Below are 42494 nucleotides of genomic sequence, written 5' to 3'. Positions count from 1 at the left end.
GCTGATTGTTTTATTGGTGAATGGTCTATTGCTTATATCGAACTCACGTTAAATAGCAAACCTATAGCCGACAACCGGCAGGAGAGTGTTTCACTATGAAACACAAAAAATCAGTCCTCGTCCCGCAAAACCGGGTTAAGGACTGATTTTTTTATTGTCAGTTTACTGTGTAAGACAATTATTCCGGCAATGGTTCAAACATATCTTTTCCGACACCACACTCAGGGCAAGTCCAGTCGTCAGGAAGGTCGGCAAATGCAACACCCGGCTCAATACCATTCTCAGGGTCTCCTACTGCCGGATCATAAATCCAGTCGCATACAGTGCAAACATATTTATCCATAATCTTTCAAATTAAAAAATTTAAACCTATTATTAATTGTGTGTTAAGTATAGTTCAATAATTGAATCGTGAGACAAATCGTATATCTTAAACACCACTGACAACTGAAAAGTTTAACAATCCAAGAGAGGCGTATATTTTTTCAGCCCATCTCCCGGTGCGCGTGTTGCATATCTCGTATTTTTCAAGTAACTTTACGCATAAAGAATAAAACACCTATTATCACTTACACTAATTTATTTTTACCTTTCCAATTTTAAGAAAACCGACAATGAAGTTAAAACTGATGTTTCTAAGCCTGCTGGCATCGCTGTTCGGCGGGAAGTGGGCGCATGCCTCCGAACCGGTTGAAGATCCGCGCGAATTGATAATCTATCAGGTAATGGTCGCCTCATTCCAGCACTCGCCCGACGGTGCACCCGGCTATAAGGCCATGTGGGGACCTGACGACGCGATTAAAAACGGAAATCTCCGCGGCATCATAAATTCACTCGACCACATCAAGAATCTCGGGGCTAACGCCCTGTGGATGACTCCTGTTTTTGACAGTTCGACAGCTGAAGGAGGTGAGAAACTACAGGCTACGGGCTATTTCACCAACGACTACTTTAAAATCGACCCGCACTTCGGAACTGAGGCCGATTTGCGCGAACTGATTGACGAAGCCCACAAAAGAGGCATCCATGTGATTCTCGACGGTGTGTTCGGTCATCACGGAGGAGTAAACACCCAATCGCCCAACGGACATGAAATCACATCGGAATGGGTTTTCAGCGACCGAGGCGAAAGCGGTGGCAAAGGCAACGTGGTCTATCCTCAGTCACTCGACTATTTCAAAGACCTCGCGACATACTATATCGACAAATATGGCATCGACGGATGGAGGCTCGACCAAGCTTATCAGGCAATGCAAGGTGGCCACAACTACTGGAATGAAATCCGCGAGGCTGTCGACTCGGTGAGTGCATCGCGGAAGGCTCGCGGAGAACGCTGGGGGACGCTCGGCTATCTCGTAGGCGAAGACTGGGGCACAGCTGATGTCATCAATAAAGGTGTCTACAAGGACGGAGGCCTGAAAAGCGCATTCGATTTCGATGGAAAGGAACGCATCAGCGGCCCGATGCAGGCACTGGATTCCGAAGGACTTGAAAACGGCTGGAATGATGTCATCACCATGCTTTCCTCCCCCACCTCGCGAGGATATCTCAACGACTCGGTGATGCCAAACCTTTTCCTTTCAAATCACGACGGCTACCGTCTGGCCGATCATTTCGATCCGGCTGACCCTCTGTTCTATCAGAAACTGATGACGCGCCACGCCATTCTGGCAGCCTACTCAGGACCTATCACTCTCTACTATGGCGACGAGTATGCCGACATGAGCCGCGACTCGAAAGGAGCACAGAAAGACAATATCGCTCGCACCACCGGCCACCTCTTGCCACGCAATTCCCAAGAAAAAGCGCTTAAGGATTATATCGCCAACGCATTGGCTTTCCGTAAGGCCAACCCTGCGATGTGGCGCGGCGAATCGAGTTTCTACACGGTCTCTCCGACACCTGATACCAATGTCCTCGTAGTGACAAAGACTGACAAAGCCACCGGCAATCAGGTCTGCATCATATTCAGCGATGCCGACACCGCTCTCCCGCTACCGGCCACAGGCAAAACAGTCAGCCTCAAAGCATGGCAGCCGGCATTCATCAAAATAAAGTAGATAGACAATCCACCGACCAATAATACCGGGCAGCCCTGCCTGTATATAGAACCGAACAAAACAGCACCGCATGTCGCTGAATCACGCATGCGGTGCTGTTTTGTTCGTTGTCCTATCGATGTATCACTTTTCCTGTTTGTGGCGCGACATTATGCAGTCCGACAATAAGCTGTATATTTCTTTTTCGCGACCGTCAAGCAGCGATAAATGTCCGTCAATCACCCGGCGGTCTCCGCGCGCCGCCGGTCCTGTCTGTGAAGCTGCGGGAGAATTGACAAACGCCTTGCGCAAAGTCTCCTCAAGCAACGGTCTGAGGACTTCAAACGGCAGACCGTCGCGCGCGAGCTGTTCGGAGGCAAGAGTCCAGAGATAATTTGTGAAGTTGCAGCCAAACACCGCCGCGATGTGCATCTTCTTGCGTGTATCACTGTCTGCATGATACACGGAGCGAAACAACCGCCCTGCAAATTCGCGTATTTCAGACTCGACCTCTTCCGTCGACCCTTCGACGAAAAGCGGAACTTCAGCCATGTCAAGCTCAACATCCCTTGAGAATGTCTGCAATGGATAAAACACCCCATAGCGCTCCGAAAGGCCTGCAAGAACCTCCATGCCGACAGAGCCGGACGTGTGGAGATAGAGGGCATCACTTTTGGGAAGAGCCTTGGCAAGCGGAGCGATGGCATCGTCGGCCACACTAATCAGATAGATATCCGCATCGGGGACGACCGCTCCGACATCAGCCGTGGCCGTCGCGCCGGGAATCCTGCCGGCGAGAGCCAAGGCCGATTCGATATGCCGGCTATAGACCTGAACCACTTCACATGCTCCTGAAAAAGAAAGAGCCGGAGCGAGATGTGAGGCCACATTCCCTGCTCCGACCATTACTATCTTAGGTTTTATCATAAAGAATCTGTTAGAATTTCCCGATATGGACATTCTCCCATTTGAGTTTTTCAAGATCCTGAGGCTTACGTTCCTCGTCCTTGTGTCCGAATGTGAGAATGCAGACAGGGATGCAGGTTTCAGGCATTCCGAGTGCTTCCTGCACATATTCTTCCGAAGGGATATTATCGGCCGTGAAGCGTCCGCGAACCTGAATCCAGCACGAACCCAAACCGAGCGAGGCAGCCTGAAGCATCATGAACGATGCAGCCACCGAACCATCCTCAATCCACGGATCAGTAGCAGTGGTGTCGACCGCAACCACGACCGCGAGCGGACACTTGGCCACAGGCATCGCTCCTGCAGGCTTGCAGTCGGCCAACCGTGAAAGCATGTCGGGTTCTTCGACCACGACAAACTGCCACGCACGTGAACTCTTTGACGTTGGCGAAAGTAAACCGGCCTCAAGGATGAGCTTTACGTGCTCCGGGTCAATCTTTTCGTCGGTATAACGACGGATGCTTCTGCGGTTGATGAGAAGTTGCTGGAAATCCATAATAAATCTTGTATAAGAGGGGGGATAGAATTATAGCAATCGAACTCTGTGAGACAGCTTAGCGACGACAAACCCACACACTCGGATAACTCTCCGAAAGTGATGCTGCAAGAGACTGAGCCTCATTTATGTCGGAAGCCGATGCCACATAGACGCGATAGTTACCGTCCATCTCGATAATCTCCATAGCCTCATCCTTGCACTGCGCGATGTGACTCCGGGCTGCTTTCTCAGTCGGGAAAGAGCCGACCACAAGGATGTAGCGTCCAAGCGGTTCACTCTCGGCCACACGACTGTCGGCCACAGGCTCATCATTCTGCGCCGGGGGCATGGCGATGTTAAGCAGTATTTCACGCGAGACAGAGACCGTCGAATCAATCACCCGCTCGATGCGCGAGCTTATGCCGGTGTCAAGCGATGCGAAATTCACACGAGGACCGCTCACGAGACTTGTTGTCGAATAGAGAATGCCAAGTCCGACAATCACAGCCACAATCGAGGCGACAATCTTTAACGGGAAAGGTATCACCACAGGCTCGTTATTGACTGTTGCGTCATCGTCGGTCGCAGTCTCGACTTTCTCCTCATAATCAAGAGGAACTATCTCCAACGGCTGCAATCCTTCGAAACGACGGACTGCGAGAGAATCGTCAGACGGATTAAACACAGGCGATTCAGGATTAACACCCGACGTGAAAACGCCGAGATGTCCCATCGCCACTTCTCCGCAATGCTGCAACTGCCCGCGAAGCGAAGCAATCGAAGCATCAAGAGTCATACGTGCACTTTCAATGCTCACACCCTCACGGCGCGAGATGCTTCCGAGCAGCAAAGCGTCGTTGTGACGGACTTCTGGGTTGAATCCGAGAGTCCGTGAAGGAGGGAGAAAACGCTGTGTCTTGGCATCATAACGCGCTGATTCATGGTTGAGCATGAATGCACCGAAACCGGGCACCACTACACATTCGTGGTGCATGAGTAAGTATTCTATATGTTGCGCTATGTCGATCACACTGCAAAGTTACTAAACTTCCACAGACCTTGCAAACGGGAATACGAAAAAATCAAAAGCAAAGAGGTCGCTTGCGCAATTGAATTTATTTTATTATTTTTGCCCGTAGAGTTCAGAACAATAGAACGACCTTTATCTTAGCTTTTTAGTTGCTTTTTCAGAGAACAGACTCCAACAATCAGACCAAATTGCCTACACAGTTCAACTTTTTAATTATTTCTAAAATTCATCATTATGCACAGAATTGCTTTGATTATGGTAAGCTTTATCTTACCTGTGTTTATTAACTGCCATGCAGCCAAATTAGGCTCGACACCTTCCATGTTAGTAATGGAGGGCAAGTTCGGCATGCAGATTGATACTGAAAATGTACAGAAAGACGTACCGTTCAACGCATTCTTCGATTGGATTGGTAATACGTCGTATTCTTCCGAAAAAAAATTCCGAGGGTCTCTTGCTTTGGCTTTGATTTCCGAAGACGGCGAAATCAAAGAAATAATCCATCAAGAAAACAATCTAAACCTCTCTCCCGGATGGGGTTTCGGACAGCATCAACGATTCTACAACGTTAGAGTATCATCAGACATATCAGACTCGGATATCATACGTTTTATCACTCTTGAAAAAGGAGAAGACGCATGGCTTCCTGTCTCATCTCTACAATCAATACAGACCTATTGCAATGTAAAATCCAATAAGGTGATGAAATCCAAAATCACCGTCAATATACTTGGCCATAATGACATTCCTTTCGAGGGATATTGCGAAGGGACTTACGGTGAATCAAGACAATACGACCCCATCTATTCGTCAGGCTACAATCTTGCCATAAAATGGCCTGAAGACAAGCCTCATCATTTTGTCAAAGTCGGTCCGGACCTTGACAGGGTTCAGATTGACCCTGACAGAATATTATTTCAATCTGTATCAAAACCGGAATATACAGTAACCCTAATGGCTTGTTCAGATGAAGATCTTATCACAGAACAAAGACACTTCACCGTAGAAACCCCCGGTAGCTTAAGTCAGCAGCTGACTGATAATGAAGACCGTCTCTATATCAATAATATTTCCGTCTCAGGTCACATTGACGAAAATGATATTGCTTTCATGCGCGACGAAATGCCGATGCTCGAACATATCGACCTATCCAATGCCGACATTTCAGGCGGTATCCTTCCGGACGGAGCGTTTAATGAAAAAGGAATCGTATCCATCATACTGCCTGAGAGCCTCATCGGACTCGGAGCCAATTCTCTAAGAAACACCAAATTGTTCAAGCTAAACATTCCGAAAAAAGTCTGCTATTACGGACTTAACGCGCTTAATTACTCAGAGAATCTGACTGTGGTCGTGTTGCATAACCCTAATGTCATACCGGTGTCATGGTGTGTTCTCGAAGGCACTAACCGTTCAAAAGGAGTGCTGTTTGTCCCGAAAGGAACCCGAGAAGCATTCGCCACTGACGAACAATGGGGTAAATTCAGCATGATTGTTGAAGGAGACAACACCGATGATTGGGTATCTGCAAACGACGGCACATACTCATATTCAGGAATATATCCAAATGTGACCATTTCAGAAGTAACAAATCCTGAATATAAGATGATTGTCCCGGAAACAATAGAAATCCGTGACAGGACCTTTAATGTCACAGGCATCGGCGGACGAGTATTCGCATCATACCTGATAAATGAAATCTATATTCCCAAAAGTGTCACATCATTAGGAGAATACGCTGTCGAATCGACATGCAGCAACCTTACAAAAATTGAAGTTGATGAAGACAATCCAAGGTATTTTTCCGATGGAGGCGTTCTCTATGACCGTAAAACCGCAACTATGCTAACTTATCCCCAAGCTAAGGCAGATTCAGAGTATACAGTTCCAGAGGGTATAACAGATATTGGAGGCTGGGCTTGTTACAACAAATATTTATCTAAAATCTCATTGCCGTCAACATTACAATCCATCGGAGCTTGCGCATTCTGTTACAGCAATCTGCAATATAAAAACAATCCTGTTATCATATCCAAAGCCCAAACACCTCCGTTCATTTATTCAAGTGGCTTCTCTGCCGAAACTTACATCAATGCCCAAGTTTATGTACCGGCCAATAGTCTGTCGTCATACAAAGCAGACCCCGACTGGCGCATCTTTAACAATATATATCCTCTTTCAGAAGAAAGCGGAATCGAAAATATTGAATCCGAAGATGACAGTATCACTATTTCAGGACACATTGTCAACATCAACACCAATAATCCGGTTGAAATATACAGTATTGACGGAAAACTTTTCCACAAAGGCCATGCCAAATCAATTGAGCTTCCAACAGGTATCTATCTTTTAAGAATCAATGGCAAGGTGAAAAAAATAAGAATCTAATAGGCCGTTAAAAATTCCTTGTTAATTTTTGAGCCGTAAGTTTTCAGCTGACTTTAGTCTTTAAGATGAAGGAATGTAGTGAGCTACATAACTGAATCAAAAGGCCAAAGTCAGCTGAATTCATAGTCTGTCAAATGTAACTTTGATTAATCGGATTAATACAGGCAGCCTCAAAAAAATATCATCAAGTGCCCTCCTCAAAATTAACAATATTTTTTCACAACCTCTAATGCAAAAGGCCACTGTCACTTCTCATGATAGTCCGTTTCAAGAAAATCATGTTTCAACACACGTTTCACTTCAGGGAGAGTCTTTTCGCCATATTGCATTTGAAGCAAATTGAACTCATTGATACCTCCTCCTCTGCAGGATTTGTGCAGTGACCGTAAATACGACATGCGGTCAGTCTTAATATAATTTTTATTTCCCGGGATAGGCTCTATCGGCGACGACCACTCTCCTATGCCATTTATTGAAAAAGAGTGGTCACCGTCGTCGGTCACTGCTTCGAATATAAGGCCGGGAAGTCCGTGGAGCTGCCACGGGCCTTCAGCAATGGGAATATCCGGTGTAAACCACACAATCCATCTGCGTCCATGATAGTCGGCTATGGCCTGCTGACACTCATAGCCTAAGATTGTGCGTACCGAGTCACCGATTTCCCACTGAATATCGTTCATCCCGACAGGATATGTATAGTTGTCGATGCTGATTCCCGCAAAGAGATCCATCTTTGACTTGGCATGATGCTTGAACACCTGAATCCTCACATCATACTGAGGCGGACGGGCACTCTTATCGCCACTCGTATAGCGCTCTATGAAACGGTCAAACATCATCTGCTCCTGTTTGCGCCCCTCGGGAGTGGATGTAAGAGAATCGAGCCACTGGTCCTTGACCGAGTAGAAGCGTGATTCGTTTTCACCAATCTGAAGTATCATATCGGCTTTCCGATGGCGGGTCGAACCGTCGTCAGGCTTAGTGCTGTTCCACTCATAGACGTAGTGGGCGCGCATAAGACTCATGGGACGCTTCGCGGCAAAGCAGAGCAGAACCATCAAAATAAACATCAGAACCAAGAAAATCCGTTTCATATCAAAATAGTTAAATACGACGTTAAGTTTTTTATCATACAATATCAACGACATTTAGCGATAGTCAGTCTCGATAAGGTCGTGGGCCATCCTTGCCTTGGTCGCTTCGGCGCGGTTGGCAATAGTGAGCCCCGGCATATATTTTTCGGGGTTCAGCTGCCGGTCGCGCTTCTCGGCGAGAAATTGTTTGCGCGTGGTCTTGAACAGGTCGCGAGTGCCGGGACGTGGCGTGATCGGGCGGTCGGTGGCCTCAAGACCGGTGATGGTGAAGCTGTATTCGCCGCCGTCGCACCCGGCTTCCATGATGAGTCCCGGAAGCCCCATGAGCTGCCACGGGCCTGACGCTACGGGCACATCGGGAGCGAACCATGCAGTCCACCTGCGGCCGTGATAGTCGGCCACAGCCTGCTGGCACTCGTAGCCGAGTATCGTCCTGACCGAATCGCCAATCTCCCAGACAAGGTCGGACATAGCCACTGGATAGATATAATCCTCGTCAGATATCGAACCGTAGACTTCAAGGGTATCTTCACCGGGTTTACGTACCACCTGAATCGACGAACCCTCCAGCGGAATTTTGGCGCGCGTCATGTCGATGGTCACCCTATCGTTTTCACGGACAACCGCATCCTTCATGGCCTCGCGCAACATCAGATTATATTTCTTCTTCCCTCCGGGTGTGGCCATCAGCGAATCATACTGCTCCTTGTTGATACTGAAAAAACGTGATGCCGACGGCGAGGCCAGGAGCATCATGTTGTCGGTATTTTCCATATCGTGGCCATCGGCATGGCGAGTGAGATATTTGTAGACATAGACGGCGGCAATCTGAGCTTTGGGATAGTCGGCAGCCATGACCGACATGGCCGTGAGGGCGATAATAGCAGAAAGGACTAATTTTTTCATCTTAGAGGGTGTTCAAAAATTATATTTTAAGGACTATGAGTTTTTTCAAACGCGTGGTTTACTTTTTGAGATAGACCGAAATCATGAACTCGCGTCCGCGCAGACGGCTTGAGCATTCATATTGCGAGAGTGTGCCGAAGGAGGTGTAGCTATACTCCTTGCGGTTGAGGATATTGGTCAGCGAGGCTGAGAGTTCGAGGCGCTTGGTGATGTTGAAAGTCAGTTTCGAATCGAGCATGAACATGTTTTTGTAGTTACCTGCCTCAATCTGGTTGCGGTAATACTCACCGCCGGCAGTCAATGTCACAAGGCCACACGGAGTGACCGTCAGACTGCCTGAATAAATAAAGTTGTCAGTCGTCTGCCTCGGCATCTCCGATATTTTCAGAAATTCTTTCTGCCATGTGAAGCGGAAATTCCAGTTGACAAATGTCGAAATATTGCCGTTGATATGTGGAGCGAGTGAGAATGAGTCGTTGATATAGTTTGTGGCGAGTCCCTGTGACCACATGTTGTTTTCATTGCGGTTGTAGTTCGAGTTGATTCCGACGCCACCGCGCATGAAATCAAGAGTCTTGCTGACATTGGCAAGCGCAAACATTCTTCGCGATGACGACGGCTGTGACCTGTAGGAATAGAATATATAATCACCGAGTATGTTCTGGACACTGCCGAATTTCGACTTGTCCCATGAATACCGTCCCGTTGCGTTGACAAACACCCCACTGCGGGTATTGCGGAAGGTGTAGGACAACGAGACCGACTGACCGGAAGCAGTATAGTAGTCGTCGATGCCCGAGCGGAACGTGCGGTAGTCGGTAAGAATCGATGAGTCATGGATGTTGTGGAGCGACGCGGGACTCCGGCGCGCGCTACCACTGAGCGTAAGACTCATGCGGGGAGTGATTTTCCATTTTGCCGATAGCGATGGAGAGATGAAAAACTCGCTGCGGTCAGCGAGAGCGCCTGAAAAGAAATAAGTATAGAAGTTGACCGGAAGTCTGAGGGTCAGTTCGACCTTGCGGTGACTCCATTCAAACTTAGGCGAGGCATAGACGCGCAGATAGTCCGTCGTCAGCCCTTCAGAACCGGTGATGTCTTCAAGCTCGACTCCCCACAGATCTGTGTCAAGGTGACGGAAGTAACCGTTGATACCTCCTTCAAGCGAGAGAAGTACCCGGTTAAGCACGATGCCATAGGAGGCACTCTCGTCGGTGTAGAACGAATACTGCTTGACGCGCTGTCCGTAATCATCACCGCCGTCACGGCTGACAGTGAGATGTTCAGGCAATGAATTCCACTCATTACGGCTCGTGAAGGTTACAAGCCGATTTTTGCTGAAACGCTTGATGATTTTAAGATTGTTGGACACTGAATACTCCGGATTGCGGGTCGACTGTACATTGGGAAGCGTGCCGGTGGTGTTGAGGCGCAAATCGTTCCACGACAGATCGGTCGAAAGCGTGTTGTTGAGAAAATATGTCTTTTCATTTGCCTCAAAGGTGAATTTGCCTTTCAGAGCGTTGCGGTGACTGAGCGAATTTCGGTCCTCGAGAACCACTTTATCGCCTGATTCGAGGAAATATGTGGTGGCCGACATTCCCTGAGCCGTCACGCGGTCGTTGTCGTAGTCAAGCTGGACACGTATGTCTGCTCCCTTCTTCGTTTTCCACAGATGACTCGAAGAGACCATCCACGAACGGTTGAAATAACTGCGCTTCTTGGCGAGATTCGGGGTTGAAGGCGCTCCGACCGAAGTGTAGCCACTAATATTTTCGTTCGAACGGTCAGACAGGAAGTCAAACACCTGACCGGAAAGGTTAAGGCCCGTATTGTTACCTTTGAAAGTGGTGAGCATCTGATATTTGCCCATCACCATCATGGTGAATATCTCACCGTTCCACAGAGCACCCTCCGGCTGGTTGGACCATCCGCCGGCAAGAGTGCCGTGGGCTATGAATGTGGCTTTTGCACTGTTTTTCATCTTCAGGTTGATGGCTGCCTGATCCGAGAAGCTAAGCCCGCGCAACACCTGCATCGGCTGATGGTTTTCCATCACTTCAACCGATTTTATGTCGTCGTGGGCTATGCCGTTGGTGGCCACGCCATAACGGCCGCCGAGCAGGTCGTTGCCCTCGATGTAGAATTTGTTGATGTCAGTGCCCTGATACTGTATCTTGCCCTTGCTGTTGACATCTATGCCGGGCATACGTTTGAGCACATCGCCTATCGTATGGTCCTGCTTTTGGGCAAAGGATGCCACATTATATGTTATCGTGTCGCCCTGCTCGCGTATGCGGTCGGCCTTGACCGCCACTTCCTTGAGCTGAAAGGCAGCTGCCTCCATGACGATGCGCAGAGGTGTGTCGGCCACAGGAGTTACGGTCTGCTCGCCGTAGCCCATGAATGTAGCCTTGACCTTCATCCCGTCGATGGTGCGTGCCTTCATCGAAAAGCGGCCCTGAGCGTCAGTGGTGGCGAAACTTTTGATTTTATTGAGCGAATCGCGCAGCGTGACACTGACTCCGGCCATTGCCGAGCCATCCTCCTTGTCAACAACAGTGCCGGTGACAGTCACCTGTGCCGACACGGCTGACGCGATAAACATGAGAAACAGTAATATAGCACTGAGTTTTTTCATAGTGGCAAAATTACATAGTTGAATCCATCCGCGAAATACACAAAAGTGTAAATTTGGAGGGCATTTAAAAACAATAGTTGAATTTTTAAGATATATAGGGCTCTTTATTCACCGGCTAAAACTAATGCGGATAATTTGTCTCTTCGAAATCGTAGGGTGTTCTCTTGGCTTTTTTCGGAGTATTTCCGGTTTTCCTATTAACCCCATAGGTAGTGGCTATCTTGTCGGCCACCCTTGTGGTAGCGGTTATGTATTTATAGCGGTCGTTGAGATACTTGTCGCGCGTGGTCTTGAAATAGTCCATAAATATATAGATACCAACCTCGCCAAGATTGTCTTTCACAATCCCCGTGGCGGTAAAGACATAGTGGCGTTTGGCATCGTGGGCTTCAAGTATCAGACCCGGCAGGCCGCTGAGTTTCCACGGACCTTCGGACACAGGAATCTCAGGAGTGAACCATGCCGACCATCTGCGTCCGCGGAAATCAGTGAACGCGAGCTGACACTCATAGTTTAAAATAGTCTTGACGGAATCAGTAATCTCCCAGACCGGAGTCTCTATATCCTCTTCATAGACACGGTGCTCCATATCGAAGTAGTTGGTTACTGTCCACTTGCCGTCCGGCATGTTCTTGAAAACGTATTCCCACTCCCTTCCGCCGAGAGGCTTCCATATTTTAGTCCTACGTTCTTCTTCGTAATTTGCTCTAAACAACTGCCAGTAGAGATCCTTGTTATAATAAGAGATTGAGTCCTCAAAGAATTTAAGCACCGGATAAAACATGGCCGATGTCCGACCCACACGCAGGGCCATCTGTGCATCGGGCCACGGATGTTCCTCGACTTCGGCAAGAGTATCTTTCACCACATGTTTTGTGAAAAGCACTTCAAACATAGCCGGTTCCTTTAGTTCGATGCGCTGTGCATACCCCTTCACTGCCAGAGTAAAGAGAATTACGACGAATAAAATAAACTTGTTCATAATCATATTAATAAGTCGTGGTTTGTCATGGAACACCAACAAAATTAGTACATAATTATATTATGTATGGCCGGCTAAAACTAATGCGGATAATTTGTCTCCTCGAAATCGTAGGGTGTTCTCTTGGCTTTTTTAGGAGTATTCTCGGTATTAGTCTTAACTCCATAGTTTGCTGCAATCTTGTCGGCCATGCTCGTGGTAGCGGTTATGTATTTGTAGCGGTCGTTGAGATACTTGTCGCGCGTGGTCTTGAAATAGTCACGGAAAATATAAATGCCCACATCGCCAAGATTGTCTTTCACAATTCCCGTGGCGGTAAAGACATAGTGGCGTTTGGCATCGTGAGCTTCAAGTATCAGACCCGGCAGGCCGCTGAGTTTCCACGGACCTTCGGACACAGGAATATCGGGTGCGAACCATGCCGACCATCTGCGTCCGCGGAAATCAGTGAACGCGAGCTGACACTCATAGTCTAAAATAGTCTTGACGGAATCAGTAATCTCCCAGACAGGAGTCTCTATATCCTCTTCATAGACACGGCGCTCCATATCGAAATAGTTGAGTACTGTCCACTTGCCGTCCGGCATGTTCTTGAAAACATATTCCTTCTCCAGTCCGCCGATAGGCTTCCATATTTTGGTCTTAAGTTCTTCTTCGAATCTCGCTCTATCAAGCTGCCAATATAAGTCCTTGTTATAATAAGAGAGTGAGTCTGCAAAAAATCTAAGCACCGGGTAGAACATGGCCGATGTCCGACCCACACGCAGGGCCATCTGTGCATCGGGCCACGGATGTTCCTCGACTTCGGCAAGAGTATCTTTCACCACATGTTTTGTGAAAAGCACTTCAAACATAGCCGGTTCCTTTGGTTCGATGCGCTGTGCATACCCCTTCACTACCAGAGTATAGAGAATTACGACGAATAAAATAAACTTATTCATAATTATATAGTAATAAGAAGTAGTTTATAATGGAACACCAACAAAATTAGTACATAATTATTAATCTGCAACGCCTCCACCACGTCGATATTCGTTTTTAACACAATTTTAACTTTATTCTCACCCAATCCTACAGTCATAATAATAAAGAGAATGAATGTTGTGTCCGATAAAACTTTTCAACCACTACCTATTTGCTTATTCAAATATAAAAACTTAACTTTGCGGTGACAAAGGGGTGCGGGTCATTTGTTGATTCGCTGAGATGATACCCTCTGAACCTGATGCGGTTAGTACCGCCGAAGGGATTGCACTCGTCCTCACACACAGCGCAACAGTCACTGTCACACAGGCCCGACAGCCGTTGTAAACCCGAAATCGGTTTGTGACAGCCCGACAAAGAGGACTTCATTTCACCACACACATCGCTTTGTCATTTTTTTCAGGACATTAACCTCATTGCATAATTCATGCAACGCAGTGCTGATGCGAACCGACGCGCAGCCTATATATGAATTATGCGTTGAATTAAACCAGAGTAAGCGATGAGAACCTATTATCCAGTACTCACCATCGCCGGTTCGGATTCATCGGGCGGCGCAGGCATACAGGCCGACATAAAGACAATGTCGGCCATAGGTTGCTATGCAATGTCGGCAATCACCTCCATAACAGCACAAAACACCACAGGCGTACGTTCAATAATGCCAGTCAGCCCGGCTGTCGTCACCGACCAGATTGAAATGGTGATGACCGACATTCCTCCGCTTGCCGTAAAAATCGGAATGCTATGCAATGCGGAAGTGGCCGATGCCGTGGCCACATGCCTCAGTCGCTACAATCCCGACAACATCATCGTAGACCCTGTGATGGTATCCACCTCCGGCTCTGTGTTGCTTGAAGAAGACGCTGTCAACGTGCTTGTGAAAAAAATATTTCCGCTGAGCACTCTCGTCACACCCAATCTGGCTGAAGCAAGGGCACTGACAGGCGAGACAGATTTAAAACGACAGATTGACCGACTACGTGAAATGGGATGCCGCAACATCCTTATAAAAGGTGGCGACAGCGAAAATAATGATTTCAAGATCGACTATCTTTACCTCGGTGAACGAGAGGAAACTCTTGAACTGCGGGCCGATGCCGTCGACACAAAAAATACCCACGGAACGGGCTGCACACTCTCATCGGCCATCGCATCATATCTCGCCGTCGGCAACAGCCTTGCCGATGCGGTGAGACTCGGTAAGCTCTATGTCACCCATGCACTCGAGGAAGGTTCTTGGGTCACTACCGGAAAAGGCCACGGACCTGTCAACCATTTCTTCTCTCCGCGCAGACTAAAAAATTTCAATCCCAACCGACGATGAAAATAACAATCAATGAAGTTACGCTCGAACTTCCGGAAGGCTCTACACTTCAGGACGCTCTCGACGCAAAAGATATAAAGCCTCAGGGAATAGCCACTGCGCTCAACGGCGCGGTAGTCCCAGCCTTGCTGCGGGCCTCAAAGAAACTCTCGGAAGGCGACAACATTGTCATCATCAAGGCCTTCTACGGAGGGTAGACCTGTAACCGACGGACCGCTGAACATGTTGAAAATCGCAATAACCCCTGAAAACATCGACGAGAGAAACGAGGCTCTGATGGTCAGCGCCCTCATCGCCAACGGATGGGACAGAGTACACCTGCGCCATCCATCGGCATCGCTCTCCGACATGCGACGGCTCATCGAGTCGATACCACGGCAGATGCACCCTCGGCTTGTGGTCCACGACCACTTCGACCTCATCGGCCACTACTGTCTCGGGGGTCTGCATCTCAACCGTCGCTGTCCTGCCGCACCAAAAGACTACAAGGGAGGACTAAGCCGGTCGTGCCATTCAATCGACGAAGTAATGGACTGCCGGGCAATGGACTATGTGACCCTCAGTCCCATATTCGACAGCATCTCCAAATCAGGCTACACGGCGGCATACACCCATGAAGAACTCTCGCGCCTGACCGGCGCGCCAACTAAAGTCATCGCACTCGGAGGAGTCAACCCCGAACGCATCAGCTTCCTCAGGCGTTACAATTTCACAGGCTTTGCGATGCTCGGCGCTCTGCCTTGGGGAGAAAACGTCAGCGAAATGACTGATTTCATCAAAGATTTCTAAACAATAAAAAATATGCTACAGTTCATAACCCATCCATCAGACAGATACTCGATAGCCGAAGAAGTGCAGATGGCACTTGAAGGCGGCTGTAAGTGGATTCAGCTTCGCCTGAAAGACGCAAGTGACGAAGAATTCCGCCAGACGGCCCTCGAAATCATACCGCTTTGTCAGGAAAACGAAGCCTTCCTCGTGTTCGACGACCGCGTCGAGCTGGCGATGGAGATGTCGGTCCACGGCGTACATCTCGGCAAAAACGACATGAACCCGCTGCTCGCACGCGAAACAATGGGAGCGGAGGCCATCATCGGATGCACTGCCAACACTGCTGCCGATATAAAGGCATTCAAAGGATGGGATGTCGACTATGTAGGGCTCGGTCCGTTCCGCTATACGACAACAAAAGAAAAACTATCGCCCGTCATAGGCCTCGACGGATATGCGGCCATAGTCAATGAAGTGCGTGCAGAGGACATATTGCTCCCTATCGTGGCAATCGGAGGAATCACTATCGACGATATCGACGCAATCATGCAGACGGGTGTCAACGGCATAGCGATGAGTGGCGCGATAATCAATGCACCGGATCCTGTAGCCTATACACGGCAGGTGCTTGAAAAAATCCACGAAGCAGCCGCGAAATACCGCAAACGCTAAGACGCGATAAACTTCTGAAAAATCAAAATAACAATATATAGTAACCACCTATGAACGATATTCTGACCATAGGGGGAAAGGATTTTACATCCCGTTTGTTTGTCGGAACAGGCAAATTTTCCTCCAACAAGCTCATGCTTGAATCAATCCTCGCTTCTGAATCCCAGATGATTACAGTTGCCATGAAACGCATTGACATGGAGCATGAGGAAGACGACGATATGCTTCGCCACATCAACCGCGACCATGTGCAGTTTCTCCCCAACACCTCCGGTGTGCGCACCGCCGACGAAGCCGTCCTCGCCGCAAACCTTGCTCGCGACTGCTTCGGCACAGATTTCATAAAACTTGAAATACATCCCGATCCGAAGTATCTCCTCCCCGACCCTGTAGAGACTCTCAAAGCGACTGAGATACTCGCCAAACAGGGATTCAAAGTGCTCCCCTACATTCAGGCCGACCCTGTGTTGTGCAAGCGCCTCGAAGAAGCCGGCACTGCGGCTGTTATGCCCCTCGGAGCACCTATCGGTACTAACAAGGGACTCAAGACACGCGATTTCCTTGAAATCATCATCCGCGAGAGCCGTGTCCCGGTCGTGATTGATGCCGGACTCGGAGCTCCATCCCATGCAGCAGACGCAATGGAAATGGGAGCTGACGCTGTGCTCGTCAACACAGCCATAGCCGTTGCAGGCGACCCGGTAGAGATGGCCGTGGCATTCCGTCTGGCTGTCGAGGCCGGCCGACGCGCATATCTCGCAGGACTCGGCACGGTATCCGATTCGGCCTCGGCCACCAGCCCGCTCACTGAATTCCTGAATCTATAAAAACATATCCATTCCATCACAACCTCATCCATCGGAAACCAGTATGAAAATTGAAAATATCGATGTGAACTCTTATCCGGGTTCTGAGAAAGTATATATCGAAGGCAAGCTGCACCCGATACGCGTAGCTATGCGACGTGTCAACCTCACCCCTACCGTAAAAATTGTCAACGGAGAAAAAATGACACGCAAAAATGAGCCTGTCTATGTCTATGACACAAGTGGCGTGTACACCGACCCTGATGTCAGCGTCGATATCAACGCCGGACTACCACGGTTGCGCGAAGAATGGATAGCGCGTCGCGAGGACCTCGAACAGCTCCCCCACATCACCTCTGATTACGGACGCATGCGTGAGGCCGACCACACACTCGACAACATCCGCTTTGCCCACCGCTATGCGCCACGCCGTGCAGCCGAAGGCCGCGAAATAACACAGATGGCACTTGCACGTCAGGGCGTAATCACACCCGAGATGGAATATGTGGCCATACGTGAGAACAACAACGCCGAGGCGCTTGGCATCAAGAGCCATATCACTCCCGAATTCGTGCGCGACGAGGTTGCAGCCGGACGCGCCGTAATCCCGGCCAACATCAATCACCCGGAGGCCGAGCCGATGATTATCGGCAGGAACTTCCTCGTGAAACTCAACACCAACATCGGCAACTCAGCCCTTTCGTCGGGCATCGAGGAGGAGGTAAGCAAGGCTGTGTGGAGCTGCTACTGGGGCGGTGACACACTCATGGACCTCTCGACAGGCGACAACATCCACGAGACTCGCGAATGGATCATCCGCAACTGCCCTGTCCCCGTCGGCACAGTCCCCGTCTATCAGGCTCTCGAAAAAGTCAACGGCAAGGTAGAAGACCTCACTTGGGAAATCTATCGCGACACCCTCATCGAGCAGGCCGAGCAGGGTGTCGACTATTTCACTATCCATGCAGGCGCTCTGCGCGCCCATGCCGACATGGTTCAGGAACGACTGACTGGAATCGTGTCGCGCGGAGGCTCAATCATGACGCGATGGGCAGTCATCCACGATCAGGAAAACTTCCTCTATACCCACTTCGATGAAATATGCGAGATTCTCGCGCGCTACGACGTGGCCGTGTCGCTTGGCGACGGACTGCGCCCGGGTTCAATCCACGATGCCAATGACCGCTCGCAGTTCCTTGAACTCGATGTCCTCGGAGAGCTCACAGAAATCGCGTGGCGACACAATGTGCAGGTGCTCATCGAAGGTCCGGGCCATGTCCCCATGCACAAAATCCGCGAAAACATGGAGCGCCAGATTGACAAATGTCACGAAGCTCCGTTCTATACCCTCGGCCCGCTCACAACCGACATCGCACCCGGCTACGACCACATCACGTCGGCCATCGGAGCTGCACAGATAGCATGGATGGGAACAGCAATGATATGCTACGTAACTCCCAAAGAACACCTCGCGCTGCCTAACCTCGAAGATGTGCGCAACGGCGTAATCACATATAAAATAGCAGCCCACGCTGCCGACATAGCAAAAGGCCACCCCGGCGCACAGCTCCGCGACGATGCAATGAGCAAAGCTCGTTTCGAATTCCGCTGGAAGGACCAGTTCAACCTGTCGCTCGACCCCGCACGCGCAAAGCAGTATTATGTCGAGAGCCATAAGGTCGACGATGATCATTTCTGCACCATGTGCGGTCCTAACTTCTGTGCTATGCGCATCACCCAGCAGCTCGTCGACGACTGCGCCAAGAACTAAACCAATCCTACAGTTCATTTATAGCGGACATCTCTCTGTCCGCTATAAATGAATCCATGATTACGAAAAGTCAAGATTATGTTTTCTGACGAATTAAAGAAATATGACTGGGACGAGACAACGCGTTTCATTGAGTCGCGAACAGCCGCCCATGTCCGCATGGCACTCCGCAAGGAACATCTCAGCGTGGAGGACTTCATGGCGCTCATCTCTCCGGCTGCAGAGCCGTTTCTCGAGGAGATGGCACAACTTAGCCACCGTCACACACTCGAGCGTTTCGGCAAGACAATCTCGATGTATATCCCGATGTATGTCTCCAACGCCTGCACCAACCACTGCGTCTACTGCGGTTTCAACCACAACAATCCACTCTCACGCGTGACCCTCACCTTGGAGCAGGTGAAAGCCGAATGCGAAGCCATCCGTAAACTCGGACCGTTCGAGAACCTTCTGATTGTATCAGGCGAATTTCCGGCGCTCAACGGTGTCGACTATCTCGAACAGGTGCTACGTGTGTGCCGTCCATACTTCAACAATCTCACCATCGAAGTGATGCCGATGAAGAGCGAAAGCTACGCACGTCTGGTCGAAAGCGGACTGAACGGAGTGGTGTGCTTTCAGGAAACCTACAATGCCGCCAACTATAAGAAATATCATCCCAAAGGGATGAAGTCGATTTTCGAATGGCGCGTCAACGGTTTCGACCGCATGGGTCAGGCAGGAGTCCACAAAATCGGCATGGGTGTGCTCATCGGACTGGAAGACTGGCGCACGGATCTGGCGATGATGGCTCGCCACCTGCAATATCTGCGCAAAAATTACTGGCGCACCCGCTACAGCGTCAACTTTCCGCGCATGTGTCCGGCCGAGGGTGGCTACCAGCCCAAAGTGGTGATGAGCGACCGCGAACTGGCACAGGTGACATTCGCATTCCGCCTGTTTGACCACGATGTCGACATCTCCTATTCGACACGCGAAGACCCGGAATTCCGCGCAAACATGATGAAACTCGGAGTGACATCCATGAGCGCAGGCAGCAAGACCGAACCGGGGGGCTATGTCTCGACCCCCGACGCCCTCGAACAGTTCGAAGTCTCCGACCCACGTTCGCCTCAGGCTGTGGCAGCCGACATCCGCCGTCTGGGATATGAAGCCGTGTGGAAAGACTGGGACAAGGTGTTTGACTGAAATTTTAATCCTTATCACAGATAAGCTCCGAGAAGACCAGACAACAAAAACGCCTCACTGCAAAACTTTTTCACAGTGCAATCCTTTATATAGTAAAGGAAATTTTATGAAACTCACATATTAACTATTTTGTATTATGAAATCGTTTGGCAAAGGTCTATTCTGGATTGGTTTTATACTCCTGATGGGAGTTGTGATCGGTTATCTTATAACCATGCTTGCAGGTGTCATGGCATTCGCATCATGGGTGACGGCACTGACATTCTGCGGCCTGATTTTAGTCGGTGGTATTTTCATGCTTATCGGACGAGCATCTGAACGCAAAGGCGAAATCAAACGTCAGATGAAGGATCTTCAGGAAGCTGAAAAAAACTTCAACTCAACTGAGGCAACCGGTAAAACCACAATATAACGCCGTTTTACAATCAATTAAAATAAAAAACGTATCACCTGAGCAACAAGGCCCGGTGATACGTTTTTTATTATCTGATAATCGATAAGGACTTTTAGAATTCAGCTTTGCCCGGAGTACGGGGGAAAGGAATCACGTCGCGGATATTAGTCATGCCGGTCACGAAGAGCACAAGACGCTCGAAACCGAGACCGAAGCCGGAGTGAGGAACTGTGCCGAAACGGCGGGTGTCGAGATACCACCACATATCCTTCATCGGGATACCAAGTTCGTCGATACGCGCGAGAAGCTTGTCGTAGCTTTCCTCTCGTTCCGAACCACCGATGATTTCACCGATGTGCGGGAAAAGCACGTCCATTGCGCGGACAGTCTTGCCATCCTCGTTCTGCTTCATGTAGAACGCCTTGATTTCCTTGGGATAGTCGGTCAGAATGACAGGCTTCTTGAAATGCTCCTCGACGAGATAGCGTTCGTGCTCGCTCTGAAGGTCAGTTCCCCAATGAACCGGGAATTCGAACTTCTTGCCCGACTCTTCAAGGATTTTGACACCTTCGCCATATGAAAGACGAACGAAATCGTTGTTTACAACGAATTTCAGACGTTCAATCAGATCCTTGTCATACATATCCTGAAGGAATGTGATGTCGTCAAGCGAATGTTCGAGAGCGTAGTTGATACAATATTTCACGAACTCTTCGGCGAGGTCCATATTATCGGTGATGTCATAGAAAGCCATTTCAGGCTCTATCATCCAGAATTCCGAGAGGTGGCGGGGTGTGTTGGAGTTCTCGGCACGGAAAGTCGGACCGAAGGTATAGATCTGTCCGAGGGCTGTAGCACCAAGCTCGCCTTCGAGCTGACCTGATACGGTCAGAGCTGTAGGCTTTCCGAAGAAATCCTGCGAATAGTCAACCTTGCCTTCCTCATCCTTGGGAAGATTGTTCAGGTCAAGAGTGGTGACCTGAAACATAGCTCCCGCACCCTCGCAGTCACTTGCAGTGATGAGAGGAGTGTGGAGATACTGGAATCCGCGTTCGTTGAAGAACTTATGGATGGCAAAAGCGAGTGTGCTGCGCACACGGAGCACAGCCCCGAATGTGTTTGTGCGGGGACGGAGATGTGCGATTTCGCGAAGGAATTCAAGAGTGTGGCCCTTCTTCTGAAGAGGATATGATTCCACATCGGCAGTGCCGTAGACCTCAAGCGACTCAGCCTGAATCTCACATGTCTGGCCTTTGCCCTGCGACTCTACGAGAAGACCTTTGACACAAATGCTTGAACCGGTGGTGACAGGCTTGAGTTCCTCATCGGTAAACTTGGCCATGTCAAACACAATCTGTATATTCTTAATGGTCGAACCGTCGTTGAGCTGCACGAACTGCACGTGTTTGTTTCCACGGCGGGTACGCACCCAGCCTTTGGCCAAAACCTCAGTGCCGATAAGGGCAGCGTCTTTGAGAAGATCGACTACTTTAGTCCTTTTCATTTGCAAGTGTATTCTAATTTAAATTTTATTCGAATGAACCCATTTTAAGGAAGTTGACTTCTTCCTGAGTGAGATAGCGCCAGCGTCCGCGGGGAAGATTCTTCTTGGTAAGACCTGCGAAGTAGACACGGTCAAGCTTGGTCACATGATAACCGAGGCTTTCGAAGATACGGCGCACGATGCGGTTACGTCCGGAGTGAATTTCGATGCCGGCCTGATTGCGGTCAGTCTCGGTGGCATAAGAAATTGCGTCGGCGTGGATAGGACCATCCTCAAGCTCGATGCCGTCGGCGATGCGCTGCATGTCTTCCTCGGCGATATCCTTGTCAGTCCATACGTGATAGATTTTTTTCTTCACGAATTTCGGATGAGTAAGCTTCGATGCGAGGTCACCGTCGTTTGTGAGAAGGAGCACACCGGTGGTGTTGCGGTCAAGACGGCCGACGGGATAGATGCGCTCTTCGCAAGCACCCTTCACGAGATCCATGACAGTGAGACGGCCATTGGGATCATCGCTTGTGGTCACACAGTCCTTCGGTTTGTTAAGAAGGATGTAGCACTTGCTTTCGAGAGTCACAACCTTGTCGTTGTATTCAACAACATCGTTGTGTGAAATCTTTGTTCCGAGTTCGGTCACGACCTCTCCGTTGACCTTGATGAGACCCTGCTGAATGTATTCGTCAGCTTCGCGGCGCGAGCAAAGACCTGCGTTGGCCATGAACTTGTTGAGACGAATCTGCTCGTTTGGATCGGGAACAGGCACTTCATACTCTATGCGGCGTGGACGCGGAGTGAAGCTGCGGCCACCCTGAGGCATGCCATACTGATTCTGACGGGTGTTGGGTTTCTTGAAGCCCTGCTGGCGGTTGTTGTTGTAGCCGCCCTGACGGTTGTTGTTATAGCCACCCTGAGGACGGTTGTTGTTATAGCCACCCTGCTGGCGGTTGTTGTTGTAGCCACCCTGAGGACGGTTGTTGTTGTAGCCGCCCTGCTGGCGGTTGTTGTTGTAGCCACCCTGAGGACGGTTGTTGTTGTAGCCGCCCTGCTGACGGTTGTTGTTGTAACCGCCCTGACGGTTGTTGTTGTAGCCACCCTGACGGTTGTTGTTATAACCGCCCTGACGGTTGTTGTTATAATGATTACCGTTATTGTTGTAACCGCCCTGATTGTAGCGGTTATACTGAGGACGGGGCTGATAGCCGCCCGCATTCTCACCATCGGCAGTGTTTGTCACACTACCTTCGGCAGCGCTCTGAGGCTCACCTTCAAGCTGAGGGTTGGCCATTGGGCGTGGCTGGTAGTTGTTGTAACGGTTGTTATTGTTGTTGTAACGGTTATAGCCTCCCTGATTGTTGTTGTAACGGTTGTTGCCATATCCTCCCTGACGGTTATTGTTGTATGGTCTGGGCTGATAGGGACGGTTGTTACCATAGGAGTTATAAGATCCCTGATGACGCTCCTGCGAATCAGACTGATGGTTTCCCTCCTGTGTGTTGAAGTCGTTTTTGAGATTTTCGGCACTGTCTGAGCTCACCGGGCGCACTCCGATACGCGGGCGCTTGCTTTTCTTTTCGTTGCTGTCCATGAATAATTTTAAATTTTGAGTTGAGATAAATTTGATTAGTGCATGCCTCGCGGCTGTCTTACGGTTGATGTTCTGCTGTTTTAGTTTGTTGTTCGCCCTAAAAGGGCTTCGTGTTAACTGGTTGAAAAATTCGTTTTTAATGCCAATTTTTCCTATCGGATATAGTCATGTATGGAACAATAAGCCCCCTGCATAACTCACATGCAAAATTAGAAATAATTTTTTTTTTATCCTATAGAATTCTGATGAATTTTTAACATCATACATGGGCTGTCATAAGCGAAAACCATTAAAAGGAGCCTAATGTTCAACTAAAAACGACTGTTTTGTTGTCATAAGTCAGAATCTTACGCTGGATATGCTTCTCGACAGCACGTGACAACACTATTTTTTCAAGGTCACGTCCCTTTTTCACAAGTTCGTCGATTGTATCCTTGTGACTGATTCTCACCACATCCTGCTCGATGATAGGACCGGCATCAAGGTCGGCTGTCACATAGTGGCTTGTCGCGCCTATGAGCTTGACTCCGCGCTCGTAGGCCTGATGATAGGGCTTTGCACCGACAAAGGCCGGAAGAAACGAATGGTGGATATTAATGATACGGTTTGGATAACGGTTGATGAAATCCTCGGACAGAACCTGCATATAGCGGGCAAGCACGATGAAATCGACCCCGTAGCGGTCAAGAATCTCAAATTCGCGCTGCTCCATCTCTGCCTTGTTCTCGCGGTTGACAGGTATGTGCTCGAAGGGGATGTTGAACTGCCGTCCTGCGATGGCAAGATCCGGATGATTGCTGATGATCACCGGAATATCCACATCCCACTCCCCGGCCATGTGGCGCGCAAGCATGTCATAAAGACAATGTGACATCTTGCTCACGAATATGGCCATTTTCTGACGGCGTTTCGAGAAGCTGATACGATAGGTCAGCTCGTAGCGCTTGGCATAAAGTGTGTTGAAATATTCGTTGATTTTTTCAGACGGGATAAGAAAATTTTCCAGTTCCCATTCGACACGCATGTAGAAAATGCCGTTGACACGGTCCACATACTGGTCGAGATATATTATATTGCCACGGTTTGTGGTGATGAAGTCGGTTATCACCGCGATAATCCCCGGCTGATCGGGGCAGTGCATTCTTAGTATGGCCGTTGGCTTCTTTTTACTTTCCACTTACCTTGAGTTTTTTCGTTTTGTAAAATATTCCGCAAAATTACAGACTTTTCCATAAATACCCTATAAACAACAGCATAAAGTTTAAAATCACACATGTTTTATGAAAATTAGAACTGCACAACGTTCAATAAACAACAAAACAACAGATTTTAGCCTGTTAATCAGGAGTCGTATCCGTTGATTAGGAGGCAAAATCTGTTGTTTTGTTGTTTAAGAAAGTCCGTTTCCCTTAGAGGCTTTTAAATTGTTTATTTTTAAACAGTCTCTTACTTTGTCAGGGCGAGAATCAAGGCTGAACGCGGGGCGACTGTCATTTTGCCACCTTTCGCAGCTCTGAGTCCGTCGGCATTGATATTGCCGTCTTCGGCTATCACGGTCCAGTTGCCTTTGGGAATTTTCACTTCGCGTGGCTCGTCAGCCCCGTTGAACACGAGTTTGATTTCCTTCCATTCATCACCGTTGGCATTGCCGGTCAATGAATATGAAATCAGGTTAGGCTCTTTGACATCGTCAAACTTCAGATATTTCTGCACCTGTTCGGCAGTTGTCATGCGGAAAGCCGGATGCTCTTTGCGAAGTCTGATAAGCTCCTTGTAGTAGTTGAACTGGCCGGCATTGTCATGCTTCAGATTCCAGTCTATGGCATTGATGGAGTCGGGCGACTTGTAGGAATTATGGACTCCCTTCTTATCGCGGAAAATTTCTTCACCGGCAAAAATGAAAGGTGTTCCCTGCGAAGTCAGCACGATTGTCTGCGCAAGACGAGCCGCACGCTGACGTTCAGCGTCGGTTGCGTCGGGCATCGACTTGCGGAGCTTGTCGGTGAGCATGAGGTCGTCGTGACACGACACATAATTTATAATCTGTGTCGGAGCTGAGGCATAAGGGAATTTCGAGTTGTTGCCCTTCGAATAGTCGACCTGCGGATGTGCGGTAGCCCCGACGATACCGATTTTCACGGTCTCTTCAAGGCCAGGCTTGCCGGTGGCGAACCCTCGGTCGGAAGCATCGGTATAATGTCCCTTGATAGCGTCGCGGATATCATCGCTGAAGACTGCTATCTGCGGCATCTTTGCAACATTTTCCTTAAGTGCGCGCTTTTCGACAGGCAGTGGCGAATCGCCTGCGGTCCAGCCTTCGCCATAGACAAAAATGTCGGGATTGATTTCCTTGAGAGCCGCTGCAACCTCGTTCATGGTCTCGATGTCATGGATAGCCATAAGGTCGAAACGGAATCCGTCGATATGATATTCCTTAGCCCAGTATTTCACTGAATTGATTATGAAATCACGCATCTGCTGGCGATCAGATGCTGTCTCGTTGCCACAGCCGGAAGCGTCGCTATAGCTTCCGTCCTGACGGTGACGGTAATAGTAGCCGGGAGCGGTCAGCGAAAAGTTCGAACCGTCGTTTTCAGCCGTATGGTTATAGACCACGTCCATTATCACACCGATACCGTTGTCATGGAACGCCTTGACCATCTCTTTCATCTCCATGACACGTGTCGATGGATCTGAAGGATTGGTAGAATAAGAGCCTTCAGGCGCATTGTAGTTCTGGGGATCATAGCCCCAGTTATAGGTATTAGCCGGGAGGTTGGCTTCGTCGACACTGTTGTAGTCATAGGACGGGAGGATATGGACATGTGTCACACCGAGTTCCTTCAGATGGTCGATACCTGTTTTGTCGCCCTTTGGCGAACGGGTGGCCTCCTCGGTCATTGCAATAAACTTGCCCTTGGCAGCGATGCCCGACGATGGATGTACCGAAAAGTCGCGGTGGTGCATCTCATAGATGACAGCATCATTGATATGCTTGATTGCAGGACCTTTGTCAAGATTCCACCCTTCAGGGTTTGTTTTAGCGAAATCAATAATGGCGGCACGATTGCCGTTGACTCCTACAGCCTTGGCCCACACACCGGGAGTCTCGTCAAGCCATTTGCCCTTGTCGAGAATCGAGAATGTATAGAATTTGCCATAGAGTTTTTCAGGGACATTGGCCACCCACGTCCCGCTTTCGCCACGAGTCATGGCAATCGTATCGGTTGCGGAGGTGTTGACGCCCGTAGGGTAAATAATGACGCGTGCGCCCTCGGCCGCCGGCGACCACAGACGCCAGTGCGTACCACTGTCATTGACTGTCAGTTCAAGGTCTTCGCCACCATAGGCGGGATAAGTCTTAAATACGGCATCGGCATTCTGAGCCGCAACGGCAGAAGCCGTGCCGAGTGCAAGCATTGTCACGATTGATAATCCTTGGTTCATTGTTGGAAATGGTATTAATTAAAAGTGAAAAGAATCGGGAGCCGAAACCCCCGATGCAAGTATGAAAAAATGTAATATAATCTGTGTGTTTTGTTTGGAGAGAGTTTTTGAGGAGAGCCATAAAATATCAGTCGACTTCAATCACAAGGAAGTTTGAAAGCTGCCAGAACTTTTCAGGATTGGTAATTCTGATGACCTTCTGACCGTTTTCGTCAACAATCGAATACGAGTCCTTGGGCTGGGAAGTCATGATTTTTGCCTTCTTGCTGTGAGTCGGAATCTGAGTCAGCTCACGGCGGTCGGCGGTGGTGAAGTAATTCTTGTCAAAATCACCCTTCATAACCTTGGTCTTGCGGAGGAAACCTGATTCAAGAATCTTCTTTTCCTTAAGTTCCTTTCCTGTACCGATGGCATAATATATGGTGTTGAGCTCTTTGTCGGCGGCAGTAGCGGCCTCTTCAGCGGCCTGCTTCTGCTCGCGTTCGGCATTAAGACCGATGTTGAGCGAATCGTTGGCGGCGTCAAGACTTGTCACCTGTGCGCTCAGCTCTTCAATCTTGATATTGGCGCTTGCAAGCTGATTGGTCAGAGTGGCGATTTCGGTCTGCTGCTCTGCAATCTGGGCTTTTAGGTTGGAGACGGTGCGCTTGAGTGTAGAGCTTTCGCCACCGGCTGCCGCAAGTTTCTTCTCCAGCTCTTCGAGACGCTGACGACGTTCCTGAAGCGCCTGCTGGATAGCGATCATGTCGTTCTTGATTTGTTCCTTTCGTGAGGCTGACTCTCCGAGCGAACCGGGAGTGGCGATGATTTTTTCCAGATCCTTGATCTGTGACATGCCGTCGGAAATATCATTTACAAGCACGAGAAGACTGTCCTGAGTGGCGAGTGTCTCACGAAGGTCGCCTTTGAGTTGTTCGTTCTGGGCTTCTGCTTCGCGGAGTTTACCTCCATTGCATGAAGAGAGGATTGCAGCTGCTATGACTGCCAATGTCGCGATCTTTTTCATAAATTTCGTAGTTGATGTGTGAATTTTTATGCGTCTTTATACTTGTTTTTATGGACCTTAGGTCCGGCGCTTTCCTGAGCGCCTATCACTATAACAATTTCTCCTCGCGGAATGTTTTGTCCAAAATATTCCACGAGTTCTCCCAAAGTGCCATTGACTGTCGTGTTGTGGAGCTTTGAAATCTCACGCGACACGGATGCAGCCCTGTCGCGCCCACAGGCCTCGGCAAACTGTTCGAGCGTTTTGACAAGGCGCAGCGGCGATTCGTAGACAATCGAGGTGCAGTCACTGGCAGCGATTCTGTCTATGCGCGTCTGCCGTCCCTTTTTCGGAGGCAGGAAACCTTCGAATGTGAAGCGGTCGGTCGGGAGTCCCGAATTGACAAGGGCCGGGACAAATGCGGTAGGTCCGGGAAGGGTCTCGACTTCAATCCCCTCGCGTCGACACTCACGTGTCAGGAGGAAACCGGGGTCACTGATGCCGGGAGTGCCGGCATCGGATATCAGCGCCACGTTTTCGCCGCCCATGAGCTGTTCGATTATCGGGCGCACTGTCGTGTGCTCGTTGAACTTGTGATGGCTCGAACATGGAGTCGATATGTCAAAATGGCGGAGCAACACGCCCGATGTGCGCGTGTCCTCGGCATATATGCGGTCACATGTCCTCAGCACCTCGACGGCGCGCGGAGTCATGTCGGCCATATTTCCGACCGGTGTCGGCACTATATATAATTTACCCATGCGTCCTTTCAGAAATGTTTGGCGACTATAGCCATAAACTCCTTGACAACAGGGTCGGAGGCATCCCAACAGAGATCATTAAAGAAATAATCCTCCGCCTCATCCATATCCGCCATGCTTCCGATGGCTTCGAGTGTCTCACGGAATTCCTCATCGGAATTACGGAATAGCTCCCTGCGGAAACGGAAACGGTCATTGAGAGTGAAGGCTTTCGAGATGTCCGACGCACGCTCACGCGCAAGTTTTTCATCGAGAGTCAGCTGAGTCTCTGCCCCAAGTGTATCATTGACTGTCGTCACCGTCACATCGGCATCGGCTGCCTCCTCGGCCACGGCGCTTTCGGCCACAGCCTCAGCGTCGGCATCCGCTGTCTCTACAGCTGCCTCATCAGACTTCTCTGACTCACAACCGTCAGTCATCTTGCACTCGATAACCGGTGCGGAGGTCTCGACAGGTTCTTCAACCTCAACAGCGGAATTATCTACTTCGACGGCAGGAACTTCAGTGCATGAGGCAACGGCCTCTGTCGGAGTGGAGACAATTTCATCTTTTTGTGAGATGGCCTGCGCATCGTCTACACTGTTGTCGGACGTCAGTCCGGCCAAAAGCTTCTCAGCCTTAGCAATAAGAAGATGTTCCATTTCCGGGCTCGTCTCCTCGCCACGGCTGATGTGGAGCATCAACAAGCCTTCTATTTCGTAGGCCAGATTAAGTAGTCCGGTCAAGTCTTTGTTCATCATTGTTTTCTTGGTCGTCTGCTTCTATTGGGTTTTCAATCTGCAAACTTACATTAAATTTTTCTAATAACAAACGTTCAATCTCTTTTTTCAGAGCCGCACGGCTACATCTGAAATTATTGGCCATAAACACCATTACATGTGTCGGGAAGCCGTTTTCATCAAAAAGATAGCCTCCATAGCTCTGCACACCTTTCATTGACCCGGTTTTCATGGCCACGCGTCCGGCTAAAGGTGTCGAGACAAGAAAATTTTTCATCGTTCCGTCAAACCCGGCTTTCGGGAAAAGAATCAGATAGTCGTTTGAAAACGAATCTGTGGCCATGTAAGTATAGACATCTCCAAGGAATCTTGCCGTCAGACGGTTGTCGCGTGAAAGTCCGCTGCCATCCACGATATTGATTCCATGGGCGCTTATTCCGGCCATCGACCATACGGCCTGTTCCTCCATTATCGCATCGGCACGAGTGCCGCCGGGAGTAAGCGCACGTAGCATACCTTCGGCCATAAGATTGTCGGAACGAAACATGAGACTCTGCATGATTTCGCCGAACGGCGAGGAGTGATGGACATAAATCTCAGTCTCTTCCGGCGAAGGACTCACATTTTGCCCTGCCACCTCGACTCCGGCCTGCTTCAGCGTCGAGACAATCTCATAGCTCATTGCCTTGCGCGGATATGGCATCGAGAATATGTCGTTGATCGCACGCGTCCCCCTCACGAGGAATGTTTCCGAACCATCCTTGCGGTCAATCTTGCTTCCCCTGCCTTTGACCACACTGAATTTCAGGTCAGGGACAAACGGATCGGTCTTTTTTGACGGATAGCGGAGACGGAAACGGTTGTCGCGGAAATTAGCGCCCTGAAGGCGAGCGCCGTAATACCACGGAATATCCTCGTCCATCCATCCCGGAGGTGTGGTCGCATCGGGGAAGTCGGATTCGTCGATAACCACGTTTCCACGTATTTTTGATATGCCCATGCGACGCACCGCAGCAGCGATACTGTCGGCAAAGCCCTGTGTTTCGGGAAGGAACTGCGACTCGATTGTGGGGTCTCCACACACTTTCACCACAATATTTCCATCCAGCACACCGTCACAGATTGAACCGGCCGCCACGACAGGAGTAGCGAACCGTTCCTGAGGGTCGGCAAGATTAAGCATCGAGGCCACTGTCACAGATTTCATGACAGAAGCAGGTATCAGCGAACGGTCAATGTTTTCCGACACGATGTCATGACCGAAACGGAGGTCGCGTATAAGAATAGCCGTGTTCAGTGTGTCGAGACCATGTACATTCAGCGGGAAGGCATAGGCCAAAGCCGAGCAGGCGATGAATGACAACGCAATCACCGCCCGTATTTTCTGTAGGATTATCATTCGCCTGTATACTGCAGATGATCCATCAGTACATAGCAGAATGGACGTTCACCGACCTGAGTGAAACCGACCCTTTCATAAAGACGGCGTGCATTGACGTTATCCTTGTCGACGAGCAGCCCGGCCGGTTTGCCTATAGATGCAGCCCGGCTGACAGATGCCTTCAACAGCTGCGATGCTATTCCGCGACCGCGATATTCCGGAAGGACCGCAAGGGTGTCAAGATAGAACTCCGAGGAATCGGTCTCGTCTTCGACATCACCCATGTCTTTGCCAAGTTCCTGTCTGACGGCCTCGAAAAACGGTTTGCGAAGTTCATCAAGCTTCGCTCCGTCGTAACCGACGCACACACCGACAGCTTTGCCGTCATCGTCAACAGCTACGAGTGTGTTGATATAGCTATACTGGCTGTCATCGCGCTCAGCCAGACGGGTGAACATGCCTTCGACATCATCGAGGCTGTGATGTTCGCCGGCGAGACTCTGACAGATTTCTTTGCCGACGGCGTCCATTACCGAACGCGCGATCAGCTGTGCATCCTCTTTGCGTGCTTCTACAATTTTCATCTTTTATAACTAATTATTTTATGGCCGTCAACGACCCGGATATCTGGAATTATGTCTGTTTCTGGAAGTGATGGAGCTTTTATTTTTCCGTCAATAGGCTTTGGCGAAACCTCCACCCTGATTTCGTCCCAAAGGCCGTCATTGAAAAACGAGCCGATAATCTGCGCCCCGCCTTCGACAAGCACCGAACTTATACCTTTATTATATAAGGTGTGCATTGCCTCGGCAAGCGAGGTCCCGCCATCAATGACAATTACTTCGCCATCTGAAAACATCAGCATGTCTGCCGTGACACGCTTCCGACGGTCAAACACGACTTTGACAGGCGATTTTCCGGCATAGAGACGGGTCGTCAGGGTCGGATTATCGGCAAGCGCAGTCCCGCTCCCGATGAGAATCGCGTCGTGTGTGGCACGAAGCTTGTGGACGAGCATTGAATTAAGAGGCGTGGAGATGTGTCCGTCGATAAATCCGTCGGCGCTCTGTGCCCATTTCAATGTGATGTAAGGGCGCTGTAGACCGTGGGCGGTCATGAACTTGCGGTTAAGTTCACGGCACTCTTCCTCAAGCATTCCGGTCATCACCTCGACTCCGGCGTCAAGCAGCTTGGCGACTCCGCGCCCCGCGACTTTCGCAAATGGGTCGAGCGTGCCGATGACGACACGCGGAATCCCATTTTCGACAATCATATCGGCACACGGAGGTGTTTTCCCGTAGTGGGAACACGGTTCAAGAGTGACATACATCGTCGCATCTTTCAGCAAATCCTTGTTTCTGACCGAAGCCACGGCATTGACCTCGGCATGACCTTCGCCACACCGACGATGCCAGCCCTCACCTATTATCCTGCCGGAACGGTCGACAATCACTGCGCCGACCATAGGATTGGGTGAGGCATCAAGTTCTCCGTGACGTGCCAGCTCCAAGGCACGACGCATGTATTTCTCGTCAGTCTCCATGCTTCAAAAATAAAAATTTAACCGGCTCACGGTGCGTGACCGTGGTTCAATCTTCTTTATCTGTCCAGTCGCCGTTTTCCTTAATCAAAGCCACAAGGCGTTCGATGGCATCGGCGGCCGGAATGTTTTTCTCTATACACTCCTTGCCTTTGTAGAGGCTGATTTTACCGGCAGCCGCTCCGACATATCCGTAATCGGCGTCAGCCATTTCGCCCGGACCGTTTACGATACAGCCCATCACACCTATTTTCAACCCTTTAAGATGTGAAGTGGCCGCCTTGATGTCGCGCAATGTCGACTGGAGGTCATAAAGAGTGCGTCCGCATCCGGGACATGAAATGAATTCAGTCTTCGAAATGCGCAGGCGTGTTGCCTGAAGGATGGCAAGGGATATGTCATTGAGGCGCTCGCGGGTGACTCCGGCCGACTCAATCCACACACCATCGGCAAAACCTGCAAGGAGGACCGAACCAAGCTCAATGGAAGCCGCGATTATCATATCATCCTCGGTCAGACCGCTGTAGTCGCGACGGATTATGATAGGATTGGTCAGAGAGCTGTTCATCATCGCAAACATAAACGAGCGGATATGCCCGATAGCGTTGGCCTCCTTGCTGTCAAGGATGAGCACACGTGAGCTATCGCCGGCCAACTCATCACGAAGTTTGTCTGACAGGCCATCCTCAGCCAATACAGTGACTGCATCCGCGAAATCTGACGGATTCATGTCGAGCCCGACTACGACAGGCTGACGCGTAGACCACACGCTGACACGGCGTACAGGCGAAAATTCATTATAGTCCTCCGGCATTGGTTGTGGCGTCACCTCTTTCCCATCTGCAAGCCCGGAGATAAATCCGCTGATTGCGCGGGCTACAGGAATCTCTAACTCAGGCTCTTCGCTGAGTGAGACACGGATAGTGTCGCCGATGCCGTCGGCCAGCAACGAACCGATGCCGACAGCCGATTTGATTCGTCCGTCTTCCGCATCGCCGGCCTCGGTGACACCGAGATGGAGCGGAAAGTGCATGTCTTCGGCATCCATCGCCGCCACAAGACGGCGGACTGTCTCGACCATGACCCCGACATTCGATGCTTTTATTGAAATCACGACATCGCGAAAATCATGTTTGAGACACACACGCAGAAATTCCAGCGCACTCTCGACCATGCCGGCCGGAGTGTCGCCATAACGGCTCATGATTCTATCGGAAAGCGAACCGTGGTTCACACCGATGCGCAACGCAGTGGAGTGTTCACGACATATGTCAAGCAGAGGCACAAGGCCTTCTTCAATTTTGACAATCTCAGCCGCATATTCCTCGTCGGTGTAGTCAATCTTCTTGAATACACGTCCGGGATCAACAAAATTTCCGGGATTGATACGCACCTTCTCCACTCTCGAAGCAGCTGCGAAAGCCGCACGCGGATTAAAATGAATATCAGCCACAAGAGGAGTGTCAATCCCCTCGGCACGCAGACGTGCGGATATATCGGCAAGATTCTCCGCCTCACGGACACCCTGAGCGGTCAGGCGCACAATCTCGCCCCCGGCATCGACGATGCGCTTAATCTGGGCCACCGATCCCTCACTGTCCATTGTGCTGGTCGAGGTCATGGACTGAAGACGGATAGGATTTTCACCGCCGATTTCTACCTGCCCCACTCTTACGGGCCAGGTAGAACGACGTGTATAATTGAAATTTCTGATTTCGCTGTGAGTCATGTCTTGATTATAATGCGATGGATATGAAGCTACAAAATCAATTGAAAACCATAGAGGAATCAATCGACCTTGAAATCATATTTAACGGTTTTCAGTTCCTCGTTAGCCTTGACGATTTTCTGTGAAAGAGTCGAACGGTAATCGGCATAGCGTTTTGCAAGAGCCGGATCGGCGAGGGCAAGAATCTGCACTGCCATGACTGCCGCGTTCATTCCGGCATTGATTCCGACTGTCGCCACCGAAATGCCCGGAGGCATCTGAACGATGGAATAGAGTGCGTCCATGCCGTCAAGACTCGAATTGATAGGAATACCGATGACAGGGACAGGGGTCATGGCTGCGATTACTCCGGGAAGGGCGGCAGCCATTCCTGCGGCGGCTATAATCACTTTTATGCCTCGCCCTTCAGCCCCGCGGGCAAACTCCTCGACTTCCGAGGGTGTGCGATGGGCAGAAAGGGCATTCATCTCAAAGGGCACTTCCATCTGGTTGAGAAAGTCGGCCGCTTTTTTTAGAATGGGAAGGTCGCTTGTGCTTCCCATGATGATGCTGACTATTGGTTTCATGATAATGGGTTTATTTCTTATATGTTGATAACGTTGGTTTTAATGAATCATCGACATCAGATAGACGCATAGAAAGCCATTGGCACAACCTGCAAGCACCTGCCAGAGAGTGTGACGGCTCAGATATACGCGGGCTGTCATCACAAGCCCGGCTGCAACTATCACCCCCGACAGCCATATATTCATATTAAACAAGGCGTAATGCGAGGCTACAATCCTAAAGACAAGGGCAACAAGTCCGCCCATCGCGGCTGCGTGGGCGCTTATTTTCCACCAGCAGTTCACAACCGTGCTGATAACGGTTGCTAAAGCTGCACCGGCAAAAACATCGGAAGCCAGAACGGAGCGCTTGCCTTATAAAAAAAGAAGCTACATCCAAGATAGCATAGCACGACAACTCCGTAAGGTATGAACCGCTCCGTGCGCTCGTTGAGCCCCGGATCTTTTACGATGCCGCTACGATAAAGCGCCACAATAGCTGAAACAGGCACGAGGCATGTTATGACGAAGGTTATGCCAATCGCGGTCCACAGCAGATTGGACGGCAGCAGCCTTAGAATCGTAAGGAAAGCGGCAAGCACCATGCCATAGGTCGGCACGAGTAGAGGCGAGAACACCGCTGACACTATTTCTGAAAATTTCTTCATATTGTCTTGACAATCGGATTACATTATAACAACAATCAATCCGTTCTTTTTACCTTAAAAAAGATAATTTCTTATTTAAACGCAAATTTAGCGTTTTATTTGCTAAAGGCAAAACCCCACACCGACAATTATCAGCCACAATCCCTGACACTGCTTCGTTACAAAGATTTAAGGTTTTAGTTTATACTTAATAGAAGCATGTCCCATTATCTCTAATTAAGTTAATTTATATCAATTAATATCTTAAAACCATATAGAGATATTGAGTTATCATATTTCAAATCAGATTCTTCAGATTTTCTTTCTTAGGCGGGCGACGGGGATGGAGAGGCGTTCGCGGTATTTGGCGACTGTGCGGCGTGCGATGTCGTAGCCCCGTTCGGCGAGGAGTTTCATCAACGCATCGTCGCTGAGAGGATGATCGGAATCCTCACCGGCGATAAGTTCACGTATGGCCGCAAGTATTTCGTGGGACGAAGCATCTTCCTCGGAACCCACTTTTTCATTGAAGAAAAATTTCAACGGATATGTCCCGCCCGGAGTGGCAACATATTTTCCGGCAGTCGCACGCGAAATCACCGAAAGATCATAGCCTGTTTCATTGGATACATCCTTCAAAATCATCGGACGCAGGCGGCTCTCGTCCTCACTTATAAAAAAATCATGTTGCAACTTCACAATGGCCGACATGACTCTATAGAGCGTCTCCTGACGGAGCTTGAGAAGCTCAATAAATTCAGTCGCATCCTCACGCTTACGTGTTATAAATGCACGGGCTGCCTTCCGTTCGCCTGATGAACCTGCAACGGAAACAAAACTGTCACCGTCACTTGTAAAACTGCTTTCAATCGTAAGCTCCGGGACATTGTTGACGAGAGATAGAGTGATGACATTGCCGTCGACCTCGACATTGAAATCAGGAATTATGTGACGGGATTTTTCATCGCCGACACTATCGCCAAGCTGTCCGCCGGGCTTCGGATTAAGAGTCCTAATCAATTCGTCTGCATCCCGAAGTCTATCACGGTCAACATCAAGCATCGATGCAAGCCTGTCGAAGTGCCTGAGCGAGAATATATCGAAATAATGTTCCACTATTTCAAGCGCAAGGTCACGGATGTCGGACTGCGGCATGCGACGCAGCTGCAACACGAGGCAATCACGCAAATCGTAGGCACACACTCCCGGAGGATCAAGCTCACGCACACGTCCGACAATCTCACGCAAATGCTCCATCGAAATGTCAATCCCGGCATTGATTGCCAGATCGTCAAGAATCTGTGTCAGCGTACGTGTCAGATAGCCATTATCATCAAGATTTCCAATTATGTAGCGTGCAATCGGCATGTCGCGCGCATCAATATCGGTTTCCGATAGCTGACGTGTCAACGACTCGCTCAACGAGCCTTCGTCGGCAACGGCCACCGGCTCATAAAATTCATCGTCGGCCGAACGGTTGTTTGCCTCAAACCTGTAGGACGGAATCTCATCTTCATTACGATAGTCGGCCAACTGAAGATCCTCGGCACTTTCATTGAAATCATCCTCCCCTTCAATTATGGGTGTATCGGCGACTTCAAGTGCCGGATTGTCATCAAGCTCACGATGCACTTCATCCTCAATCTCCAGACCATTCATTTCAAGAAGACGCACGAAGCGCATCTGCAACGGGGATAAGCGTTGTTGCAATTTTTGTGAAAGTGATAAACGGAGCGAGCCTTTCATTTGGTCAATACACGAAAATCAGGATTATAGACACATGAATACAAAAAACACACCAATTTTAGAAATAAGGTTCGTTAAACCTTATTTCTAAAATTAAGAATGAAACCAGAGGCTTTAAAGTTCAATCAAAGAGTCGTAGGGAAAATCTTTTTTCGCCTTTTTGCCGATTACAGAATCCCAATCCATCGGACTGATTCCATTACCGGGACGCTTGACTGTAATATTTTCTTCGGTGAACACTTCGCCGGCAGCTATCGGACGTGACGCCACAATGCTTTTTCGCGCAACTTCAATATTGGGGCGCTCACAATCGGCGACACGCTTATCACCCGAGCCAAGAGCCACCTCTATATTGCGTATGGCACTTACCATTGCAGCAAGCTCGGCCGGGTCAAGCGACGCACGGTGGTCAGGGCCGGGCAGAGACTTGTCGAGAGTGAAATGTTTTTCAATTACCTGTGCGCCAAGAGCCGCAGCCGCCACCGGGACTTCTATACCGAGGGTATGGTCGCTGTAACCTACGCCTCCGACATTAAGTTTCCGCAGGCTTTCCATCGCCAGAAGGTTCACATCGGAATAGGGGGTCGGATACTGAGTGGTGCAGTGGAGCAGGTAGATATCCTCACGCCTGATGCCTCCGTTGACAAGGATTTCAACTGCCTCATTGACTTCTATTATTGTCGACATGCCTGTCGAAAGTATGACTTTACCGCCAATCGATGCAATCTTGCGCAGATATGGAAGATTTGTAATCTCACCCGAAGGAATCTTCCAGTAGTCCATCTGCAATGGCACAAGCGAATCGATGCTGACAAGGTCAAACGGAGTACTCATGAACCCGATGCCTTCCTCACGGCAAAGCTGCGCAAGTTCAGGATAGGCACTCAACGGAAGATGGATAGCCTTACACATCTCAAGCTGCGACTCCCCTTCGCCTGTAGTCTCCTTCTGATATGCAGCCTTAGGTGCAATCGAAGAAATCACAAGTTCAGGCACGGCAGTCTGAAATTTTACATAGTCAGCTCCGGCACGCGCGGCCTCGACCACCATCCTGCGTGCCATTTCCATCGAGGCATTATGATTGACTCCGGCCTCGGCGATTATGATTATTTTTCCTGTCTTTTTCATACATTAAACACTGCTTCTTCAAAATAACGGCAAATCATAGTACCGGCCTTTATGTCTGCGGCAGGTTCAAGCGGGAGACCGACCGCCTCTTTCAGAATCATCGACGGAATGTCGGCCCCGGCATGAACCGAACAGACCACTCCGCCACCGAGACGCGGGTTTATCTCCATCAGCATCAAACGTCCTGTTGAGATATCACGCAGATACTGGAGTGTGACAGCGCCACGCAAACCAAGCTTAACAATCGCATCGACCGATGCCTCAAGCAACTCAGGGTTATCGACCGTGACGGTGCGCGAAACTTCCCCACCGACCACTTCGAGCCTCTTGCGCGGACTGACACAAAGAATCTTGCCCCGCTTCGAGATGTAGCAGTCAACAGTGAATTCCTCACGCTCCGGATAGTAGGTCTGAATAAGATACTCGTCGGCTATTTTTGAAATGCGCCGGAATTCGTTGATTCCATTTATTACTTCAATGCCTTTTGAGGCTGAACCACGGCGAGGCTTTGCGATAAGCGGAAAAACAGGGCGACCACCCGTATATGTCGGAGGGATGTCGAGACCGAGCGACTCGAACTCACGGGCCGACAGCACCTTGTCGAACAAAGTATCGGCCTTACCGGGTGTGACTACCGGCGACCACGAATCACCATAGGTAGCCACATAAGCTCCTGCGATGGATATCGCTCCGTCAACAAAAGGAAGCATTATATCTATATGATAGGCCGCTACAATCTGATGGAGATGCTCGAGGATGTCAGGAGCATTCCATTTGCGCCCGATAATAATGCCGCCGACAAGAGCAATCGGGACTTCCGGCTCAAGCTCATAGCTATAAATCCTGACATCCATGTCAAGCTTACGGCCGGCCTCAATCAATTTTCGTCCGAATGAAACACGCTTAGCGCCACCCAGAAACAGGATGTTTATATTACGCGTCTTACCGCTGTTGGAGTCAGTGTGTCCGCTCATGCTCAAAATCAAACGTTATAGATTCCTGATTTATATTTAGCAAGATTCCCGGACTTGGTAAACCATTCGACAGTCTCACGGAGTCCGGCCTCAAGGTCATAGCGCGGACGCCAGTCAGTCAGAGAGGTTATGAGTGAGTTGTCGCCACACAGACGGAACACCTCACTGCCCGATGGACGCAAGCGGGCCGGATCGACAACGTAGTCGACTTTTTCGCCCATTATATCGGCAATCGTTTCGAGAGTCTGACGCATGCTGACCTCTGTGCCGGTGGCAATGTTTATTTCTTTTCCTTCAATACCCTCGGCGCGTCCGAGTGCAATGAATCCGGCAGCCGTGTCCTTGACAAAGTTGAAATCACGGGTGGGAGTGAGATCTCCGACCTTGATTTCACGTGCCCCGTTGGCTATCTGTGTGATAATAGTGGGAATAATTGCACGGGCACTCTGGCGAGGGCCATAGGTGTTGAACGGTCGGGCTATGACAACAGGAAGTTCAAAAGCGTTATAGAAACTCATGGCGATGGCATCTGCTCCGATTTTAGTCGCACTATATGGCGACTGTGGCTGACGCGGATGCTTTTCGTCAATCGGGACATATCTTGCAGTTCCATACACCTCGCTTGTAGAGGTCACTACCAGTCGCTTCACGCCACAGTCGCGCGCAGCCTGACACATATTGAGAGTTCCCTTGATATTGGTGTCGACATAGCTGTCGGGTGCAACGTAGCTATATGGGATGGCAATGAGAGCGGCAAGATGATAGACAGTAGAGCAGCCATCTGTTATATGACGGCAGAAATTCGGATCTCTGACATCGCCGGTGACAATTTCCAGATCCGGATGACTGATTCCTTCGAGCCACCCCCAGTCGTTAAAGGAATTATATTGGCTCAAAGCCCTGACCTTATAGCCCTCGGCAAGCAGGGCTTCAGTCAGATGAGACCCAATGAAGCCGTCAGCTCCAGTGACAAGCACTTTTTCTTTAATGCTATCCATATATGTTATTTTCTTATTATCGAAGTGGTTTATATTTCGCAACTGACTATCCGTCTTTTAATGAGGATGAGTAAGATAGTATCTGTATTCAACTCCATCAGCCGATGTGTAACTTACCTCCATTTTTTTGCCGGTCAGACGGTCAATGTGGAGGCGAGTGACTCCGTCGGGTGAAAAGCACATTGCTTCCGGAGGATTGTAGAGATAATCTGTCCCCTGAGAGTTGTCATGATAGATAAAACACAGTTCGAGCAAATCGTCGTCACGCATCCATGTCCCAAAGCAATCGAAGACTCGATTGTGGGCATAAATGGTATTGATACGTATGATATTGCCCTGAAAGGCCCATGTGTAAAGTAGCGGACCGTCGGATGAATCGTCATAAAGCTCCGTTTCCTGACCGTCGGCCGTCAGTCGTTCAAGTCGCCATTCGCCAAAGAGGTCTCCTATATCACCGTTATGGCGTGTACACCCTGCCATGATTACAAATGACAGACAGACCACAAAAACAGTCATGGCCTTCATTATTTCAGCTTTAATCCGGGTAGACAACACTATGCTTCAGAATTAAAAGTTAAACAATCCGTCATATCTCACTCCGACAAGGAAACCGAAAGCATTCTCAGGCATGTTGCCACGGTCAAGTTCGATTTTGGCATTGACCGTCAATCCATTAATGCGTGCCGGGCGCCATGCGGTCTCAAGCATTACCGATGTCAGATTAATCGGTCGCGGCAGCATGTTGAACGGAGTCCCCCATGCCTTGCGATAGCCTCCTTTGACACGATAGTCGACGGCAGGCGTTATGCTTCCCTCAATACCAACGTGGAAACCGCGCACCGAGTTCGCGACAAAATTAGGATTGCCGTCAAGATTATAAATCGGCGACATCATGACAGGCGTTCCTAATGACATGCCGAAATAGGCATATGAATTATATGAGGCATTATTATAATAGTCATCAGCGCCTGAGACATGCCCCGGAAGTGTGCAACCATCGTAGTCTCCGGGATTGAAATGAATCGGACCACTCTGGTTTGTAAAGTCAAAATATTCGGCGACGACTCCTGAGATGTAGCCCGGACGTGAAGCCTTATATTCGACACCCCACAGTCCGTCAAAACCATTAAGTTTCCCGATGCCCGACCCATCGTCCCACAGCCATGAAGTGTAGGCGAAAATTTCATCGCCGTTCTTAAGACGATAGCGGCCACGGATGTCCCACGTTCCAAGATGATTGCCGGAATAGAATCCTTCGCCACCATCTTCCATGGGGAACAACATCTTTACAAAATATTTCAAAGATTTGGGATGACTTTGCGTGCGCGTAAGCTTACCGTCATAATACCATCGGGTCGTACCACCGAAAACAGCAGCCGCCTGCATACCGAAAATAACCGAAAACGGTTTGGACGGTTTTGTACGGAAATAGGCACGTTTGTAATTATAGAGCTGGTGGGATGTGATGTGGTTGCCATAATAGTTGTAGTGGTTTTTCCACCAACCATCATCAGCCATGTAACCGAATGCGCCTTCTCCTGAAATCTGTAGCCAACCGTTGGTGAAAGGAATATTCTGAAAATCCCAAAATCCCGCGCGAGCCTGCAACATCGGACGAGTGTTGCCGCTTTGAATCAAATCGCCGCTCGACAAGCGTTGGTTAAGCAGAGCCGAATTCTCTTCTTTAAGACCGATCCGGGCAAAAACGCCTCGGAATTTTAATTCACCATAAAGTTGCTGCAACCATACAGAAGACGGTGATTCCTTGTGAAAAAACCATGATTCGGTTTCAGCACTATAACGCTCATAGGCAACAGACGATGTATAACCACCTATCACATCCGCACCAAAACCATATGAAAAACGCTTAGCATAATCAACGTCCTTCCATAAAGAAGCTTCCAGCCTGACATTGTCAGATTGGGTAAAACGTCCGTGTTCTAATGAAGATATGTAGTATGGGGCAAATTTTCCCGAGCCTGTGCCCGCAAAGGCTGCCGCCTCATAATGCAAAACATCTTCCGCTCTTCCTGTGATGGAGAACATAGCAAAAACGAGAGCCAGATTATATTTTGCAACCTTATAAATTTTCATAAATTAAAGAATAATCGTATGCACATTCGACATTTCTATTCAGTCGTTACAGTGTATGATTATCGCCACAAAGTTACACAAAATAACCCGAACACCAACCATCTGAAGGCTATAGAACAAAAATTAGGGCAGGTTTCATCGCTAATTGAATATCAAAGCATAATAAAGCCACCAAGATTGCAGATTATCCGTCAGAAAAATAGTCAAACAAAAGCTACTATATAAAAAAGCCGAAGCCCGAGATGCGTTTGCATCTCAGGCTTCGGTCGGTTAG

At 49.4% G+C, this 42494-nt stretch carries 39 protein-coding genes and 1 riboswitch; of the genes, 10 read left to right on the top strand and 29 right to left on the bottom strand.

The annotated features are described in order from the left end of the window. Positions 1 to 178: 178 nt before the first annotated feature. Positions 179 to 343 (bottom strand): rubredoxin, encoded by a 165-nt coding sequence (rd, locus tag QZ311_RS10030; RefSeq protein WP_297067259.1) that lies wholly within the window; start codon positions 341 to 343, stop codon positions 179 to 181. Positions 344 to 614: 271 nt separating this feature from the next. Here rd and QZ311_RS10025 point away from each other — a divergent pair, with 271 nt between their 5' ends. Continuing rightward, positions 615 to 2060 (top strand): alpha-amylase family glycosyl hydrolase, encoded by a 1446-nt coding sequence (locus QZ311_RS10025; protein WP_297067257.1) that lies wholly within the window; start codon positions 615 to 617, stop codon positions 2058 to 2060. A 123-nt stretch (positions 2061 to 2183) separates the two neighbouring features. Here the strand turns inward: QZ311_RS10025 and QZ311_RS10020 are convergent, their stop codons facing one another. From QZ311_RS10020 to QZ311_RS10010, 3 genes are read right to left on the bottom strand one after another with little or no spacing between them, the layout of a single operon-like run. Further along, complete coding sequence (locus QZ311_RS10020; RefSeq protein WP_297067255.1) at positions 2184 to 2966, bottom strand: Rossmann-like and DUF2520 domain-containing protein; 783 nt, start codon at positions 2964 to 2966, stop codon at positions 2184 to 2186. 10 nt (positions 2967 to 2976) lie between these two features. After that, entirely contained in the window at positions 2977 to 3501 is a 525-nt protein-coding gene (locus QZ311_RS10015; protein ID WP_297067253.1) for a nitroreductase family protein, read from the bottom strand. Between the two features lie 58 nt (positions 3502 to 3559). Further along, complete coding sequence (locus tag QZ311_RS10010; protein WP_297067252.1) at positions 3560 to 4513, bottom strand: SPOR domain-containing protein; 954 nt, start codon at positions 4511 to 4513, stop codon at positions 3560 to 3562. Between the two features lie 321 nt (positions 4514 to 4834). Between QZ311_RS10010 and QZ311_RS10005 the strand changes: the two genes are divergently transcribed. Beyond that, on the top strand, positions 4835 to 6901 hold the full coding sequence (locus QZ311_RS10005; protein ID WP_297067250.1) for a leucine-rich repeat protein: 2067 nt from the start codon (positions 4835 to 4837) through the stop codon (positions 6899 to 6901). 245 nt (positions 6902 to 7146) lie between these two features. On the opposite strand, the gene QZ311_RS10000 is transcribed toward QZ311_RS10005, so the two are convergent. From QZ311_RS10000 to QZ311_RS09980, 5 genes are all read right to left on the bottom strand, one after another. Next, positions 7147 to 7995 (bottom strand): GLPGLI family protein, encoded by an 849-nt coding sequence (locus tag QZ311_RS10000; RefSeq protein ID WP_297067249.1) that lies wholly within the window; start codon positions 7993 to 7995, stop codon positions 7147 to 7149. Positions 7996 to 8049: 54 nt separating this feature from the next. Further along, the gene (locus QZ311_RS09995) at positions 8050 to 8901 is read right to left on the bottom strand and encodes a GLPGLI family protein (RefSeq protein WP_297067247.1); all 852 of its coding nucleotides are present in this window, start codon (positions 8899 to 8901) and stop codon (positions 8050 to 8052) included. A 58-nt stretch (positions 8902 to 8959) separates the two neighbouring features. Next, positions 8960 to 11542, bottom strand: a complete 2583-nt coding sequence (locus QZ311_RS09990) for a TonB-dependent receptor (protein WP_297067245.1) — start codon at positions 11540 to 11542, stop codon at positions 8960 to 8962. A gap of 121 nt (positions 11543 to 11663) precedes the next feature. Beyond that, the gene (locus QZ311_RS09985) at positions 11664 to 12524 is read right to left on the bottom strand and encodes a GLPGLI family protein (RefSeq protein ID WP_297067243.1); all 861 of its coding nucleotides are present in this window, start codon (positions 12522 to 12524) and stop codon (positions 11664 to 11666) included. 80 nt (positions 12525 to 12604) lie between these two features. After that, the gene (locus QZ311_RS09980) at positions 12605 to 13465 is read right to left on the bottom strand and encodes a GLPGLI family protein (protein ID WP_297067241.1); all 861 of its coding nucleotides are present in this window, start codon (positions 13463 to 13465) and stop codon (positions 12605 to 12607) included. A 224-nt stretch (positions 13466 to 13689) separates the two neighbouring features. Next, a riboswitch (TPP riboswitch) is annotated at positions 13690 to 13790 on the top strand. 220 nt (positions 13791 to 14010) lie between these two features. On the opposite strand from QZ311_RS09980, the gene thiD reads away from it, so the two are divergent. The 8 genes from thiD to QZ311_RS09940 all read left to right on the top strand — a co-directional run bounded on the left by thiD (position 14011) and on the right by QZ311_RS09940 (position 20455). Further along, positions 14011 to 14835 carry a bifunctional hydroxymethylpyrimidine kinase/phosphomethylpyrimidine kinase gene (thiD, locus tag QZ311_RS09975; protein WP_297067239.1) on the top strand — a complete coding sequence of 275 codons (825 nt, stop codon included), beginning with the start codon at positions 14011 to 14013 and terminating at the stop codon, positions 14833 to 14835. Next, entirely contained in the window at positions 14832 to 15032 is a 201-nt protein-coding gene (gene thiS, locus QZ311_RS09970) for a sulfur carrier protein ThiS (RefSeq protein ID WP_297067237.1), read from the top strand. The genes thiD and thiS overlap by 4 nt, the downstream gene beginning before the upstream one ends. A gap of 25 nt (positions 15033 to 15057) precedes the next feature. Then, positions 15058 to 15624 (top strand): thiamine phosphate synthase, encoded by a 567-nt coding sequence (locus QZ311_RS09965; RefSeq protein WP_297067235.1) that lies wholly within the window; start codon positions 15058 to 15060, stop codon positions 15622 to 15624. A 12-nt stretch (positions 15625 to 15636) separates the two neighbouring features. Beyond that, complete coding sequence (locus QZ311_RS09960; protein WP_297067233.1) at positions 15637 to 16278, top strand: thiamine phosphate synthase; 642 nt, start codon at positions 15637 to 15639, stop codon at positions 16276 to 16278. 50 nt (positions 16279 to 16328) lie between these two features. Then, entirely contained in the window at positions 16329 to 17105 is a 777-nt protein-coding gene (locus QZ311_RS09955) for a thiazole synthase (RefSeq protein ID WP_297067232.1), read from the top strand. Between the two features lie 43 nt (positions 17106 to 17148). Next, a complete protein-coding gene (gene thiC / locus QZ311_RS09950; protein ID WP_297067230.1) occupies positions 17149 to 18855 on the top strand; it encodes a phosphomethylpyrimidine synthase ThiC in 1707 nt (568 codons plus the stop codon). Positions 18856 to 18933: 78 nt separating this feature from the next. Beyond that, on the top strand, positions 18934 to 20043 hold the full coding sequence (gene thiH, locus QZ311_RS09945; protein ID WP_297067227.1) for a 2-iminoacetate synthase ThiH: 1110 nt from the start codon (positions 18934 to 18936) through the stop codon (positions 20041 to 20043). Positions 20044 to 20179: 136 nt separating this feature from the next. Continuing rightward, the gene (locus tag QZ311_RS09940; RefSeq protein ID WP_297067225.1) at positions 20180 to 20455 is read left to right on the top strand and encodes a hypothetical protein; all 276 of its coding nucleotides are present in this window, start codon (positions 20180 to 20182) and stop codon (positions 20453 to 20455) included. 94 nt (positions 20456 to 20549) lie between these two features. Here QZ311_RS09940 and asnS read toward each other — a convergent pair whose 3' ends face one another. The 20 genes from asnS to QZ311_RS09840 form a co-directional block, all read right to left on the bottom strand. After that, positions 20550 to 21941, bottom strand: a complete 1392-nt coding sequence (asnS, locus tag QZ311_RS09935) for an asparagine--tRNA ligase (protein WP_297067223.1) — start codon at positions 21939 to 21941, stop codon at positions 20550 to 20552. A 25-nt stretch (positions 21942 to 21966) separates the two neighbouring features. Continuing rightward, a complete protein-coding gene (locus tag QZ311_RS09930; RefSeq protein WP_297067221.1) occupies positions 21967 to 23526 on the bottom strand; it encodes a pseudouridine synthase in 1560 nt (519 codons plus the stop codon). 307 nt (positions 23527 to 23833) lie between these two features. Next, entirely contained in the window at positions 23834 to 24703 is an 870-nt protein-coding gene (purU, locus tag QZ311_RS09925; RefSeq protein WP_297067219.1) for a formyltetrahydrofolate deformylase, read from the bottom strand. Positions 24704 to 24972: 269 nt separating this feature from the next. Further along, complete coding sequence (gene pulA / locus QZ311_RS09920; RefSeq protein WP_297067217.1) at positions 24973 to 26973, bottom strand: type I pullulanase; 2001 nt, start codon at positions 26971 to 26973, stop codon at positions 24973 to 24975. A gap of 127 nt (positions 26974 to 27100) precedes the next feature. Then, on the bottom strand, positions 27101 to 27979 hold the full coding sequence (locus tag QZ311_RS09915; RefSeq protein WP_297067215.1) for a hypothetical protein: 879 nt from the start codon (positions 27977 to 27979) through the stop codon (positions 27101 to 27103). 26 nt (positions 27980 to 28005) lie between these two features. Beyond that, complete coding sequence (gene rsmI / locus QZ311_RS09910; protein WP_297067212.1) at positions 28006 to 28719, bottom strand: 16S rRNA (cytidine(1402)-2'-O)-methyltransferase; 714 nt, start codon at positions 28717 to 28719, stop codon at positions 28006 to 28008. Positions 28720 to 28727: 8 nt separating this feature from the next. Beyond that, positions 28728 to 29459 carry a hypothetical protein gene (locus QZ311_RS09905; RefSeq protein ID WP_297067210.1) on the bottom strand — a complete coding sequence of 244 codons (732 nt, stop codon included), beginning with the start codon at positions 29457 to 29459 and terminating at the stop codon, positions 28728 to 28730. Continuing rightward, positions 29428 to 30837 (bottom strand): D-alanyl-D-alanine carboxypeptidase/D-alanyl-D-alanine-endopeptidase, encoded by a 1410-nt coding sequence (gene dacB / locus QZ311_RS09900; RefSeq protein ID WP_297067208.1) that lies wholly within the window; start codon positions 30835 to 30837, stop codon positions 29428 to 29430. The genes QZ311_RS09905 and dacB overlap by 32 nt, the downstream gene beginning before the upstream one ends. Further along, positions 30834 to 31403, bottom strand: coding sequence for an N-acetyltransferase (locus QZ311_RS09895; RefSeq protein ID WP_297067206.1), 570 nt, complete (start codon positions 31401 to 31403; stop codon positions 30834 to 30836). The genes dacB and QZ311_RS09895 overlap by 4 nt, the downstream gene beginning before the upstream one ends. After that, complete coding sequence (ribD, locus tag QZ311_RS09890) at positions 31400 to 32362, bottom strand: bifunctional diaminohydroxyphosphoribosylaminopyrimidine deaminase/5-amino-6-(5-phosphoribosylamino)uracil reductase RibD (protein ID WP_297067204.1); 963 nt, start codon at positions 32360 to 32362, stop codon at positions 31400 to 31402. Before ribD ends, QZ311_RS09895 begins: the two co-directional genes overlap by 4 nt. Positions 32363 to 32408: 46 nt before the next feature. Further along, on the bottom strand, positions 32409 to 34073 hold the full coding sequence (ispG, locus tag QZ311_RS09885) for a (E)-4-hydroxy-3-methylbut-2-enyl-diphosphate synthase (RefSeq protein WP_297067261.1): 1665 nt from the start codon (positions 34071 to 34073) through the stop codon (positions 32409 to 32411). A gap of 74 nt (positions 34074 to 34147) precedes the next feature. Beyond that, positions 34148 to 34654: a 5-(carboxyamino)imidazole ribonucleotide mutase gene (gene purE / locus QZ311_RS09880; RefSeq protein ID WP_297067202.1), complete on the bottom strand. Its 507-nt coding sequence runs from the start codon at positions 34652 to 34654 to the stop codon at positions 34148 to 34150. A gap of 39 nt (positions 34655 to 34693) precedes the next feature. After that, a complete protein-coding gene (locus QZ311_RS09875) occupies positions 34694 to 34939 on the bottom strand; it encodes a phosphatase PAP2 family protein (RefSeq protein ID WP_297067200.1) in 246 nt (81 codons plus the stop codon). 20 nt (positions 34940 to 34959) lie between these two features. Beyond that, positions 34960 to 35301, bottom strand: a complete 342-nt coding sequence (locus tag QZ311_RS09870; protein WP_297067198.1) for a hypothetical protein — start codon at positions 35299 to 35301, stop codon at positions 34960 to 34962. Positions 35302 to 35592: 291 nt separating this feature from the next. Next, positions 35593 to 37026, bottom strand: coding sequence for an RNA polymerase factor sigma-54 (rpoN, locus tag QZ311_RS09865; protein WP_297067196.1), 1434 nt, complete (start codon positions 37024 to 37026; stop codon positions 35593 to 35595). Positions 37027 to 37140: 114 nt separating this feature from the next. Further along, the gene (gene neuB, locus QZ311_RS09860; RefSeq protein ID WP_297067194.1) at positions 37141 to 38154 is read right to left on the bottom strand and encodes an N-acetylneuraminate synthase; all 1014 of its coding nucleotides are present in this window, start codon (positions 38152 to 38154) and stop codon (positions 37141 to 37143) included. Further along, positions 38151 to 39128: an ATP-grasp domain-containing protein gene (locus QZ311_RS09855; RefSeq protein ID WP_297067192.1), complete on the bottom strand. Its 978-nt coding sequence runs from the start codon at positions 39126 to 39128 to the stop codon at positions 38151 to 38153. Before QZ311_RS09855 ends, neuB begins: the two co-directional genes overlap by 4 nt. An 8-nt stretch (positions 39129 to 39136) precedes the next feature. Next, entirely contained in the window at positions 39137 to 40126 is a 990-nt protein-coding gene (locus tag QZ311_RS09850; RefSeq protein WP_297067190.1) for an NAD-dependent 4,6-dehydratase LegB, read from the bottom strand. Positions 40127 to 40183: 57 nt separating this feature from the next. Then, positions 40184 to 40642 carry a lipocalin-like domain-containing protein gene (locus tag QZ311_RS09845; RefSeq protein ID WP_297067189.1) on the bottom strand — a complete coding sequence of 153 codons (459 nt, stop codon included), beginning with the start codon at positions 40640 to 40642 and terminating at the stop codon, positions 40184 to 40186. A gap of 51 nt (positions 40643 to 40693) precedes the next feature. After that, positions 40694 to 42220, bottom strand: a complete 1527-nt coding sequence (locus QZ311_RS09840) for a capsule assembly Wzi family protein (protein WP_297067187.1) — start codon at positions 42218 to 42220, stop codon at positions 40694 to 40696. Between the last annotated feature and the right edge of the window lie 274 nt (positions 42221 to 42494).

This window comes from uncultured Duncaniella sp. (assembly GCF_910578445.1).
In the GTDB taxonomy this organism is placed as follows: domain Bacteria; phylum Bacteroidota; class Bacteroidia; order Bacteroidales; family Muribaculaceae; genus Duncaniella.
The sequence above is the reverse complement of the archived record's forward strand: the minus strand, read 5'-3'. Positions and strand labels throughout refer to the sequence as shown.

What these genes read in the sequence shown, in the direction of transcription:
- rd (WP_297067259.1), bottom strand. Translation starts at nt 343, where the DNA reads ATGGATAAATATGTTTGCACTGTATGCGACTGGATTTATGATCCGGCA.
- QZ311_RS10025 (WP_297067257.1), top strand. Translation starts at nt 615, where the DNA reads ATGAAGTTAAAACTGATGTTTCTAAGCCTGCTGGCATCGCTGTTCGGC.
- QZ311_RS10020 (WP_297067255.1), bottom strand. Translation starts at nt 2,966, where the DNA reads ATGATAAAACCTAAGATAGTAATGGTCGGAGCAGGGAATGTGGCCTCA.
- QZ311_RS10015 (WP_297067253.1), bottom strand. Translation starts at nt 3,501, where the DNA reads ATGGATTTCCAGCAACTTCTCATCAACCGCAGAAGCATCCGTCGTTAT.
- QZ311_RS10005 (WP_297067250.1), top strand. Translation starts at nt 4,835, where the DNA reads ATGTTAGTAATGGAGGGCAAGTTCGGCATGCAGATTGATACTGAAAAT.
- QZ311_RS10000 (WP_297067249.1), bottom strand. Translation starts at nt 7,995, where the DNA reads ATGAAACGGATTTTCTTGGTTCTGATGTTTATTTTGATGGTTCTGCTC.
- QZ311_RS09995 (WP_297067247.1), bottom strand. Translation starts at nt 8,901, where the DNA reads ATGAAAAAATTAGTCCTTTCTGCTATTATCGCCCTCACGGCCATGTCG.
- QZ311_RS09990 (WP_297067245.1), bottom strand. Translation starts at nt 11,542, where the DNA reads ATGAAAAAACTCAGTGCTATATTACTGTTTCTCATGTTTATCGCGTCA.
- QZ311_RS09985 (WP_297067243.1), bottom strand. Translation starts at nt 12,524, where the DNA reads ATGAACAAGTTTATTTTATTCGTCGTAATTCTCTTTACTCTGGCAGTG.
- QZ311_RS09980 (WP_297067241.1), bottom strand. Translation starts at nt 13,465, where the DNA reads ATGAATAAGTTTATTTTATTCGTCGTAATTCTCTATACTCTGGTAGTG.
- thiD (WP_297067239.1), top strand. Translation starts at nt 14,011, where the DNA reads ATGAGAACCTATTATCCAGTACTCACCATCGCCGGTTCGGATTCATCG.
- thiS (WP_297067237.1), top strand. Translation starts at nt 14,832, where the DNA reads ATGAAAATAACAATCAATGAAGTTACGCTCGAACTTCCGGAAGGCTCT.
- QZ311_RS09965 (WP_297067235.1), top strand. Translation starts at nt 15,058, where the DNA reads ATGTTGAAAATCGCAATAACCCCTGAAAACATCGACGAGAGAAACGAG.
- QZ311_RS09960 (WP_297067233.1), top strand. Translation starts at nt 15,637, where the DNA reads ATGCTACAGTTCATAACCCATCCATCAGACAGATACTCGATAGCCGAA.
- QZ311_RS09955 (WP_297067232.1), top strand. Translation starts at nt 16,329, where the DNA reads ATGAACGATATTCTGACCATAGGGGGAAAGGATTTTACATCCCGTTTG.
- thiC (WP_297067230.1), top strand. Translation starts at nt 17,149, where the DNA reads ATGAAAATTGAAAATATCGATGTGAACTCTTATCCGGGTTCTGAGAAA.
- thiH (WP_297067227.1), top strand. Translation starts at nt 18,934, where the DNA reads ATGTTTTCTGACGAATTAAAGAAATATGACTGGGACGAGACAACGCGT.
- QZ311_RS09940 (WP_297067225.1), top strand. Translation starts at nt 20,180, where the DNA reads ATGAAATCGTTTGGCAAAGGTCTATTCTGGATTGGTTTTATACTCCTG.
- asnS (WP_297067223.1), bottom strand. Translation starts at nt 21,941, where the DNA reads ATGAAAAGGACTAAAGTAGTCGATCTTCTCAAAGACGCTGCCCTTATC.
- QZ311_RS09930 (WP_297067221.1), bottom strand. Translation starts at nt 23,526, where the DNA reads ATGGACAGCAACGAAAAGAAAAGCAAGCGCCCGCGTATCGGAGTGCGC.
- pulA (WP_297067217.1), bottom strand. Translation starts at nt 26,973, where the DNA reads ATGAACCAAGGATTATCAATCGTGACAATGCTTGCACTCGGCACGGCT.
- QZ311_RS09915 (WP_297067215.1), bottom strand. Translation starts at nt 27,979, where the DNA reads ATGAAAAAGATCGCGACATTGGCAGTCATAGCAGCTGCAATCCTCTCT.
- rsmI (WP_297067212.1), bottom strand. Translation starts at nt 28,719, where the DNA reads ATGGGTAAATTATATATAGTGCCGACACCGGTCGGAAATATGGCCGAC.
- QZ311_RS09905 (WP_297067210.1), bottom strand. Translation starts at nt 29,459, where the DNA reads ATGATGAACAAAGACTTGACCGGACTACTTAATCTGGCCTACGAAATA.
- dacB (WP_297067208.1), bottom strand. Translation starts at nt 30,837, where the DNA reads ATGATAATCCTACAGAAAATACGGGCGGTGATTGCGTTGTCATTCATC.
- QZ311_RS09895 (WP_297067206.1), bottom strand. Translation starts at nt 31,403, where the DNA reads ATGAAAATTGTAGAAGCACGCAAAGAGGATGCACAGCTGATCGCGCGT.
- ribD (WP_297067204.1), bottom strand. Translation starts at nt 32,362, where the DNA reads ATGGAGACTGACGAGAAATACATGCGTCGTGCCTTGGAGCTGGCACGT.
- purE (WP_297067202.1), bottom strand. Translation starts at nt 34,654, where the DNA reads ATGAAACCAATAGTCAGCATCATCATGGGAAGCACAAGCGACCTTCCC.
- QZ311_RS09870 (WP_297067198.1), bottom strand. Translation starts at nt 35,301, where the DNA reads ATGAAGAAATTTTCAGAAATAGTGTCAGCGGTGTTCTCGCCTCTACTC.
- rpoN (WP_297067196.1), bottom strand. Translation starts at nt 37,026, where the DNA reads ATGAAAGGCTCGCTCCGTTTATCACTTTCACAAAAATTGCAACAACGC.
- neuB (WP_297067194.1), bottom strand. Translation starts at nt 38,154, where the DNA reads ATGAAAAAGACAGGAAAAATAATCATAATCGCCGAGGCCGGAGTCAAT.
- QZ311_RS09855 (WP_297067192.1), bottom strand. Translation starts at nt 39,128, where the DNA reads ATGAGCGGACACACTGACTCCAACAGCGGTAAGACGCGTAATATAAAC.
- QZ311_RS09850 (WP_297067190.1), bottom strand. Translation starts at nt 40,126, where the DNA reads ATGGATAGCATTAAAGAAAAAGTGCTTGTCACTGGAGCTGACGGCTTC.
- QZ311_RS09845 (WP_297067189.1), bottom strand. Translation starts at nt 40,642, where the DNA reads ATGACTGTTTTTGTGGTCTGTCTGTCATTTGTAATCATGGCAGGGTGT.
- QZ311_RS09840 (WP_297067187.1), bottom strand. Translation starts at nt 42,220, where the DNA reads ATGAAAATTTATAAGGTTGCAAAATATAATCTGGCTCTCGTTTTTGCT.